This is a genomic window from Kitasatospora sp. NPDC127035 (genome assembly GCF_042726075.1).
Taxonomy (GTDB): Bacteria; Actinomycetota; Actinomycetes; order Streptomycetales; family Streptomycetaceae; genus Kitasatospora.
Genome location: NZ_JBHXDN010000003.1, coordinates 64718 through 122388 on the forward strand (window position 1 = coordinate 64718; position 57671 = coordinate 122388).

Below are 57671 nucleotides of genomic sequence, written 5' to 3' on the forward strand. Positions count from 1 at the left end.
TCCGGGAGGACCCGTTCGACGGTGCGCGGCAGCTCGTGGACGTCCTCGCTGCCGGGCCAGAGCTGGCCGGTGGCGCCGTCGAGCCGCTCGTGCCAGTACGCCAGGGACTCCCGGTCACCGGCCGCCGCGCGTTCGACGGCGACGAAGTCGCGGAAGGCGGTGCGGGGCGGCGGGGTGGGCGCGGAGACCGGGTCGGCGGCCAGCGCGGCGTGCCGTTCGAGGAGTTCGGCGAGCAGGGAGGTGAAGCTCCAGCCGTCGAGGATCGCGTGGTGTTCGGAGATCGTGAGCTGGAAGGCGTCGTCCGCCAGCCGCTGCACCGTGATCCGGAAGAGCGGCGGGGTCGCGAGGTCGAACGGCCGCTCGCGGTGCTCGTCGAAGACGGACCGGACCGCCGCGTCCTGCTCCTCCCCGGTCGCACCGCGCAGGTCCGTGAAGGAGACGGGGGCGGGCAGGATCCCGTGCACGAGCTGGAGCGGTTCGCCGTAGCCGGAGATGTCGAGCCCGGTCCTGAGCACGGCGTGCCGGGCCATCGCCTCGTCGACGGAGCGGCGGAAGGCGGTCTCGTCGAGGTCGCCGCCGATCCGGTAGGAGTTGACGTTGTGGTAGCTGTCGGTGCCGCCGGCGACCTCCATGTGGAAGACCATCGAGAGCTGCATGGAGACCATCGGGTAGGCGTCGACCACGTCGGACGGCAGCTCGGCCCGGTCCTCCTCGGTGACGAGCGCGAACGGCCGGTGCGCGCCGGGGTCGGCCGCCGCCGGGCGGGCCAGCGGCAGCAGGGCGGCGACGGTGGGGGCGTTGAAGACGTCGCGCAGGCCGACCTGCCAGCCCCGGTCGTGCAGGGCGCCGGCCAGCTGGACGGCCCGGATCGAGTCGCCGCCGAGGTGGAAGAAGTCGTCGTGCACGCCGATCCCGGGGACACCGAGCACCTCCGTCCAGACGCCGGCGAACAGCTCCTCCTCCGGGGTGCGCGGTTCGACGTGCCGCCCGGCCGCGACGGGCGAGGGGCGGCCCGGGGCGGGCAGCGCGGCCCGGTCGACCTTGCCGTTGACGGTGAGCGGCAGCGCGTCCAGCAGGGTGACGCTCGCCGGGATCATGTACGCGGGCAGCGACCGGCCGAGGAACCCGCGCAGGTCGCCCGGTTCGCGCCCGGTGACGTACGCGGCGAGGCGGTCGTCGTGCACGGTGACCACGCAGGCGTCGACGTCGGGGTGGGCGGCGACGGCGTTCTCGATCTCGCCGAGCTCGATCCGGAAGCCGCGCAGCTTGACCTGGAAGTCCGCCCGGCCGACGTACTCCAGTCCGCCGTCCGCCAGGCGCCTCGCCACGTCGCCGGTCCGGTAGAGCCGGGCGCCGGGCGGGCCGTACGGGTCGGCGACGAAGCGGCCCGCGGTGAGGCCGGGCCGGCCCCAGTAGCCGTGGGCGAGGCTGCCGCCGCCGATGTACAGCTCGCCGGGGACGCCGGCCGGGCACGGGCGCAGCCAGTCGTCCAGCACGAGCGCGGTGAGGTGCGGCATGGGCTCGCCGATCAGGCTCCGCCCGAAGCCCGCGCCGCCGTCGGCGACGTCGTGGGTGGTGACGTGGACGGTGGTCTCGGTGATGCCGTAGAGGTTGCAGAGCCGGGCGGGCGGCAGCGGGTCGAGGTCGTGCCAGCGCTGGACGACGCCGGGGTCGAGGGCCTCGCCGCCGAGCATGATCCAGCGCAGCGCGGGCAGGGCGCGGGGGTGGCGGCGCAGGGCCGGTTCGAGCTGGCGGAGCGCCGACGGGGTGAGGCAGAGGTGGGTGACCCGCTCCTCGTCGAGGAGTCCGACGAACTCGTCGGGCGAGCGGCTGGTCAGGTAGGGGACGACGACCAGGCGGGCGCCGTGCAGGAGCGCGCCCCACAGCTCCCAGACCGTCCAGTCGAAGGCGTAGCTGTGGAAGAGGGTCCAGACGGAGTCCGGGCCGAAGCCGAAGTGCGGCCGGCCGGAGGCCAGGAGGCGGCTGACGTGCTCGTGGGCGACGGCCACGCCCTTGGGGCGGCCGGTGGAGCCGGAGGTGAAGATGAGGTAGGCGAGGTCGCCGGGGCGGCCGACCGCCGGGGGGCGGCTCGCCGGGTGGGCGGCGATCTCACCGGCGCCTGCGGTGAGGTCGAGGGTCTGCCAGGGGCCGGTGGGGGCGCGGTCGGGCCGGTCCGTGACGACCGCGGTGACGGCGGTGTCGCCGAAGACCAGGGCGGCCCGGTCGGCGGGGGCGGCGAGGTCGACCGGCACGTAGGCGGCGCCGGTCTTGAGGACGGCGAGGATCGCGACGGGGACGGCGGCGGTGCGCTCCAGCAGCAGGCCGACCCGGTCGCCGGGGCGCACCCCGCGGGCGATCAGGGTGTGGGCCAACCGGTTGGCGCGGCGGTCGAGTTCGGCGTACCCGAGGGTGCCGTCCGGGCCGCTGACGGCGGGCCGGTCGCCGTACGCGTCGGCGGCCTGTTCGAAGAGGTGGTGCAGGCAGTGGCCCCGGTCGAGTACGGCCGGGCGGTGCGACGGCCCGGCGGAGGTGAGCCGGCGCACGGTGGCGTCCGGGTCGGTGAGCGCGGCGTCCAGCAGCTCGGCGTAGTCGGCGGCGAGGCGGCGCACGGTCGCCGGGTCGAAGAGGTCGCTGCTGTACTCGGCCTCGCCGCGCAGCTCGCCGCCGGCGCCCGGGCCGCCCGGCGCGGCCGGGTCCTGCGCGGCCGGGTCCTGCTCCGCGCCGCCCCGGGATCCGGAGGTGTCCTCGAAGACGGACCAGGTGAGGTCGAACTTGCTGGTGCCGTTGGAGCGGACGGTGCGTTCGGCGGTGGCGGCGCCGAGGACGAGCGGTGTGCGGTCCTCGCCGTGGGCGCCGAACACCACCTGGACCAGCGGCGGGTGCTGCGGGCTGCGGTCGGTGCCGAGCAGGTCGACCAGCCGGTCGAACGGCACGTCGAGGTAGCCGTAGGCGTCGAAGGCGCCGTCCTGGACGTCGGCCAGCAGGCCGCGGAACGTCGCACCGGGGGCGAGCCGGATCCGCAACGGCAGCAGGTTGACGAAGTATCCCAGCAGGTCGGCGAGTTCGGGCCGGTTGCGGGTGGTGACGGGGGTGCCGACGAGCAGGTCGTCGGCGCCGGTCCAGCGGCCGATCAGCAGGGCGAAGGCGGCCAGCTGGACGGTGAACGGCGTCACGCCCTCCTGCTCGGCGAGCTCCCGGACCCGGGCCGCGCTCCCCGCCGGCAGCTCGAACGGCTCGGTGCGCCCGCGCCGGCTCCGCTCGGCCGGCCGGGGCCGGTCGGCGGGGAGCTCCAGCAGGGTGGGGGCACCGTCGAGGCGGTCCTTCCAGTAGGCGAGGTGCTCCTCGTAGGGGGTGTCCTGCTCCTCCAGCGCGTAGTCGGCGTACTGGGTGGCGAGCTCGGGCAGCGCGGCTGCCCGCCGCTCACCCGACGCGCCGTACAGCTCGACGAGTTCACGCTCGAAGACGTCGGCGGACCAGCCGTCCCAGACGATGTGGTGGACGACGAACAGGAGCGTGGTGCGGTCGTCGGCGAGCCGGATCGCCTCGGCGCGCAGCAGCGGGCCGGCGGCCAGGTCGAAGGGCTCGGCGGCCCGGTCGGTGACCAACCGGGCGGCGCGGTCGGCCCGTTCACCCTCGGGGAGCCCGCGAAGGTCGGTGACGGCGAGCGGGACGGCCAGGGTGCGGTGGACGTGCTGGCGGGGGCCGTCGGGGTGCAGCGCGAAGGTGGTGCGCAGCGCCTCGTGCCGGGCCGACACCCCGTCCAGCGCCCGCCGCAGCAGCGCGAGGTCGAGCGGGCCGGTGACGTCGTACGTCCAGGGGGTGGTGTAGGTGGCGGCCTGCGGGTTCCAGCGGTCGAGGAACCAGAGGCCGCGCTGCAGACCGGACGCGGGCGCGGTGCGGACCACGCCGTCGGGCAGGGTCTCCGGGGCGGCACCGGGAGGGGCGGCCGGCGCGGCGGCCGGCGGGGCGTCGGACGGGCTCACGGCCTCGTTCCCTTCGGTGGGGAGGGCGGTCGGGCGGTCGGTGGGGCGGGTCGTCGGGCGGGTCGTCGTCACGAGGCCAGCCGTTCGGCGATGGCACCCACGGTCCGGCCGCGGAACACCACGTGCGGCGGCACCCTGGTCCCGGTGTCCTGCGACAGCCTCATGGCGACCCGGACCGCGGCCAGCGAGTTGCCGCCGATCCGGAAGAAGTTGGCGTCCGGCCCGAGGTCGTCGGCGAGCTCCAGGACGGCCCGGACGGCGTCCGCGACGAGCCGCTGGTCCGGGGTGAGCGGATCGGCCGGGGCGTCCGCGAGGCGCGCGGCGGGGGCCGGCAGGGCGCGCCGGTCGACCTTGCCGTTGGGGTTGAGCGGCAGGGCGTCGAGGACGTCCAGGGTGGCGGGCACCATGTGCTCGGGGAGCAGCGCCGCCAGGTGGTCGAGCAGCGCGTCCGGGTCGGGCGCGGTGCTGCCCGCGGTGACGTAGGCGGCGAGCCGCCGGTCGCCCGGCGCGGGTTCGTGGACGGTGACGGCGGCCTCGTGGACGGCCGGATGGCGGGTGAGGGCGTCCTCGATCTCGCCGGGTTCGACGCGGAAGCCGCGGATCTTCACCTGGTCGTCGATCCGGCCGGTGATCTCCAGCAGGCCGTCCGCGTTCACCAGGCCGAGGTCCCCGGTGCGGTAGAGCCGCTCGCCGGGCGCCCCGAACGGGGAGGCGACGAAGCGTTCGGCGGTCAGCCCGGGCCGGCCGACGTACCCGTGGGCCAGGCCGCCGCCCGCCGCGTACAGCTCGCCGGTGGTGCCGGGCGGGACGGGGTTCAGCCGGTCGTCGAGGACGTGGACGGCCTTGCCGTGCAGCGGGCGGCCGATCGGGACGGAGGTGCCGGCGGCGTCGGCGGCGGTGGCGCGGTGGCAGGTGGTCAGGCCGAGGCTCTCGACCGGGCCGTAGCCGTTGGCCACGACGAGGTGCGGGTACCGCTCCAGTGCCTTGCCGACGTGCGTGACGGAGGCCCGCTCGCCGGCCGTGAAGGCCACCTTGAGGTCGTCGTAGGTCTCCGGCATCTCCTCCAGCAGGAAGTTGAACAGGCTGGCGGAGAGCTGGAGCTGGGTGACGCCGTGCCGGCGGGTCAGCTCCGCGATCGCCTGCGGGTCGGGCCGCCGGCCCGGCTGGAGGACGCAGGCGCCGCCGAACGCCAGCGCGCCGTACAGCTCCAGGGCGAAGGCGTCCCAGGAGACCGGGGAGCACTGGAGCCAGACCTCGCCGGGGCCGAACCGGGCGTAGTCCTGGCCCAGGTAGGTGGTGGTGAGGGCGCGGTGCGGGACGGCGACACCCTTGGGGCGGCCGGTGGAGCCGGAGGTGAACATCACGCAGGCGAGGTCGGCGCCGGTGACCGGCAGGCCCGGGTCGTGGCCGGGGCGGGCCGCGACGGCGGCGGCCTCGGCGTCGAGGTCGAGGTGACGGGCGACGGGGAACGGCGGCTGGGCGTGCCGGTGGGTGACCAGCAGGGCGGCGGCGCTGTCGGCGACCGCGCCGGCCAGCCGCTCGGCCGGGAAGTCCGGGTCGAGCAGGGTGTAGGCGGCGCCGGCCTTGAGCGCGGCGAGCAGGGCGGTCACCAGGTCCGGTCCGCGTTCGACCAGGACGGCGACGGTGTCGCCGCGGCCGATCCCCTGCGCGGTCAGGTGGTGGGCCAGGCGGTTCGCCCGGGTGTTCAACTCGCCGTACCCGAGGAGCTGTTCGCCGGAGATCAGGGCCGTGGAGCGCGGGTCCCGGGCGGCCCGGGCCTCGAACAGGGCGTGCACGGGCGCCTCGACGGCGGCGGCCAGGGTGCCGAGCCAGGCGTCGCAGAGCTCCGCCATGGTCGCTTCGTCGAACAGGTCGGAGTCGTACTCGAAGCGGCCGGTGAAGTCGGTGCCCCGGTCGTCGACGGAGATCGACAGGTCGAAGCGGGAGACCGGGTTGGAGTGGAGTTCGCGGGTGACCTCGGTGCCGCCGATCACCAGCGGCCGGGAGTCCAGCGGGTGCAGCTCCAGCAGCACCTGGCAGAGCGGGTTGCGGTCCTCGGTGCGGTCGTCCGGCCGGTCCTCCAGGACGGCGCCGGCGATGTCGTCGAACGGCGTCTCCTGGTGGCGGTAGCCGGCGATCGCCACCTCGCGGACGTGCCGGACCAGTTCGCGGAAGTCCCCTGCCTCGTCGAGCCGCACGCGCAGCGGCAGCAGGTTGACGAAGTAGCCGATCAGGGCGTCGAGTTCGGCCCGGCCGCGGAGACTCACCGGGGATCCGAGCACCAGGTCGCGCTGCCCGGTGCGCCGGTGCAGGGTGAGCGCCAGACCGGCGAGCAGCACCATGAACGGCGTGGCGTCCTCGCTGCGGGCCAGGGCCCGGACGGCCTCGGCGACCGGCCGCGGCATGGCGAACCGGTGGAAGGCGCCGCGGAACGCCTGCACCTCCGGCCGGGGGCGGTCGGCGGGCAGCACGGGCTCGGTCGGCGAGTCCCGCAGGTGCTCGCGCCAGTAGTCGAGGCGGCTGCCGGCGGTGGCGTCCTCGTACTGCCAGGCGCTGTAGTCGGCGTACTGCACCGGCAGTTCGGGCAGGACGGCGGGGCGGCCGGCCGCCAGGGCCTCGTAGAGTTCGGCGAGTTCGGACTCCAGGACGGGCAGCGAGCCCTCGTCCCAGACGATGTGGTGGCAGAGCAGCAGCAGGGTGGACGCGGCGCCGGACCGGTAGAGGTGGGCGCGGACCAGCGGCCCGGTCTCCAGGTCGAACGGGACCAGCGCGGCCCCGGCGAGCAGCTCGCCCACCTGCTCGGGACCGGCGTCCACGACGGTGAACGGCAGTTCCACCGACGGGTGGACCACCTGCCGGGGGCCGTCCTCGCCGAACGTGAAGGTGGTCCGCAGGGCCTCGTGGCGGTCCACCACGCCGGCCAGCGCCCGCCGGAGCAGCTCCGGGTCGACCGGGCCGGCGAAGCGGAACACCCACGGCACGACGTAGGTCGGCGCGCCCGGGTTCCACTGGTCGAGGAACCAGAGGCCGCGCTGGAACTTGGAGAGCGGCGCCTCGCAGGCCCCCGCCCCGGACAGGACCGGGCGCCCGCCGCCCGCCGAGGCGGTGACGGCGGCGGCGAACTCCGCGAGGGTCGGCGCGTCGAAGATGGTGTACGGCGAGATCATGCCGAAGACGTCGAAGACCCGGCCGACCACCCGCACGGCGGTGAGCGAATCCCCGCCCAGGTGGAAGAAGTTGTCGTCGGCGCCGACCTCGGGCACCCCGAGCACGTCCGCCCAGACGGCGGCGATCAGCTGCTCGGCCGGGGTGCGCGGCGGGCGCCGGCCGGCGGCCGGGGCGGCGGGCGCGGTCTGCGGCTCGGGCAGCGCCGCCCGGTCCACCTTGCCGCCGGCGGTCAGCGGGAACGCCTCCAGCGGGGTGACGGTGGCCGGGACCATGTGCTCGGGCAACCGCTCGGCCAGGAAGGCCCGCACCTCGGCGTAGTCGGGGGCGGTCCCGGTGGTGTAGGCGGCCAGCCGGCCCTCGTACGCCACCACGACGGCTCCCGCGACGCCCGGGTGGGTGGCCAGCACCTGCTCGATCTCGCCCGGTTCGACGCGGAAGCCGCGGATCTTCACCTGGTGGTCGGCGCGGCCGACGAACTCCAGCGGCGCCTCCGCCCCGGTGCCGTCCGTCGCCCCGGTGCCGTCCGCCGGGCCGGGCTCCGCCGCCCGCCGGACGACGTCGCCGGTCCGGTACATCCGGGCGCCCGGCTCCGGCGCGAACGGGTCGGCGACGAACCGGCCCGCCGTCAGGCCGGGGCGGCCGTGGTAGCCGGAGGCCAGCAGCGGCCCGCCCAGGTACAGTTCGCCGGCCGCACCGGGCAGCACCGGCCGCAACCGGTCGTCCAGCACGTACGCCCGCCGGTCGCCGAGCGGGCCGCCGATCGGCACCACGTCGCCGACTCCGGCGGCCGGACCCGCCGACGCGTGGACGGTGGCCGTGATCACCGTCTCGGTCGGCCCGTAGGCGTTCAGCAGCGGCACGCCGGTGGCGGCCCACCAGCCGGCGGCGGTGTCCGGGTAGAGCCGGTCGCTGCCGGAGATCATCAGGCGCAGGGTGCGCGGCGCCCGGCCGCGCTCACGGAGGGCGGCCACCACGTCCTGGAAGTAGCCGGCGGCCAGGTTGGCCACGGTCACGCCCTCGTCGTCCAGCAGGTCGAGCAGCGCGGCGGGTGCCACCAGCTGCTGTTCGGGGACGACGACGCAGGCGCCGGCCGTGAGGGCGGCGAGCACCTGCTCCACCGCCACGTCCACGGTCGGGCGGGCGAAGTGCAGCACCACGTCGTCCGCCGTGAGGCCGAACCGTCCGACCGCGGCGGCCAGGTGGCCGGTCAGCGCGGCGAGCGGGACGTGCACGCCCTTGGGGCGGCCGGTGGTGCCGGAGGTGTAGACGAGGTACCCGGCGGTGGCCGACGCGTCCGCTCCCGGGACGCCCGTGCTGCCGGGCGAGCCGCCGGACGCCGCCGGGCCGAGGTCGACGAGCTCCCCGTCGGTGTAGGCCAGGGTGGCGCCGGCGTCCTCGCGGATCCAGCGGTTGCGTTCCTCGGGGGCGTCCCGGTCCAGCGGCAGGTAGGTGGCACCGGCCCGGAGCGCGGCGAGCAGGCCGACCACGTGGTCGAGCCGGTCCCGGCCGGTGACGGCCACCGTCCGGCCGGGGGCGATCCGGGCGGCGAGGGAGCCGCTCAGCTCGTCCAGTTCCCGGTAGCCGACCGTCCGGCCGCCGAGCCGTACGGCCGGCCGGTCCGGGGACCGGCGTGCGACGGACGTGAAGGGGAAACCGCGAGATTCCATCATCCAACCCCGATGAATTAGCGAGTGAATTTGCGACGCTGCCGGTAGTGGTACCGACCTTAGGACGGCTTTTCCGGGCCGATCGGCAGAATGCGCGGAAGTGCATCGGCAGTTTCAACTGCCGCTTGCAGCATGCCTGTTGAGAAACGAAGGCAGCCCGTCGACACGCACGGGGGCGCGTCGGCGGGCTGCCGGGAACTACCGCTCTCCTAACCTGCCGCGGACATTCCGGGGAATTCCGCGGACCACACGTCGTCGCCGTCCAGCGCGGCCGGCGTGTACTTCCCGAGTGCGCTGATCAGCAGCCGGAGTTCGAGGGCGAGGCAGTCCGCGAACCGGACCAGCCCGGCCTCCGGGTCCTCGGCGGTGGCGAGCAGCGCCGCCCGGCCCAGCCCCACCGCGCGGGCACCGAGCGCCAGGCTCCTGACCGCCCGGCCGCCCTCCCAGATCCGCCCGGACACCAGCAGGCAGGGCGGCGGCCCGGCCACCGCCAGCCGGCGCAGGCACTCCGCCAGCGGCAGGCCGACCTGCGCGGGGAACACCCCGGGCGCCCAACCCGTCCCACCCTCGGCGCCGTCCACCGTGACGGCGTCGGCCCCCGCCCCGGCCGCCACCCGGGCCGCCTCGGCGACGTCCCGGCCGGGGTGCAGCTTCACCCAGACCCGGGCCCGGGGGAAGTTGTTGCGCATCAGCCGGACCTGCTGGCGCAGGATCTCCGCGGTGAAGGTGCCGGGCGTGCTGGACCTCAGCACCCGCCCGTCACCGAACACCCGGTCCAGCCCGTACCGGTCACCGAGCCGTTCGGCCGCCCCGGCGTCCAGCACGGTCATCCCGCCCAGGCCCGGCTTGGCTCCCTGTCCGACCTTCAACTCGAAGGCCAGGCGCCCGGATTCGAGCAGCGGAAGGGCCGCCGGGTCGCTGTAGACGAGGTTCCACACCTCGGCGTCGGCGTCCTCGGTGGACTGCTGGACGGCGACGCCGCCGAGCCCGTCCGGAAGCTCCCCGGCGTAGGCGCGCAACCGGCCGAGCAACGCCCGGTCGGCCGCCTCGCCGAGCCGGCCGTAGCCGTTCACCGGGACGACGTTCTCCCCGATCACCATCGGCAGGCCCAGCGCCCCGGCCTGCCGGCTGAGCGCGAGACCGAGGTCCCCGCCGGCCGCCCGGGTGGACCCGAGGGCGGACACGTAGACCGGCAGGGCGGAGGTGAACCCGCCGACGGGAGTGGCGAGTTCGACGTCCCGGTAGTCGGGCTCACGCCCCAGGTCGATCAGCTTGGCCAACCGCTGCGGCATGAAGACGGGCGGGACGAGGCGCAGCGCGTCCAGCGGGTCCCGCGGATCCCGCCGCCCGTCGTCGCGCTCGGCGCCGAACAGGACCCGGCCGTACTCGCCGGGCGGGGGGAACGCCGCCGCCGCGCCCGAGCGGGCGCGCTGCCGGACCTCCTCCTCCGGGAAGCCGGGCGCGGAGAGGTCGCTCACGGGGACACCACCCCGGCGATCTTCGGGAAGGCGCTGGCCTGCCAGACCTCGTCCAGCCCGGCGACGTAGCGGGTCAGCCGCTCGACGCCGATGCCGAACCCGGCGCTGCCGGGCACGCCTTCGCGGACCAGGTCCAGGTACCAGCGGTACTTCTGCGGGTTCTCGCCGGTCTCCCGCATCCGGGTGACGATCTCCGCGTAGTCGTTGGTGCGCTGGCTGCCGCTGCACAGCTCGCCGTAGCCCTCGGCCGCGATCAGGTCGAAGTTCCGCAGCAGACCGGGGTCGTCCGGGCTCTCGCGGTCGTAGAAGCCGCGGGAGCCCTTCGGGTAGTCGGTGACGAAGAACGGCCGGTCGCGCCGGGAGGAGAGCAACGCCTCGCCGGCCCAGTCGAGTTCGGCGTCCGGGCTCTGCGGGTGGCCGAGCTCCTGGAGTTCGGCCACCGCCCCGGCGTGCCGCATCCGGCCGAACGAGCCCTTCAGCAGTTCCGTGAACGCGTCGGTGTCCCGGCCGAGTTCGGCGAAGTCCTTCGGCAGCTCGCGGACCGCGCTGCCCACCATGTGCACCACCAGCTCCTCGACGAGCCGGACGGCGTCGTCCCGGCTCGCGCCGGCCACCTCCACGTCCAGCTGGTGGAACTCGGCCAGGTGGCGGCCGGTCCCGGCGGTCTCCAACGGCTCCAACCGGACGTTCGGCGCGATGCAGAAGATCTTGTCGAAGGCCAGCAGCGAGGCCTGCTTGTAGAGGATGGCGCTGGTCATCAGCTTGTAGCGGTGGCCGTAGAAGTCGATGTCGACCTGCTTCGAGCCGCGCGAGCCCGGGTCGGTGACCGGGCCGATGATCGGCGGGAGCAGCTCGGTGAAGCCCTGAGCCCTCAGGAACTCGCGCGCGGCGGTCAGGAGTTGGTACTGGATCCGGAGCGCGCTGCGGGTGGCCGGGGAGGTCAGGTGCCGCCCGGGGGCGACCGGCCCGGAGGCCGCGGAGGGGGCGGGGGAGGAGGAGGTGGCGGAGGTGGATGGCCCGTGGTCGGTCATGGCGAGGTGAGTCCCAACTCTCGTCGTGCGGCGGGTGTGCGGGGCGTTTCGGGGGTCGTGCCGCCGGAGCGCGCGACGGCACCGGCGGCGGCGCGGGCGTCGTACGTCCGCTGGACGTGGGAGAGCGCGGTGAGCAGCTCGGCCGAGCCGAGGATCGGCGGACGCGGTCCGCCCGACAGGCCGGCGATCGGCATCGATCCCACACCCGACCAGGACAGCCGGCCGTCCGGACCGAGCGAACTGCGGGCCCGGCCGGCGTTGTCGGGGTGCAGGCAGTACGGAACGTCCAGGTAGCCGGCGGCGAAGGCCCGGACCAGCGCGCGCCCGACATCGGTGTCCAGCTCCAGCACGGCGCCGATCAGCGCCCGCGCCTCCGCCTCGATCCCGGTGTCCCGGCCGGCGACCCGCACGGCGATGCTCGACGGTGGGGCGGCCGGGCGCAGGCGGGCGCGCTCGTCGGCGGCGGCTGCGGCGGCCGTCTCCAGCGCGGTGACGTTCTCCCCGACCGTCGGGATCCGGTGCGCCTCGGCGGTGGTCTTGACGATCAGACGGGCCGCCCCGGTCCGCACCGCCAGCCGGGCCGCCTCCTCCAGCAGCAGCCGGGCACCGCCCGGCGAGCGCGGGAAGACGCCCATGTAGGCGTAGAGGACGATGTGCCGGTCGACGTCCGGCAGCAGTTCGTCGGCGAGCCGGCCGAGCACCGTGAGCGCCTCCTCGTCCTGCCGCAGGTCGGCCTGCTGGGCGTAGCTGAGCGAGATGCTGCGCAGCCCGTGCTGCCGGAAGAACAGCCCCTCCAGCACGCTCACCGCGATCAGCAGGCTCGGCGGGCAGAGCTGCCCCATCAGACAGCCGCCGAACGTCTCCAGATGCGGCTCGGCGCCGAACTCGCGGATCGAGGCGAGCAGTTCGCAGCTGCGCTGCCAACAGGCCACCGCCTCGTGCAGCGGCGTCCGGCTGTAGGGCAGGCAGTACGAGACGGGGCCGCCCTCGGTGGCGTCCAGACCGACCGCCAGCAGGGCCCGCACGATGTGCTCCGGCATCGCCGAACCGTGCCGGACCTGCACCGGGAAGCCCGCGTCCACGACCCCGCGGAGCACCGCGCGGGTGACGTCCGCCGAGTGGGTGGCGATCGGGTAGCCGTTCAGGCCGACCCCCTCGGCGAGGGCGCGCCGGGCGGCGGCGAGGTCGCCGGTCCGCGTGTAGCTGTCCAGGGTGAGGGTGCCGACCGTGACGGCCGCCGCGTCCCGGGTGGCGAGCAGGCCGTCGCGCATCCGCAGCGGGTCGGCCATGCCCATCCGCGGCTGGACCACCAGGGCGCCGGCCGCCCGGGCCTGGGCCACGAAGGCGCCGAAGCCGGTCACAGCAGCACCCCGATCGACAGCGACCGGAGGTAGGACCGGAACTCCGCCACCGAGCCGCCCTCCTCGAAGACCCCGTCGAACCCGGCGGCCAGCAGAGCCTGTTGCCGGGTCGGGTCCCCCGAGCCGGCGATGCCGAGCTTGCCGCCGATCACGGTCGGCGTGCGGCCCAGCTCCGGGCAGGCCCGCAGGGCGCCGATCACCCGCATGCCGTCGTTGAACCCGTGCCCGTTGACGCTGCTCAGGACGATGAGGTCCGGTTCGGCGCGGCGGCACTCGGCGACCAGCAGCTCGTCCGGCACGCAGGCGCCCAGGTTGGTGACCCGGTGCCCGAGCTCCTCCAGCAGCAACTGGAGGAAGACCAGGTTCCAGGTGTGCGAGTCCGAGGCCATGGTCGTCACGACGACGTCCAGGCCGGCGGCCCGGGCCGTTCCGTGCTGCTTCAGCTGCTCCACGGTGCAAACCTTTGGTGTCGGTAGGTGGTGGGGGTCCCGGCCGGCGGTCGCGGGTGTCCGGGGCGGTGCGCCTCCGGGGAGGGGCTCGGCCGGCTCGCCCCGGCGACGCCGGGCCGGACGGCCGACCGGGCCGTCCGGGCCGACCGGCCGTGAACAGAACGCTAGGGAGCATCGGCCCTCCGGACCGGCAGCTCGCCCGGCAAGAGACGGGCAGTATCGCCCCGCGCCGCACGTCGCGTCCGGCGCCCGACGGCGTCCCACGGGCGGCGGCCGGTGGGCGCCGGCCGGTGGGCGGCGGCCTGCCGGAAGGCGGCGCGGCCCGACCGGTCAACCCGCCGTCGCCAGCACCGGGTACGCGGCGCCGAAGAGTCTGCGGCAGAGGTTCAGCACGGTGAACCGGACGCCCTCACGGGCCTGGACGCTCCGGATCAGCCCGCTCGCCAGCAGCTCGTGCACCGCCGCGAAGCACTCCTGCGGCGGCCGGCCGGTGAGCTGGACGGCGTCCTCCCCCGACCAGTCCCCCGGCTCCGCCGCCAGCCGCTCCAGGAGGTCCCGCTGGCCGAGCGTCAGCCGTTCCAGTGCCGCGCCCAGCGCCGCCCCGACGTCACCGCGCCCGCCGTACCCGGCGGGCGGCGGCGCCAGGTGGAACGGCCCGTCCGCCAGCCGTGCCACCAGCTGGCGCGGCGAGAGCACCGTCGACCAGCCGGCCGCCAGTTCCAGGGCGCCGGGCAGGCCGTCGAGCTGGCGGCAGAGCGCGGCCACCGCGGGCGCCTCGTCGCGCTCCAGCCGGTAGCCGGGGCGCAGCCGCCGCAGGTGCGAGAGGAGCAGCCGGACGGCGCCGACCTCGGCCAGCGCGACCGGGTCGTGGTCGAGTTCGGGCCCGGGGGTGGGCAGCGGGGCGAGCGGGATCACCTGGCCGCCCGGCAGCGGCTGCGGCACCCTGGCGGTGATCAGCACCCGCAGGCCGGGGCAGTGCTGGAACAGCTCGTCCAGCAGGACGGCGTCCACCCCGGCGTCGGCACCGTCCAGCACCAGCAGCGTGGGACGGTCGCCGATGGCCCCGGCGAGGTCGGCGCGGCGTTCGGTCCCGGCGGCCGGGAGCCGGGCGCAGTCGAGCCACCGCACCGACCAGTGGGCCGTGAGGTGCAGCCGGCGGGCGACCTCCAGGACCAGCCGGGTCTTGCCGACCCCGCCGAGACCGGCCACGGTGACCAGCCGGTCACCGTGCACGGCGAGGGCGTCGGCCAGCACCTCCACCTCCAGCTCGCGGCCGACGATCGCGCCGCGGGCGACCGGCGGTGCGGTCGGTTCCTCCCGGGGCTCCTCGGCGAGCGCCTGGCGGCGCGCGGCCGCCTCAAAGGCCGTCCGGTGGCGGCCCTCCAGCCGCAGCGCGTCGGCCAGCAGCCGGACCGTCTCCTGCCGGGGGCGCTGTACCCGGCCGCTCTCCATGTCCCGGATCGCCCGGACGCTCAGGGTCGCGTGGTCGGCGAGCACCTGCTGGGTCAGGCCGACCCGCTCGCGCCGGATCCTGAGGACCTCTCCGAAGCCCGCCGTCGACTGCAGCGACTGACCGCCGTCCATGCCTCGTCCGCCTTCCGTGGGGTGACCGACTACCGGGGACCGGCGGTCCGCACGGCCGCCGGGCACGCCGGGGGCGGCGCCGACCGGACCGGCCGTCGAACCGTGTTCCCCCCTGGCGCCGATGCTCCACGGCGCGGTTCTACGGCCGATCAACGGCCGATCACCGCATGTTCACAAGACGTCCGCATCGCCCACGAACCCTCCGGGGCCGGGTCCCCGGACCGTGGCGCGCCGCGCGGACCGACGCGACCGGCCCGGCCGGACCGCGGCGGGAGGCTGCGGCGGGCGCGGCCCGCCCGAACGCGCCCGTCCGAGACGGCGTCAGGTACCGCGGGGCGCGTGCCGCCGACGGCCGGACGGCGCCCGCCCGGTCACCGGGAGAGCGAGGCCAGGCTGAGCAGGAGGTGCGCGGACTCGGGGTGCTGGAAGTCCGAGTGCGCACCGGCCGGCGCCAGCCGGCGGCCCGCCCGGCTGCCCCGGTACACCTCACCGGCGTCGATGTTGACGATCGGGTGGTCGAGCGCCTGCCGCGGATAGGGCGTACTCGTCGCCCGCAGCCGCTCGGAGTACTGCGCGACCGGCGCCGACCCCGTCCCGGAGTGCCCGATCCCCGGCCGGCCCTCGGCCCGCAGGTGCCAGAAGCCGGTCGCCCGGTCCCAGCGCGAGTGGGTGAGCACCACCGGCCCGCGCAGGGGCGCCCCCGACCGGCCCGCTGCGGCGAAGAGGCGCGGGAACAGCCGGTCGAAGGCGTCCCGCGGCGCCGCCATCTGGAAGATCAGCGCGCTGTCCGCCGTGAACGGCCGCGCCGGATCGGCCTTCCCGCTCCAGCCCAGCACCTGCGGCCCGGCGGCGGGCCGCTCCGCCGCCCACTGGACGGCCTCGCAGAGGAACCGGCCGCCGAAGGAGTGCCCGACCAGGTGCAGGTACTGCCCCGACCGGTTGGCCAGGACCGCCGGATCGGCCGGGTTCCCGCGCCCCGCGTCCAGGTACCCGAGCAGGTGACCGATCACGTAGCCCGCCTGTCCCCGGCCGGGCCCGCTCATGGCGTGCGCGCGGTCGCGGATCCGCCGGTAGCCGCCGAGCGACGGCACGCTCGACGACGGCCAGCGCACCACCACGCACCACGGCCGGTACCCGCGCGCCAGTCCCGGGTACGCCTCCGGCGCCCGGCCGCGCAACCCGGCCGCCCGTTCGACCAGTCCGGCCGCGGTTCGGGTCGCCGCCGACCGGCCGGTGTTCCAGCCGTGCACGTACACGTAGATGTCGGTCGCCCGTGCGGGCACCCGCAGATACCGGGCCAGGTGCTCGGCGACCCGTGACTCGGGCACCGGCGTCCGCGTCCCGGGGACGAGCAGCCGGCCCCGCTCGTCGAGGTCCACCACGGCGGGGGCAGTCATGTCGTGAGCTCCAGGATGCTGTCGATGCCGCAGTGCAGGGAGTAGGTGAGCGCGAGCGGATTGCCGTAGTCGTCGACGAACCGCCGGGCCAGTTCCCGGGTGATCTCCCCCGCGGTGAACTCGCCGGTGAGGTACAGGTCGAGGAAGGCGAAGGCGTACTCGGCGGCGAACACCTGCGGGATCTCGATCTGCGGTCCGAGCACCCCCCTCGCCCCCAGTTCCACCAGGGCCCGGCCCAGGTGCTCCAGCTCGGCCGCCGCCGACTGCCCGGCGTGGCAGGCGTTCAGCAGCACGAACGGCCGGAACAGCGCCTCCGGTTCGTCGAGGTGCGCGCGCCGCTGACGGCGCACCAGGTCGGCGTCGATGTCCCGGGTGTCGGAGAGCCGGACGGCGAGCTGGGCGAACGGGGTGCCGTTGTCGACGAACTGGCCGTGGCACCAGAAGTACATCAGGTCCTCGTCCAGGACCGCACCGGCGAGCGCCTCCAGGAAGCGGGCCGACTCGGTGCGCACGGTCAGCTCGGTCCGCTCCTCCAGCAGCTTCCGGACCTCCGGCGCCCGGCCGACCGACTCCAGCGTGGCATCGGTGTTGAGGCTGGTCACCGCCCGGGCGCGGGTCGGGTGGGCGACCTGGATGCGCTGGTAGGACGAACCGGTCTGCTCGACCTGGTGGCGGTGGCCGAGGAAGTCCTTCCAGGGCTCGCCCGGGCCGCTGTCCACCGCCATCATGGGCCAGGGCAGGTGGAGGTCCGAGTCGAAGCTGACCCGCAGCGGCCCCTCCTCGGTGAGCGCGCCGACGAGGAACGCCCTGAACTCGGCGAGGTTCCGGTCCGGTCCCTCCAGCATCGTCTCCAGGAGGTAGCGGCCCTCCTCCGCGAGCTCCGTCATGCGGTTCTCGGCCAGCTTCACCTGGTCGGACAGGTCGACGGCCGACGCGAACGGGTACGCCAGGGGCATCCCGTCCTCGTCCGTCGTCTGGTAGTTGACCAACTGGTCCCGCCAGGCCGCCCGCAACCGGGCCGCCCTCTGCAGCAACCGGGTGGCCGGGACGTCCAGGAAGGCGTGATGGCCCCGGGTCAGCGGCGAGCGCTCGCCCGGCCGGTTGGCGGACATGTGCAGGAGGTCGGCGGTGCCGTGCCGCCGCAGCGACACCTCCAGGTCCAGCGGCTCCGAGCCGCGCTGACCCGGCCGGTACCCCGGATCGCCCCGGTCCGGCAGCAGCGGCTCCGGGCCGCGCGGACCCGGCCGGTACCCCGGGCCGCCCTGGCTCGGCAGCAACGTGAAGTCGGCAGAGGGGTTCTGCCGGATCTGGACGACGAGATCCCGGGGCACGGGCTACTCCTGCTCCTCTTCCTGGACGGTGACGGCGGGGGTGACGTCGACGGCGGTCTCCAGGTCCTGGAGGGCGACGCCGTAGCACCGGTCGTAGACGGTGATCCGGATCCGGTGCCGGCCGGACGCGGCCGGCGTCAGGGCGAACTCGGCGGGCGGACCGGCCGGGTCGTAGACGGTGACCGGCGGGTCGATCACCGCGTCCGAGGCGACGGCCGCGACCAGGTGCAGCTCCGGCAGCCCCGGCGCCCCGCCGGGGTCGGCGGGGTCGGTGGGCTCCGCGCGGTCGGCGGGGTCTGCGGGCGCGGCCCCGGACGGATCCACGTCCGGCTCGAACCGCAGCTCCAGCCGGGCCGGGACGCCCACCGCGGGCTCGTCGAGCAGGGTGATCCGGGGCCGCCAGGCGACCCGGGCGGCCGGTACGCCGACCGGACCCGCCGGGTCGCGCGGGGCGACGGCCGCCCCGAAGGGTTCGGCGGGGGCCGCTTCGGCAGGGGCTTCCTCCTCGGGCGCCGCCTCGACGGGGGCTTCCCCGCCGGGCGAGGCGAGGCCGGGGGCGGGCCCGCCGGGCGCGACCGGCTCGGACACGGCAGGGCCGGGCGCGGCCGGGTCGGGCACCGCGGGGCCGGGCTCGGCCGGGCCCCGCCCAGCCGGGGCGGTGGGCTCGGCCGGACCGGGTTCGGTCGTGTCCGAGCCGCCCGCCGGCAGAGCGGCCGGGGCCCGCCGGGACGGCAGCGGCGCGGCCGGCTCCGGGGCGGCCCCCGCCCCGGCCGCCGCCCGGCTCTCCACGGCGATCGGGTGCCCGGCCCCCATCACGGCGTCCCGCCCGGCGCGGACGGCGGCGAGCAGGTCCGCCGCGGTCTCGTGCCGCCCGGCCGCCGCCAGCGCCCGGGCCAGGCCGACCGCCAGCGTGGGGAACAGCTCGGAGTCCCCCGTCCGGCGGCCGGCCACGGCCACGATCGGCTCGTCGGTGTCACGGTGCCCGGCCGCGAGCAGAGCGGGGACCCCGGAGGACAGGCCCTCGCGCCGGAGCCCGCGGTCCTCGACCACGGCCTCGTACACCCGCACCGCCCCGGTGTGGTCCCCGGCCCGGTGTCGGGCGAAGGCCAGATCCTGGCGGATGCCCAGGGTGCGCGGGTGGTACGGCCCCCGGTTCCCGGCGCTCTCCTCGGCGAGCTCCCCCAGCAGGACCACCGCGCGGAACGGCCGCGCGCCGAGCGCCAGCAACAGGGCGTGCGCCACCCGGCACTCCACCGTCTCGGTGTGCGCGGCTCCCAGCGCCTTCGCCGCCCGGTCGACCAGGGAGGCGACCAGGGTGACGGCCGTGCCGGTGTCACCGGCCAGATGGGAGGCGTAGGCGAGGCGGCGTCCGGTCAGGAAGACCCCGGGGTGGTTCGGTCCGAGCGCCCGCACCCAGTCGGGCACCAGCGCGGAGAGCTCGTCCACCGCCGCCCGGTAGTCCCCCGCCCTCCGCAGCGTGACGCCGAGGCTCGAACGGGCGTCCAGCACCGTCCGGTGGTCCGGGCCGAGCGCGTCGGCGGCCACCGCCCGCAGGTCGCGGTACCGGGCCGCGGCCTCCGGGTACCGGCCCGCCTCGCGGAGGGTGTACGCGATGCTGTCCAGGGCGCCCAGGGTGACGGGGTGGCCGGCCCCTCGCAGCCGCGTCAGGTCGTCCCTGAGGGACTCGAAGAGCTCGACGGCGGCCGTGTGGTCCCCGCTCCACCGCAGGGCGTGCGCCAGGTCGGAGCGCGCGATGAGGCTGTCCAGGTGGTCGGGGCCGTGGATCCGGGCGACGTCGGCGACCAGGAGCTCCCGCTCCGACACCGCCTGGCGGTAGCGGCCCGCCTCCCGGTGCGTGAGGGCACGGTGGCGGCGTTCGTCGAGCGTGGCGGGATGGTCGGGCCCCTGGACCCGGGCCCGGTCCGCGATCAGCGCCTCGTAGAGGTCGGCGGCCACGCGGTACGCCCCGGTGTTCCGGTGGAGGGCGGCCACCCACGACCGTGCGTCCAGGGTGTCGGGGTGTTCCGCGCCCTGGAGGCGGAGGCGGTCCTCGACGAGGCTCGTCCGCTCGGCCAGGGCCTCGCGGACGCGTCCGTTGTCCTCCAGGGCGTACGCCACGGCGGCCCGTGCGCCGAGGGTCTCCGGGTGCTCCGGGCCCTTGAGGCGGATCCGGTCCCGGAGCAGCGTCTCGCGGACCGCCAGTGCCCCCGGCCCGTCCCCCGCACGGCTCAGCGCCCAGGCCAGTATCGAACGGGCCGCCAGGGTCTCGGCATGGTCGGGGCCGTTGATCCGGAGCCGGTCCGCCAGCAGTGCCTCCTGCCCGGCGAGCGCTTCGCGGAACCGGCCGGCGAGAACGAGCGCGTGCAGCAGGCCGACCCGCCCGGCCAGTGTCTCCGGGTGGTCGGGCCCCTGGAGTCTGAGCCGATCCCGGTGGAGGGCCTCGTGGAGCGCGACGGCGCGGAGCGGGTCACCGGCTTCCAGGTGGGTCCAGGCCAGACCGTACCGGGCGACGAGCGTCTCGGCGTGGTCCGCGCCCGACACCCGCGTCCGGTCCGCCAGCACGGCCCCGTAGAGCTCCAGCGCGCGGGCGTGGTCCCCGGCCTGCCGACACGCCAGGGCCAGCCACCACCGCGCGCCGAGCGTCCCCGGGTGGTCCGGCCCCTGGACACGGGACCGGTCCGCGGCCAGGTCCTCCAGGAGGAGGACCGCACGGCCGTGGTGGCCGGCGTCCGTGCAGGCCCTGGACAGGGCCCACCGCGCGTCGAGCGTGTCGGGGTGGAACGCCCCCTGCACCCGGGTGCGGTCGGCGACGACCTCCTCGTGCAGGTCGACGGCGCGCCGGTGGTCTCCGCTCCCCTGGACGGCGGAGGCCCTGCCGGAGCGGGTGCTCAGCGTCGTGGGGTGGTCGCCGCCCTTCAGCCGCAGGCGGTCGGCCAGCAGCAGGTCGTACAGCTCGACCGCGCGGCCGTGGTCGCCGGTCTCCCGGCAGGTCCACGCGAGCCACCCCCGGGCGACGAGCGTCTCGGGGTGGTCCGCCCCCTGAAGACGGGTCCGGTCGGCGACCAGGGATTCGAACAGGCCGATCGTCCGACGATCACCCGCCGCCTGGTGCGCGGTCGCCAGACCGGACCGGGCGTTCAGCGTGTCCGGGTGGTCGGAGCCGAACAGGCGCGTCCGCGTCGCCACCAGCGCCTCGTACTGCTCGATCGCGCCGCGGTGCCGGCCGGCCTCCCGGAGCGCGAGGGCGAGGTCCGCCCGCAGACCGAGGACGTCGGGGTGCGTCGGACCCTGGAGGCGGGTCCGGTCGGCCACCAGGGCCTCGTAGGACTCGACGGCCCGCCCGTGCCGCCCCGCGTTGCGGAGCGCCAGGGCGAGGCTGGCCCGGGCGACCAGGGTCCCGGGGTGGTCGGGGCCGTGAAGGCGTTCCCGGTCGGCCAGCAGGGCCTCGTACAGGTCGAGGGCCCGCAGGTGCTCGCCGGCGTCGCTGCACGCCCAGGCCGTGCCGCCCCGGGCGGACAGCGTCTCGGGGTGGTCGGCCCCCGACACCCGCAGCCGGTCGGCGACCAGTTCCTCGTAGAGGCCGATCGCCCGGCGGTGCTCGCCGGCGCTCCGGCACGCCCAGGCCCACCACCACCGGGTGTCGAGGGTCTCGGGGTGGTCGGCCCCCTGGAGCCGGGTCCGGTCGGCCACCAGCGCCTCGAACCGGTCCACCGCCCGGCCGTGCAGGCCGGAGACCGAGCAGAGCCAGGCCAGCGTCCACCGCGTACCGAGCGTGCCGGGGTGGTCCGCGCCCTGCACGCGCGTCCGGTCCTCGACCAGCGCCTCGGCGAGGTCGACCGCCCGCCCGTCGTCCCCGGCCCGCTGCCACGCGCGGGCCAGGTGGGACCGCTCCGCGAGGGTGTCCGGATGGTGCGGGCCCTGGACGCGCAGCCGGTCGGCGACCAGCGCCTCGCGGTCGGCGAGCTCCTGCCCGGCTGCGCCGGCGAGGCGGCGGGCCTCGGCCAGCTCCGAGCGCTCCTCCAGGGTGTCCAGGTGGTCAGGCCCCTGGATCCGGCGGCGGTCCTGGACCACGGCCTCGTGGACGGCCACCGCGCGGCGGTGCTCACCGGCCTTCTGGTACGCCCACGCCAACCGGGAGCGGGCGTCGAGAGCGTCCGGGTGGTCGACGCCCAGCACCCGGATGCAGTCCGCCTGAAGGCTCGCCGATTCGGCCACCACGCCCGTCGGATCGCCGGCCTCGACGCGTGCCCTCACCAGCCGGCCCCGGGCGTCCAGGGTCTGCCCGTGGTCCGCGCCGAGGGTGCGCGTGAGGTCGCGGACCACGGCCTCGTGCTCGTCGACGGCGGCGCGGTGGTCGCCGGCGGCCGCGTGGGCGGCGGCGAGCCAGCCCCGGCTGGTGAGCGTGTCGGGGTGGTCGGCGCCGAGCACCCTGGTCCGGTCGGTGACGGCCTGCGCGTAGAGCGTCAGCGCGAGCCGGTGCTCCCCGGCGGTGAGCTGGGCGTAGGCGAGGCTGTTCCGGCCGGCCAGGGTGTCCGCGTGGTCGGGACCGAGGACCCGTACGAGGTCCTCCTGGAGGAGCTCGAACTCCGCGACCGCCTCCAGGCGGTGGCCCGACACCTGGAGCGCGTAGGCGAGCCCGGCGCGGCCGGCGAGGGTGTCCGGGTGGTCGGCGCCCAGGACCCGGGCGCGCTCCGTCACCACCGTCCGGAACTCCTCGACCGCCCGCCCGTGGTCGCCCGCCTTCCGGTAGGCGTGGGCGAGGGAGTGCCGGTCGGCCAGGACGGCGGGGTGGTCGGGGCCCTGGGCCCGGCTGCGGTCGGCCACCACGGCCCGGCAGAGCTCGACCGCCCGGGCCGGATCGCCGACCCGGGCGTGGAGTTCGGCGAGCCTGCCCCGGGCGGCGAGCGTCTCGGGGTGGTCGGCGCCCAGCAGCCGGCGCCGGCCGTCGGCGACCGCCGCGACCAGGGGGATCACGAAGACCCGCTGTTCCGGCTCGGGGAGTTCCTCGGCGGCCAGCCGGTAGAGCTCGATCGTCTCCGGCGTGGGGCGTGACGAGGAGTCGACGGAGGACGCCAGCTCCCTGATGTGCGGCAGCAGTGCCCGGCGGGCCTCCTGGTCGGCCTCCGGCCAGAGGCGGGCCACTGCGGCGGCGAGGTTCCGCTCGGCCCGCGAACGGACCCTCCGGTCCTGGTCGCCCGCCCGCAGGACGCTCCGGAGCAGCCGGTGGACCGCCACCGTCTGCGGCCCGAGGGTGATGAGGTGATATCCCGCCAGCACCTTCAGGGCGGTGTCCACCTCCTTCGGACTCCGGGAGCCGAACGGCCGCAGCGCCTCGCTCGGCAGGGCCTCCGGGGCGTACCAGGCCAGCGTGCGCAGCAGCTCGACGGCGAACGGGGCGGTCCGCCCGACGGTGTGCAGCGTGGTGCGCCAGAGCCGCGAGACCGTGTCGAGGGCCGAGGGCATGGCGGGCGACTCGGAGGGGGCGACGGCGCGCAGCAGTTCCCGGAAGGCGCCGAAGGTCGTCCGGGCCTGCTGGACGTGGGCGCCCGCCTGGGAGAGGGCGAGCGGCAGGTGCCCGAGCTCGTCGGCCAGCGCCCGGGCCTCGGCCTGCTCGACCTCGTCGGCCCCGGCGGGCTCCTCACCCGGCCGCGCGGTGCCCCAGAGCAACTGGACGGCGAGCGGTGCGTCGAGGACGTCGATCCGGATCGGGCGGATGCCCTGGTGCCAGCCGTCGGCGCGTCTGCTGGTGACCAGTTGGTGGCCGCGGCCGAGCAACCGGCTCAGGTAGGGCGCCAGGTGGACCGGGTCCTCGACGTTGTCGAAGACCAGCAGCCAGTTCTCGTGCGCGCGCAGCCAGGCCACCGCCCACTCGGCCTGGCGGCTCAGGGGCTCGGTCAGCGCCCAGTCGCGGTGCAGGTGGACGGCGAGGTCCGCGAGGGCCTCGGCGATCTGTTCCTCCGACTCGGCGGTGATCCACCAGATCAGCCCGTAGGTGTTCACGTGCTTGTAGGCGTAGTGCAGTGCCAGCGCCGTCTTGCCGACGCCGCCCAGGCCGTGCAGGGTGGCCGCCTGGGTGACCAGACCGCCGCCCTCGGCCAGGGCCTCGCCGATCGCGTCCACCTCCGCTTCCCGGCCGACCAGTTCACCGGTCGGCCGGGGTGGCAGGTGGTGGGACTTCGGTGCGGCCTCGACCGTCAGGGCCGCGGCTTCGGCCTCCGGCGTCAGCACCACCGCCCGCTGCTCGGCGTGCGGGTTCCCGTCGGTGACCGCCGACGAGACCGCTCGGGGACGCTGCTCGAACGGCTCGTGGCCGGGCACGCCGTCCTCGGGACGGACGTACGTCGTCATGGAGATGTTCACGTCGGCGCCCGCCCCCCGGTTTCGGCTGCCGCCCACCGTAGCGGCCGCGGGGCGCGCCGTCTGCGCGTTCGGCCGGCTCGCGGCGACCGAGGCCCAGTTGTGACGTTCCGTCAGGCCCGGTCCTCGGTGGCCGCGTCCGCACGCGGGTCCGCGAGCACGTTCACCGGCGCGTCCGGCGTCCACGACCGCCCGTGTCGGGCGGGACCGGTCCGCACACGAATGCGGGTGCGCACGTACGCACCCGTCCGACCCGGTCATGGTATTTTCCGTCGACCCGTGCGCACTATTCCACGGCCCCGACCGGCACATTTCCCCAAGTGGCGGGCATCATTCCGGTTTGTCGAACCGACTTAATGCGGCTGCAACAGCACAAGCTTTCTTCGGCGCCGACCGGGTGCTAGCCTCGCTTCAATCTCGCGCCGCTTGAATCGCCCTTTACCAGGGGATTCCCGCCGGATATTCCCGACCGCCCTGCGGCGTTCCGGCCCGTCACCCCCAAAGCACGCCGTCCCGTTTCGGTAATCCTGAAAGGGTTCAGCATGTCCGTCTCCCCCGCAGCCACCGCCGCCACCGGCCTGCTCGCGCCCCGGCCGATCGTCGGGCTGCTCACCGACTTCGGGCTCGTCGACGACGCCGTCGGCATCTGCAAGGGCATGGTGCTCAGCATCGCCCCGCACGCCAACATCATCGACGTCACCCACGACGTGACGCCGTTCGACATCTACGAGGCCAGCCTCTACATCCGCGACTCGTTCCGGTACTTCCCCGGCGACGCCGTGTTCGCGTGCGTCACCTTCCCGCACACCGGCGTCCAGGACAACGCGATCGGCCTCCGCACGCCCCAGGGGCACACCTACTTCGCACCCGACAACGGACTGCTCACCCGCATCGTCAAGGAGGCGGGCGTGGCCGAGGTGCGCCGCATCACCTCCGAGAAGGTCCGCCGCCCGGTCATCGACCCGACGTTCTACGGTCGCGACATCGTCATTTCCGCCGCCGCGCACATCGCCAACGGAATATCGTTCAGCGAAATCGGCGACGAGATCGAAGCTTCCGACATCACGCTGCTGGACGTCGCCGAACCCACCGTGGAGGACGGCTGGATAGTCGGCGAGGTCGCGATTCTCGACAAGAACTACGGAAACGTCTGGACCAGCATCACCCGGGAATTCCTGGACAGCCAGGGCGTCGATTTCGAGGCCGCCCTGGAGATCGAGATCGGGGGCGCCCGGCTCTCCACCCCGCTGCGCCGCACCTTCGGCGAGACCGGCGAGGGCGAGCCGCTCGCCTACATCGCCAGCCGCGACCAGCTCGGCCTCGCGCTCAACCAGGGCAACTTCGCGGCCCGGTACGGGGTCGAGCGCGGCCACACCGTCCGGGTGAAGGTCCGCTGACCCCCGCCCCCGCAGATCCCGCCCCCACCCGCCCCATCGACCGGAAGGGCCCACCACCGTGCGCGCGCAGGGCTACCTATACGCGCTGCTGACCGCCGCCTTCTTCGGCGCCGGCGCCGTCCTGGCCAACCGGGTGACCCGCGAGATCGATCCGTTGCTGACCACCGAGCTCAACCTGTCGATCGGCGCCGCGCTGCTGGCCGGATACCTGGTGGCGCGCCGCCGACCGCTGGTCCCGCGCGGGCTCTCCGCCCGGGACTGGGCACGGGTCGGCTTCGTCGCGGTGGTCGGCACCGGCCTCTCGCTGGCCCTGGTGATCACCGGGCTGAGCCGGACCACCCCGGTCAACGGCGGCTTCCTGATCCAGCTCCAGGGCCCGACGGCGGTCCTCGCCTCGGTGTTCCTGCTCGGTGACCGGCTCCGCTGGTGGCAGTCCACCGGTCTCGCCGTCACCCTGGCCGGCGGCGTGCTGGTGGTGCTGCGCGAACCCGGCGCGGGCTTCACCGCCGTCGGCAGCGGCGACCTGCTCGTCCTGGCCGGCGCCGTCCTGGCCGGTCTCGCCTTCCTTCCCGCCAAGTCCCTGATGGCCCGGGTGCCGGCGCTCCAGCTGAGCCTCTGGCGGCTGGTCCTGGCGACGGTGGTGCTGCTGCCGGTCCTGCTGCTCGCGCCCGGTCCGCTGCGCTGGCACCCCGGCACGGGCACCCTCCTCCTCCAACTCCTGCTCGCCGTCACCAACTTCTGCCTGGCGTACGTGACGCTGCACCTGGCCCTGGACCGGCTGCGACCCTGGGAGACCGCGAGCGTGCTGCAGCTGGAGCCGGCCTTCACGGTCGTCGTCAGCCTGCTGGCCCTGTCGCTGGCGCCCACGCCGCTGCAACTGGCCGGCGGCGTCCTGATGATCGCCGGCGGCCTGGTGTCCAACCGCCCCGCACGCCCTCCGGCCACCGCGCCGGCCACCGAACCGGCCCCCGCGCCGGCCCCCGACCCCCTGCCGATCCCGGACGGCGGCAGCCTGCCGTCGCCCGTACCCGCCAACCCCGCCTACCAGAACAGCCGAGGTACCACCCCATGAAGGCGATCCGCGTCCACGCCCACGGCGGCCCCGAGCAGCTGCGCGTCGACGACGACGTGCCGGTGACGGAGCCCGCCGACGGCGAGATCCGCATCCGCACCGAGGTCATCGGCGTCAACTACGTCGACGTCTACCACCGGCAGGGCGTCTTCCCCGTTCCGCTGCCCTTCGTCCCGGGCATGGACGCCGTCGGCACGGTGGACGCCGTCGGCCCCGGCGTCACCGAGGTGGCCGTCGGCGACCGCGTCGCGTACGGCGAAGTACCCGGCGCCTACGCCGAGTTCGTCACCGTGCCGGTCCGCCTGGCGGCGGCCGTGCCGGACGGCCTGGACTCCGGCCGGGCCGCCGCCGCGATGCTCCAGGGCCTGACCGCCCACTACCTGGCCCACGACTCGCACCCGATCGCCAAGGGCCAGGTGGTCGTGGTGCACGCGGCGGCCGGCGGGGTCGGGCAGTTCCTGGTCCAGTTCGCCAAGCGCGCCGGTGCCCACGTGATCGGCACCGTCTCCACCGACGAGAAGGCCGAGCTGATCGCCGGGCTCGGCGCCGACACCGTGGTCCGCTACGACCGGGAGAACTTCCGGGAGGTCGTCCACCGGGTCACCGACGGCGTGGGCGCCGACGCGGTGTACGACTCGGTCGGCAAGGTGACCTTCCTCGACAGCCTCGACTCGCTGCGCCCGCGCGGCACCCTGGTCGTCTACGGCCGGGCCAGCGGCACCCCCGACCCGATCGACCCGTTCCTCCTCGTCCAGAAGGGCTCGCTGCGGCTCACCTGGCCCAGCCTCACCCACCACGTCCGGACCCGCGAGGAGTTCACCACCCGGACCGGCGACCTCTTCTCCGGCCTGATCGACGGCTCACTGCGGGCCCGGATCGACCGCGAGTACGACTTCGCCGACGCCCCCGCCGCGCACGCGCAGCTGGAGCGCCGCGAGAGCCTCGGCAAGATCCTGCTGCGCCACCCCTGACGCACGGGTTCCGGCGCGCGAGGTTCCGGCGCGCGGGATTCGAGGCGCGAGGTCCGGCGCACGGGTTCCGCACCGCCCCCGGGAACGGCCGCGTCACGCCGCCCCGGGCCCGTCACGACCGCGTCACCACCGTCGCACCACACCTGCCCGACGCCCCGCCGGACTCCGCCTTCGCCGGCGGGGCGTCGACCCAGAACGGGAGGACATCGACCATGGCTCCCCACTCCCCCGGCCCGTCGGCCCGGCACCGGCAGATCGCCGTGGTCGGCGCCGGCCCCCGCGGCCTCTCCGTCCTCGAACGGCTGCTGGCCAACGAACGGTCCCGCCCGTCGGCCGCCGCGCTGACCGTCCACCTCGTCGACCCCTACCCGCCCGGCGCCGGGCGGGTCTGGCGGACCACCCAGTCCCGCCTGCTGCTGATGAACACCGTGGCCTCCCAGGTCACCGTCTTCACCGACCCGAGCGTCACCATCGACGGCCCGGTCGAGGAGGGCCCGAGCCTCTACCAGTGGGCCAAGTCGACCGTCCCGCACGGCGGTCCGGGCGAGTACGACGTCCCGGTCCGGGCCGAGGCCCGCGACCTGTCGCCGGACGCCTACCCGACCCGCGCCTTCTACGGCCGGTACCTGGTCGACGTCTACCGGCGCGTCCGCTCCACCGCCCCGGCACACTGCCGGGTCGTCGAACACCGCACCCGTGCGGTCGAGTTGGACGACACAGACCCGCTCCCCGGAGCGTCCCAGGTGCTCACCCTCGCGGACGGCCGGCGGCTCGTCGGCCTGGACGCGGTCGTCCTCGCCCTCGGCCACGTCCCGGCCGGCGCGACGTCCGGCGAACGCGCCCTGGCCCGCGCCGCCGCCGCACACGGCCTCACCTACCTCCCGCCCGCCAACCCCGCCGACGTCGACCTGTCCACCCTGCCGCCCGGCCGCCCCGTCCTGGTCCGCGGTCTCGGACTCAACTTCTTCGACCACCTGGCCCTGCTCACCCGCGGCCGCGGGGGCCGGTTCGCCGAACACGGCGGCCGGCTGGTCTACCACCCCTCCGGACGCGAGCCGCTGATCGTGGCCGGCTCCCGCCGCGGCGTGCCGTACCACGCGCGCGGCGAGAACGAGAAGGGCGCCCACGGCCGCCACACCCCCCGGCTGCTCACCGAGGAGTACGTCGCCCGGCTGCGCAAGCGGGCCGAGGCGGGCGAGCCGGTGCGCTTCGCCGACGACCTGTGGCCGCTGGTCGCCCGTGAGGTGGAGGCCGTGTACTACGCCACGCTGCTCGCGGCGACCGGCCACCCGGAGACCGGCGCCCGGCTGGCCGAGGAGTACCTCGGCACCGACCCCGACCGGCGGGCCGCCCTGCTCGACCGGCACCGGATACCCGAGACGGAGCGCTGGGACTGGCACGCCCTCGCCCACCCGCACGCGGACCGGCGCTTCGGCGACCGGGCGGAACACCGAGCCTGGCTCCTCGGCCAACTGGCCCGGGACGCCCGCGAGGCCCGGTCCGGCAACCTCAGCGGACCGCTCAAGGCGGCCCTCGACGTGCTGCGCGACCTGCGCAACGAGATCCGGCTCGCCGTCGACCACGGCGGCATCGAGGGCTCCTCCTACCGTGACGACCTGGAGTCCTGGTACACCCCGCTGAACGCGTTCCTCTCCATCGGCCCGCCGGCCTCCCGGATCGACGAACTGCGCGCCCTGATCGAGGCCGGCGTCGTCGAGGTCCTCGGCCCGGACGTCCGGATCGGCCTCGACACCACCGGGCCGCAGCCCTCCTTCACCGCCCACTCCCCCGCCGTCGACGCGCCGCCGGTGCGCGCGCGGGCCCTGATCGAGGCGCGGCTGCCCGAACCGGACCTCCGCCGCACCGGCGACCGGCTGCTGCGGCGGCTGCTCGACGCCGGACAGGCCCGCACCTACCGGATCCGGGACACCTCCGGCGCGGCGTACGAGACCGGCGGCCTGGCCGTCACCGAACGCCCCTACCGGCTGCTCGCCGCGGACGGCCGCGCCCACCCCCGGAGGTTCGCCTACGGAGTCCCGACCGAGGCCGTGCACTGGGTCACCGCCGCCGGCATCCGGCCGGGCGTCAACTCGGTGACCCTCGGCGACTCGGACGCCATCGCCCGCGCCGTCCTCGCCCTGCACCCGCTCCTGCCGGCCGCGGCGCCGGCGCCCGCGCCCGCACCGGTCTCCCAGGCCACCGCGCCCGCCCCGCACACCGGCGTGGCGGTCTGACCGCCACCCCGTACCACCGCCCCGCACCGGCCCCGCACCGGCCGCTGCACCCGCCGCTGCATCTGCGCCCTCCGCCGCCCCCTGCACCCGCTGTTCGCACCCGCTGTTGCCCCCGCTGTTGCCCCCGCCCCGCTCCGCCCGCCCGCGGTCCGCCCGGACCGCCGACCTTCCAGGGATTCGCCATGTCCAGGCGGCTGTTCACCTCGGAATCCGTGACCGAGGGCCACCCCGACAAGATCGCCGACCAGATCAGCGACACCATCCTCGACGCGCTGCTCCGCGAGGACCCGGCCTCCCGGGTCGCCGTGGAGACGCTGATCACCACCGGCCAGGTGCACATCGCCGGGGAGGTGACCACCACCGCCCACGCCGACGTCGCCGCCCTCGCCCGCGCGAAGATCCGGGAGATCGGCTACGACTCCTCGGAGAAGGGCTTCGACGGCACCTCCTGCGGCGTCTCGGTCTCGATCGGCGCGCAGTCCCCCGACATCGCGCAGGGCGTCGACAGCGCCTACGAGGCGCGCGTCGGAGGGTCCTCGCCGGGCCGGTCCGCAGCCGACGGCGACGCCGACGACCTGGACCGGCAGGGCGCCGGCGACCAGGGCCTCATGTTCGGCTACGCCACCGACGAGACACCGACCCTGATGCCCGTCCCGATCGACCTGGCCCACCGGCTCTCCCGCCGCCTCGCCGAGGTCCGCAGGAACGGGGCGATCCCCTACCTGCGCCCCGACGGCAAGACCCAGGTCACCATCGAGTACGACGGCGGCCGGCCGGTCCGCCTCGACACCGTGGTGGTCTCCGCCCAGCACGCCGCCGAGATCAGCCTCGACGGCCACCTCACCCCCGACATCCGCGAGTACGTGGTCGAGCCCGTGCTCGAACTCCTCGCCGAGGACGGCATCAAGCTGGCCACCGACGGCTACCGTCTGCTCGTCAACCCGACCGGCCGGTTCGAGATCGGCGGCCCGATGGGCGACGCCGGCCTGACCGGCCGCAAGATCATCATCGACACCTACGGCGGCATGGCCCGCCACGGCGGCGGCGCCTTCTCCGGCAAGGACCCGTCCAAGGTCGACCGCTCCGCCGCGTACGCGATGCGCTGGGCCGCCAAGAACGTGGTCGCCGCCGGGCTGGCCACCCGCTGCGAACTCCAGGTCGCCTACGCGATCGGGAAGGCCCAGCCGGTCGGCCTCTTCGTCGAGACCTTCGGCACCGAGACCGTCGCCCCGGAGCGGATCGGCGCGGCCGTCGCCGCGGTCTTCGACCTGCGACCGGCCGCCCTCATCCGTGACCTCGACCTGCTGCGGCCGATCTACGCCGCCACCGCCGCGTACGGGCACTTCGGGCGGGAGCTGCCGGACTTCACCTGGGAGCGCACCGACCGCGCCCAGGCCCTGCGCGCCGCGGCCGGCCGCTGACCCGCGGGCGGTCAGCGGCCGGCAGAGAGCGGGCGGCAACCCGCCCTCCACGAACCACGCCTCCGACCCACGAACCACGCACCTGAACCACGAACCGTGAACCGTGAACCGCGCCTCCGACCCGGGGCGGGTGCACCCCGCACCCGCCCCCCTCCCCACCCTGGCGGACGACCCATGCGCTTCCTGGAACCGGGCACCGGCCGCCCGTCGGCCACCCCTCCGACCGGTCACGACCTCACCTACGACGACGTCTTCATGGTCCCCGGCCGCTCCGCCGTGGGCTCCCGGCAGGAGGTCGACCTCTCCTCGAACGACGGCACCGGCACCACCGTCCCGCTGGTCGTCGCCAACATGACCGCCGTCGCCGGCCGGCGGATGGCCGAGACGGTCGCCCGCCGGGGCGCGCTCGCCGTACTGCCGCAGGACGTCCCGCCGGCCCTGGTCGCCGACACCGTCGCCTTCGTGAAGAGCCGTCACCTCGTCCTGGACACCCCGATCGTCCTCGGCCCCGCGCAGACGGTCGGCGAAGCGCTCGCCCTGCTCCCCAAGCGGGCCCATGACGCGGGCGTGGTGGTCGACGACGCCCACCGGCCCGTCGGCGTCGTCACCGACCGCGACCTCACCGGCGTCGACCGCTTCACCCCGCTGGACCGCGTCATGTCCCGCGACCTGCTGCTCCTCGACGCCGACACCGCCGCCGCCGACCCGCGCGGCGCCTTCGCCGAGCTGGACGCGGCCAACCACCGCTACGCCCCGGCGGTCGACCGCGCCGGCCGGCTGGTCGGCATCCTGACCCGTACCGGAGCGCTGCGCGCCACCCTCTACGCACCCGCCGTCGACGCCGCCGGCCGGTTGCGGGTGGCGGCCGCGGTCGGCATCAACGGCGACGTGCCCGGCCGGGCCGCCCGCCTGCTGGAGGCCGGTGTCGACGCCCTGGTCGTCGACACCGCGCACGGGCACCAGGAGGCCATGCTCAAGGCGCTCGGCCTGGTCCGTGCGCTCGACCCGGGCGTGCCCCTGATCGCCGGGAACGTGGTCACCGCCGAGGGCGTGCGGGACCTCGTCGAGGCGGGCGCCGACATCCTGAAGGTCGGGGTCGGGCCGGGCGCGATGTGCACCACCCGGATGATGACCGGCGTGGGCCGTCCGCAGTTCTCCGCCGTCCTGGAGTGCGCCGCCGAGGCGCGCCGGCTCGGCAAGCACGTCTGGGCCGACGGCGGCGTCCGCCACCCGCGCGACGTCGCGATGGCGCTGGCCGCCGGCGCCTCCAACGTGATGATCGGCTCCTGGTTCGCCGGCACCCACGAGTCGCCGGGCGACCTCCAGGTCACCGCCGACGGCCGCCGGTACAAGGAGTCGTTCGGCATGGCCTCCGCCCGCGCCGTCCGGGACCGCACGTCGCTGGACTCCTCCTACGACCGGGCGCGCAAGGCCCTGTTCGAGGAGGGCATCTCGCACTCCCGGATGTTCCTGGACCCGGCCCGCCCGGGCGTCGAGGACCTCATCGACTCGATCGTGGCCGGCGTGCGCAGCTCCTGCACCTACGCGGGCGCGGCCTCCCTGGAGGAGTTCCACGAGAAGGCCGTCGTCGGCATCCAGAGCGCCGCCGGCTACGCCGAGGGCAAGCCGCTCCACTCCAGCTGGAATTGACGGACAGTCACCTCGTCGCGGTTCGGCGGCGGACGGGGGCCCGGGACGCTCCGTCCGCCGCCGGGACCCTTCGCCGGCTCCTGCGGGCGGCGTCGTTCGGCGGCGTTCGGCGGCGCACCCACTCCCCGGACCGCCCCGGACCACCCGCCTGGTCGTGGCGGTGGGCCGACCCCTGCCCGGCAACCGCAACGACTGCAGGGCAGGGGAGGAATCCGGGGCCGGAGCCGCCGTCGGCCGAACAACCACGACCGCCGACGGCGGCTGCCCCGGAACCGGCCTCGTCATCCCGCACCGCCGTCCCGGAGGAGGCGAACCGACGGACTCGCAGGCCGAACACGACCACGACCACCAACGGGTTCGCACCCGCGTCGAGCACGCCTTCGCCCGGATGAAGACCTGGAAGATCCTGCGCGACCGCCGCCCGAGAGGCGACGGTGTGCGCGACGCGAGCACGGCGTTGCCCTCCCGCACAACCTCGCTCTCACGGGATGACTCCCGCCGCATGCGGGGCCTGAGTTCCCGGGAGAGGGCTCCCCACCTCGCAGTCTCGGAGGAGAAATCAGGCGAGGCAGAACTCGTTGCCCTCGATGTCCTGCATCGTGATGCACGACTCGTTGACGCCATCGGCGCGCTGCGTCAGCACGTGCTTCGCGCCGAGCACCATCAGCCGTGCGCACTCGGCCTCGAGCGCGGCCAGGCGCTCGTCACCCACGAGCCCGACGCCGGCCCGCACATCGAGATGCACCCGGTTCTTGACGACCTTGCCTTCGGGAACTCGCTGGAAGAGCAGGCGCGGAGCCACACCCGCGGGATCAGTGCACGCGAAGTAGATCGCGTCCTCGGGCGGCAGCGAGCGGTAGCACTCCTCCCACGTGGCGAAGCCCTCCGGGACCGCCGGCAGGACGTACCCCAGCACCTCGCACCAGAAGGCGGCGAGGCGCACAGGCTCCGCGCAGTCGAAGGCCACTTGGAACTGTTTGATCGTTGACATTGGCGCACAGTAACAGGGGTTCTGCTCATCTCCGCAGGTCAGGGGGTCCGCAGGTGGTCAGGAGAAGGGCTGCTGCCCGCTGTCGCGCTCGTGCGGTCGCAGGGGTGAACCGAGGTCACCGTCCCTCCAGAGGGAACCCGGCCGGCCACTCTCGTGCTGTCGAAGACCAGTGACGGGACAACCTTCAGCCGTCAGCAGGCCCGGCTCCGCCGCACCGGTCGGATCCGGCTGCCCGCCCGCGCCCCCGGCGACGGCGCCCACCTCGGCGCCTTACGGCCAACGCCACCTGCCTGGAAGGGCGTTGAGCGATCCTGCACGGCGGCCCGGCACCGCTCCCGGTCGGGCCCGACCCTCCACCTCGCTGACCCGCCCACGCTGTGGCGCCGGTCGCCCTCGGGACCCTTGTCCCGACATCAGGGACCAACGGCCCGCAGACCCGCCCGGCACCCCCGGTGCAAGCTGTCGGCAGACGCCCGGGCCGGAGCTCCACAGCACCGCCCGGCCCACCGGCCGTGACCCGGCCGCAGCGTGCGCCACCCTGCACCGACGCACCGCAGCGCCACCGCACCGCGCCCCTTGGCACCCGCCGCCCGCCCCGCACCCGGCGGCGGCACGCACGGACCACCGCCCCACCACGTCACCCCACCAGGGCACTTCGGCGCAGCCGCTCGGCGCGCCACCCCACCGAGGAGAGCCGTCATGGCCACCCAGCACACCCCTGCCCCCACACCCCTGACGCCCCGCCGCACCGGCCGCCCGGAGGACGGTGCCACCACCCGGGCCCCGTTCGCGACCGCCGCCACCCTCGCCACCGCCCGCATCGCCCTCGGCGCCGTCTTCCTCTGGGCCTTCCTCGACAAGACCTTCGGCCTCGGCTACGCCACCGCCGCGGGGCGTGCCTGGCTCGACGGCGCCTCCCCGACCGAGGGTTTCCTCGGCCACGTCGCCGCCGGCCCGCTGCGCGGGACCTTCCACGCCATGGCCGGTCAGACCTGGGTCGACTGGCTGTTCATGGCGAGCCTGCTCGGCCTCGGCCTCGCCCTCCTCGGCGGGATCGGGCTCCGGATCGCCGCCGTGGGCGGCACCGCCCTCCTCGCCCTGATGTGGGCCGCCGAGTGGCCGCCCGCCCGCCACCTCGCCGACGGCACCGCCAGCGGCTCCAGCAACCCGCTGATCGACTACCACCTCGTCTACGCCCTGCTCCTCGCCGTCCTCGCCGTCACCGGCACCGGCACCACCTGGGGCCTCGGCCACCGCTGGACCGCCCTCCCCGCCGTCCGCACCCGCCCCTGGCTCCACTGACCCACCCCGGACGGCCCCCGCCCCCGCCCCCGCTCGATGACGGGGGCGGGGGCGGTGCGGTGGCCGGGTGGACACGAGCCGGAACGGCCGATCGACGAGGGGCAGCTCGCCCCCCGTTCAGGTCGCGGGAGTTCCGTGGCTACCGGATCCCTCCCGCTGATGGCCGTTGTCGAACAGGAGGGCGGGTTCGGCGAGGATGTCGCGGCCGGCCTCGCTCTTGTAGATCTCGTCGACGCTGCCGAACCGGGCCTCGGCATAATCGAGTTCGAGCAGCGACGCAGCCTGGCGGACGGATGCCTCGTCGGGGCCCTCGATCTCCACGAAGGTGGCGAGGTCGGGCCAGGTGTCGAAGTCGAAGGCGACCTCACCCAGACGCCACTCCTCTCGATAGTTCTCCTGGTAACGGACCTCCCGCAGACCGAGGCTGCGGAGGATCTCGGCCATGGACTGCAGATCGGCCACCTCGGTCTCGATCTCGGTGGTGCCGTCGATCGTGGTGGCGTCGGTGACCTGCTTGAGCGTCAACGTGGATCGGGTACCCTCGTCGCGCAGACGGACCCATGCACCGCCGTCGAGGGCATCGCTCTCGAAGATCTTCCTGGTGAGCAGGGTGCGGGGGAAAGCCTGGACGGCTCCCAGTACTGTCAGTCGCGCCTGGAGGTCGGCCACGTCGACAGCGAGGAACTTGGCCTCGTACTCGTGCTTCATGCGTTCTTCTTCCCGTGCGGGTGAGGGTGGTCCGACGTGCGGGCTGCGAGGAGCAGTCCCATCCGGTGGGTATGGTCCTGGAGCCGGCCGAGGTGGGCCCGCTCGGTGAACTCCGCAGTCCGCAGCGTCAGCAGAACGTTCCAGGCGCCGGTGAAGTGGCGGCTGAGCTTCTCGGGCGATGTGTAGTGGTCGACCAGATGGTGGCGCGCCTCCACCGGCATCATGAACTCCGCGCCGAACAGACCATCGGCGCGCACCAGGAGCTGCATGCGGGCGACGAACTCGGCGAGCGGGCGGCGGTGGTTGACGCTGTAGTGCCAGGAGCAGCTGGTCCAAACCGCGTCGCAGAGCCTGTCGAGCGGCTCGGAGCCGAGGAAGTCCTGCTCCACGACCTGGACCCGGTCATACAGGTCTTCGAGCCTGAGACGGTCGATCAGCCCCGTCGCGTGGGCGTGTGCGGTGCCGGGCAGGTGCACTTCTCCGCCGTGAAGGGCGAGCGGGTCGCGTTCGACCGCGATGACGCGGTAGCCGGCGGCTGCCAGTGGAAGGACGAACTTGCCGTCGCTCGCGCCGATGACCGCGACGGTGGCGTCACGGGGTGCGTGCTCCTTCAGCGCGGCGAGGAACTGGGGGAAGAAGGTGAGGGTGTGCTCCCAAAGGCTCCGTGTCTGCACGGCAGTGGGATCCTTCCGCGTCGATGGCGAGGATGGACTGGACTACCTGCTCCGGTTCGAGGCCCGTGGTGTCCACCCGGCGCATCGGGAACTGCGCGTAGGCGGTGGTGATCCGCTCGACCACGTCCTCACCGAGGGCGTCCCACCGGGAGATCGGCTTGTGCCGCCCGGCGAGGCGGCGTTGGCGCTCGTCCTCCGTGCAGAACAGCTGGTAGGTGACAGGTTGGGGGAGATCCGGTGGCAGTATGACGCCGAGATTCGCGCCCAGGGCTCGATGGTTGGCCAGGCACCGGGCGAAGTAGCTCTCCACGACGACCGGGACGTCGGCGGCGAGGTGGTGCCGTATCTCGTCGACGGCGGTGAAGAGTGCGGAGAGGTAGAAGCTCATCCGGGCTTCGATGTTGTCCCGCATGTCGATCTCGCGCCGCAGTGGCTGGTAGAAGACCGGCACGGTGGGGACGAGAACGGCTTCGCGGGCTGCGGCGAGCATCGGTGCGACGGTCGATTTGCCGGTGCCGCGCAGCCCTTCGAGGCTCTCGAACAGCGGACGGTCAGACACGGGCGTACACCACGTCCGGAACGGCGAGGGTGAGTTCGTCGGTCGCGGAGGGCCGGTGGACGATGTGACCGGCGAGCTTGTCGTACCAGAAAGCATGCGAGTCCTTGCCGACGGCCTTGCAGGACATGGTGAGCGCACCGCGCGGGTCGGCCTCGATCCGCTCGATCTCTCGCGGTCCGTCGATGTGAGCGCAGATGTCCGGGGCACCGTCCTCGGACAGGTCCTCGTCAACGATCACCTCGATCGAGAGCTTCGCGCCCTTCAGCCGTTCGCGCAGGCGGGCGTACGCGGCGGGCTCGGTCACGAGCAGCTCGGGGTGGTCGGCCGCGTTGCCGACCGGGCGCATGCAGTGGAGCTTCAGTTGTCGGGCCCCGAAGTCCTGGAGGGTACGAGCCAGCGGGACCACCTCGTCGATGTTGCGGGCGGTCACCGTCATGGTGGCCCCGGTGGCGACACCGAGCTCCCGCGCCAGGTCGAGCGCGCTCAGCGCGCCCTGGTAGCTGCCGAACCTGCGGACGTGGTCGTTGGTCGCGCCGATGCCCTCCAACGACACCCTCAGCAGGTCGAGGTAGGGGGCGATCTCCGCGAGCCGGCGCTCGATGCGGTAGCCGTTGGTGCAAATCTGGACCTGCAGACCGAGTTCCTGTTTGGCATGGCGGACGACCTGCGGCAGGGCCTTGTAGATGAACGGCTCGCCACCGAGCAGGGTGACGGCCTCGGTGCCGTACCGGTCACGCATGAGGGTGAGGAGCTCGATGGCCTCCTCTGACGAGAACGCGTCCGCGTGTTTGAGCCGCTCGCCGTGGAAGCAGTGCAGGCACTCGAAGTTGCAGCGGTACAACAACTGCAGGTAGAGCATTCGGATCCGCTGGATCCCGGTCACTTCGCCGATCATACGAGTCTCCCTCGGCCGGTCGCTCGGCTGGTGACCTGATGGTGGCGAAGGGTTCCGGGATGGCGGCACCGCGTACCGGGACGGCTCGGGGACGTCTTGGGACGTTCTCAGTCGGACGCGAATGACCGCAGGAGTTTCAGAAGAGCCGGGGTGTCGGAGAGGTCCGGCAGCACGGTGCTCGCGCCCGCCGCAATCAGGTCGGCTTGGCTGTCGACACCCGTGGCCACGGCGATGACCCCGGCCTCGGAGGTGAGCGCCGCCTCGACATCACGAGGAGTGTCCCCCATCAGGACCACTGGTACGTCAACAGGCAGGCCGCGGTGTCGGCGAGCACGTTCTCGCGCGACGGCCACCAGCTCACGGCGCTGAACGGCATCGGCCCCGTAGGCTCCGACGGCCAGATCCAGCAGGTCGTCGAGGCCGAAGGCCGCGAGCTTCACCCGCGCGTTGGCCGCAATGTTGCCGGTCAGTACCGAAGAGACCCAGCCGGGCCGGTCGGCTGCCGCTTCGAGTGCTGCCCGGACGCCCGGGAGAGCCGTGCCGCGTCGGCGGAGGTCGTCGAACCGCTCGATCCCCGCCACTTCGAGGGCCGTCTGGACTGTCGGCCAGTCGGGCTCCGGCCGATCGTTGCGGCGGAACATCTCACGCATGATCAGGCGGTCGGTTCGGCCTTCGGTCCGGGCCGCATGGTTCGGTGGATACCCCGCCAGGGCGGCGAAGGCGGCCGCGTAGATCTCCTTGCTGACCCCCGCGTTCTCGATGAGCGTGTGGTCGATGTCCCAGAGGATGATCAGCGGCATGGCGCCAGCGTAGGCACCCTGCCGATCCGTGAGCCCATGAGGTGTCCCCCTACCTCCTTGCAAGCCGACGCCTGCCTCGGCTTGTATGGTTTCCGTGAACGAGCGACTTCGCTCCGTACTCGCTCAGCGCGGCGTCTCTCCCGAGTTGCTCGCCGCCGCGTGCGAGGTGGACCCCAAGACCGTGGGCCGCTGGATCGGCGGACGAGTGCCGCACCCGCGACACCGCTTCGCGGCCGCCCAGCACCTACGAGTGGAGGAGACCTTCCTCTGGCCCGCACCGGCGCCACTGGCGGGCAGGCCGCTCGCGGCCGGCACCGAGCTGGTCGGCACCTACGTCAACCGAGCGAGCGTGCCACGGGAGATGTGGTTGTCGTTGCTGCGGGAGGCCGAGACCCAGATCGACGTGCTCGTGTTCTCCGGGACGTTCTTCGCACAGACCAACCCGCACGTCGCCAGGATGCTTGCGGAACGGGCCTCGGCCGGTGTTCGCGTCCGTCTGTGCTTCGGAGATCCGGCTGGCAGGGCGGCCGTTGTCCGGGGGCGTGAGGAGGGTATCGGTGACGCGCTCGCCGCGAAGATCCGTGCCTCGCTCACCTACTACCGGATCCTGCCGGACAGGGCCGGCTGCGAGGTGCGCCTCCACGACACCACGCTCTACAACTCGCTGTTCCGCTACGACGGTGACCTCCTGGTCAATCCGCACGTGTGGGGCCAGCCCGCGAGTGCCAACCCTCTGCTCCACCTCAGGAGGGTCGACTCCACAGGATGGTTCGACAACTACGCTCAGAGCTTCGAAGCCGTCTGGGACGGCGCGAAACCCTGGACACCCGTATCGGAGGGGAACACCGCACATGGGCAGGACTGAGTATCTCGACGACCCCGACGCCCCCAAGGCCAACACCCTCGTTCCTGCGAGCAACCTGCTCGTGGCCGACCACAACGGCGCCATCCTGATGCAGCGCCGACGTGACACCGGCCAGTGGGCCCTGCCCGGCGGGGCGCAGGACATCGGCGAGACCGCTGCCCAGTGCGCCGTGCGCGAATGCCTGGAGGAGACCGGCGTGATCGCCGAGGTGACCGGATTCCTGGGCGTCTACAGCAACCCGCACCACATCGTCGCGTACACCGACGGCGAGATCCGCCAGCAGTACGAGAACGCGTACATCGGCCGGCCCGTCGGCGGCGAGCCCACGATCAACGACGAGGCCGACGACGTCCGATGGATTCGGCCCGCCGACCTCGACCGGTACGACATCCACCCCAGCATGCGCCGACAGATCGGCGACTACCTCGCCGGCACCTACCCCTACCTCGGCTGAGCGGCCAGCGCGGCCTCCACCCGCGCCACCGCCGCGAAGATCGGCGGTGCTGCCCGACGGATGAACCGCCCCACCACGCTGTCCGCCCCGTAGCGCCCCACGATCTCCGCCACTCGTTCTCCGGCGGTCGTCAGGGCCCCGTCGGGCGTCGTCGTCATGTCGCAGTAGACCAGCGCATCCACCGGCCGCCGGTCGTCCAGCAGCGGGAACTCCGTCTCCAGAACGTCGCGGAGTCCCCGCTCCTCGGCTTCGATCAGCGCGAACGAGTGGTTCGCCACCAATCGGGTCAGCCGATCATCCACCCCGTGGACGTCTCGGAGGAACCGGGCACCGTCGAGCGGGTGGAAATGGGTCATCGCCAGTCTCGGTGCATAGCCGATGTCATGCAGTAGCGCCGATGCGTGGACCACATCGGCGCTGTCGCCCAGCACACTGGCGAGACCGGCGGCCCGTGCGGCGACGCCTTTCGAATGCGCCCAGCGACGGGGCAGCACCACGGACAGTTCCGCTTCGGTGAGCCGCCACGCCCACTCGGTCAGGACCTCACTCATGCCCAGGTGCCTTCCCTCGCGGTCGAGAGGACAGTCCTCCGGCAGCAGCGCGGTCGCGTGTCGAGTGGTCGTCGCAACCCTCCGCGCCGACGATGCGACAGCCACCTGCTGCGGAGAGCTGCACACCCGGCTGTCCCCGGTCGTTCGACGGGTGTCCGAGGGATCGACGAGACGGCGACTCGTCGATCCCTCGGTGCGTTGCCGGGTGGGGTCCGGGGGTGGTCAGCGGCGGGGGCCGGTGGTGGCGTAGGCGGTGGTGCCGACGGCGGCCAGGGTGAGGGCCGTCCAGGTACCGGCGGCCGTGCCGGGCGGGAGCAGCATCCAGGTCATGACCTGCGTCGCCGGGTCCGTCGCGGGCGGGAGGACGAACGCGAACGACAGCCACACGAACGGCAGGACCCACGCGAACTGCGCCCCCCAGCAGGCCGCCCCGACCGCCACGAGCCCCATCAGCCCCGCGATGTCGCGCACGACGAGGGCCGGGGCGGCCGGCTGCCCGCTCACCACCTGCACCGCCAGCACCACCGCGCCGACGACGACCCCGCAGAGCAGGACGTGCGCCGCCCGGCGCGGCCACCAGCGGATCGCGGCCGTCCGGTCCAACGCGTGGTCCTGTCCGGCGAGGCCGGCCGAGAACGCCGTCGCCCCGGCGGCGAGGACGAGAGTGGACGGCAGGGGGTCCCCGGGCAGCCCGCCGCCCAGCCGGGCGAGCGTCCACACCGCCACCGCGCCGACCGCCACCACGGCGAGGGCGGCCGGTACCCGCCGCGAACGCGCGTACAGCGTCAGCCACCTCACTGGACCCTGCCGGCGGTCAGTGCGGCGAACGGGAAGTCCGTGCAGGAGACCGCGGCGGCGTGCAGGGCGCCGATCCGCTGCCGCTGCTCCGGCCCGGGCAGCGCGGTGAGCTCCTCCCACACCGGGCGGGCCATGGCGTTCCAGTCCTTCAGGGTGTACATGGTCCCGTCGAGGGGCCGGAGCTCCCCTCCGAGGACCCAGGCCGCCGCGACGCTCTGGGCGACGGCCTCCTCCAGCGTGCCGCTCTCGGCGGAGCTCCGGGCGTGGCACAGCGGCACCAGGCCCTGGCCCGTCAGGGCCCGGGTGAGCCGCTCGCCCGACGCGCCCCCGAACACCTCGTCGCCGAAGTCGACGAGCAGGGCGTCGCGCGACCGTTCCGCCTCGCCGAGGAGCTCCCTCGGGACGGTGGTCTCACGGACGGTCACGGGGGCCGCGTCGCCCAGGGCCCCGCGCAGCAGGCGCAGCGCCTCCCGGCCGGGACCGGCCATACCCGCGAGCCGTGCCTGCCGGGCCGCCGTCACGCACACCGGGCCGTCGCAGACCTGCGTCACCGCGGCCCGGTCGACGACGTACGTGGCGCGGGGGTCGGCCGGCAGCAGGAGCAGGGCGACGGCGCCGCCCGCCAGCAGCGGGGTGAGGGCGAGCAGCCGGGCGCGCGGGCCGGCGGCGGCCAGCAGCGCGAAGCCCGTCGCGGCCAGGCCGAGCAGCCAGAGCGTCTGTCCGAGGTGCACGGACGCGGACAGCGTGAAGACCGTCTGGCGCACCTCGGACACCGCCGGCGACAGCAGCGCGAGGCGGTTCGGCGCGGCGGACGACGGCACCGCGGCGTCCGTGGTCTGCCGCAGGAGGCTGACGGCCACGAAGGCGCCCACGGCCAGTGCGGGCGGCGTGAGGACGGAGGGCAGCGCCCGTCCGACCCCCATGCCCAGGACCGCCCCCGCGACCAGCGCGAGCGCCCCCACCAGCGAGACCGGCAGCCAGCCGAGGTGGGTGTACGCGGCGTCTCCGGCGAGCACCCGCACCGCACCCACGAGGAGGACGAGCCCGAAGGCCGAGACCAGCGCGAACGCCGTCGTGCCCGCCAGGGCGGCCGCGCGGTGCCGTGCGGGTCTCGGGGTGCTGGCCAGCAGTTCGGCCGTCTTCGAGCGGTGGTCGCGCAGCCCCTGGAGCGCCCCGAGACCCACCGCGAGCGGCCACAGGAACAGCAGCAGGAACCGGGTCCACAGGGCCATCGAGGTCCACTGGGCCGTCCACAGCGTGGTGCCCCTCGACCACGCTCCGGGCACGAGGTGCAGGAACGCGAGGGCGAACGCCACCACGACGGCGCCGGCCCACGGGGCGACGGAACGCCGCAGCTCGATGCGGAGGATACGGAGGTTCACCAGGCGCCCCTCGTGCGTGCGGGGTCGACGAGCAGGGCCGAGTAGCCGCGCTCCAGCGGGCTGTCTCCCACGTGTTCCGGGCCGCCGGCCGCGGCCAGCTCGTCCGGGGTGCCCTGGAAGACCAGCCGCCCCTCGGCGAAGAGCACCACGTCGGTGCAGGCCGCGGCCACGTCCTCCACCAGGTGGGTCGAGACGACCACGCAGGTGTCCGTCCCCAGCTCCTGGAGCAGCCCGCGGAAGCGGAGCCGCTGCGCCGGGTCCAGACCGACCGTCGGCTCGTCGAGCAGCAGGATCGAGGGGTCGTTGACGATCGCCTGGGCGATGCCGGCCCGCCGCACCATCCCGCCCGACAGGGCCTTCATCCGCTCGTCCGCGCGGTCGGCCAGGCCGACCCGTTCCACGGCCCGCTGCACCGCCGCGGGGATGTCCGCCGTCGGCACCTCCTTCAACCAGGCCATGTACTCGACGAACTCGCGCACGGTGAAGCGCTTGTAGTAGCCGAACTCCTGCGGAAGGTAGCCGATCCGGCGGCGCAGCGCGCGGTGTTCGCCCGGTCCGCCCGCGGGCTCCCCGAGCAGCTCCAGTGCGCCCCCGGTGGGGCGCAGCACGGTGGCCAGGGCCCGGATGAGCGTGGTCTTGCCGGCCCCGTTGGGACCGAGGAGTCCGTGGACGCCGGTGCCCAGCGACAGGTCGAGCCCGTCGACGGCCATCCGCTTCCTGCCGACCCTGACCTTCAGTCCGGTCGCCCGGATCTCCCACGCGTAGGCCGTGGGGGCGATGTCGGCCCTGCTCACTGCGGGCATCGTGCGTTTCCTCGTCTCTCGGGGGTGCGGGGTGGCTCGGGGGTGGGGGGTGGCTCGGGGGCGGGGCGTCTCGCGAACGTTCACCGGTGGGCGCCCAGCACGGTGTAGGCGCCCCTGCGGGCGAGGACGACGCCGACGCCCAGCAGGAGGATCAGCCCCCACACGGGCAGGCCGTCCGTCCGCAGGGCGAAGGCCGTCCGGCTGGTGGCCAGGGTCGGTGCCACCACGACCGCGGCCCAGGCGGCCACCAGGACGACGGCGGCGCGGGTCACCCCGATCATCCCGCCGAGCGCCAGGGTCATCGAGGTGAAGGCCAGGCAGGGCAGGAGCCACTGGGCGGCCGTCACCCCCGTCACCCATCCGCCCGCCAGCAGCGCGGGGATCACCACGACGAGCACGGAGGCGGTGCGCCGCAGCACCAGTTGCAGCCCCGCCCTCGGGGTGGAGGCCGTCAGCTCGTACGCCGGGTCGAGACCGCGCGACCACGAGGCCGCGACGCCGCACACGGGCAGGACGGGGGCGAGCAGCAGCATCAGGGACACCTGCCCTGAGCCGGGGCCCGCCAGGTCCAGCAGCAGGGCGAGCAGCGTCACGGCCACGACCATGGCCAGCCACGGCGTCATGGCGGGCGTCGTCCAGGCCGACAGCCGCGCCCGGCGCCGGCGCGGGGCCGACGGGGCGGTCGTCGCCAGCTGGTGTTCGAGATCGGACCAGACGGTGTCGGTCAGCGCCGCCAGGGCGGGCGCGGAGGCCGGGACGGCGGCCGACAGCCGGTCGCGGCAGGGGCGGCACCCCTCCAGGTGGGCCTCCAGGGCCCACACCTCGTCCGCGACGAGGTCCGTGTCGCCGCGCGCGTATCCGTCGATCAGTCGTGCCGACGCGTGTTCCACGTTCATCCCAGTGCCTCCCGCATCGCGATCCGGGCCCGGCGGGCGCGGGTCTTGACCGTTCCCTCGGGCAGTCCGAGGACGACGGCGGTCTCCCGGACGGACAGCCCGTCGAGCACCATGGCCTGCAGTACCTCCCGGAGTTCCGGTGCGAGGCGCCGCAGCGCGTCCCCGACGTCGCCGCCGACGGTGGCCACCAGGGCCTCCTCCTCGGCCGCGGGCGCCACGGGGTGCGGGGCCGCGGCGGGCGGGGGCTCCGCGTGGTGGGCCCTGCGCCGGAACGCGTCGACGAGGCGGCGGGCCGCGATCGTCCACAGCCAGCCGACGGCCGTCCCTCCGGTCCGGCTCCCGGCGAAGGAGCCCGCCGCGCGCCACACCGCCAGGTACGTCTCCTGCATGACCTCGGCGACGATCTGCTGATCCGTGCAGCGGCGGTTCAACCGCACGGCCAGCCACGGCGACGTGCGCCGATACAGCTCCTCGAAGGCGGCCCGGTCGCCCCGGGCCACCCGTCGTAGGAGGTGTTCCTCGTCCAGTTCCTGCGGCGCTGCCGCCCCAACCCGTTTCACACCTACTAGACGCCCCGTCGGGCCTGCGGGTTTTCTCCCGGACGTGATCCGGGTCACGTCCGGGCCGACGGTGCGGACGGGCGTCCGCCGACGGCGCGCGGGACCGCCGGCCGCCGCGGCCCGGGAACGCCCCGGCGGTGCCCGCCGGGATCACGGGTGGGGCGCGTGGGCTGCGCGGGGCGCGCCGAGGGCGTGGAGGAGATGGCGGAGGGCCGGCGCGGGGGGACCGGCCGGGCGGGCGAGGGAGGTGGTGACGATCGGCCCGGCCAGCCGGCGGACGGCCACCCGGGGGAGGTCGGGGAGGCCGTTGACCTCGTAGAAGACGGTCCAGGAGGGGGTGGTGGCGGAGCCGATCTCGGCGAGGGTCTCGCGGAGGGTGGTGAAGGGTTCGCCGGGCGGCGGGTCGATGCCGGCTCCGCGGCAGGCGTCGGTGACGAGGGCGTGGAAGGCGGGGTTGCGGTCGCGGGCGGCGAGCCGCAGGGGCAGGTGGGCGAGCCGGTCGAGGCGGAGCTCGTCCTCGGCCGCCAGGGGGTGGTCCGCCGGGAGCGCGACGTGGAGGGGGTCGTGCCAGACGGGGACCAGGTCGAGGTCCGGGTGCGCGGTGACCGCGCGGAACAGGGCGGCGTCCAGCCCGCCCGTCCGCAGGGCCTCCAGCCGCTCGGCGGGCGGGCCCTGCCGCAGTCGCACCCGGAGGCCGGGTGCGCGGTCGGCGAGCCGCGCCAGGGCGTCGTCCAGGCGGGTCCCCGGGGTCTGGACGGCGCCGAGGCGGAGGACGCCGTCGGTTCCCGCGCGGATGCCGGCCGCCGTGCGCCGGACCTGCTCGGCGGCGGCGAGTGCGGCGCGGGCCTGCGGGAGGAGGCGCTCACCGGCGGCGGACAGGCGGGTCCCCCGGGTGGACCGGTCGAGGAGCACCACGCCGAGTTCGCGCTCCAGGCGGCGGACCTGCTGGCTCACGGCGGACTGCACGATGGTCAGCCGTTCGGCGGCCCGGCCGAACCCGCCCTCCTCGGCCACGGCGACGAAGTACTGCAGTTGCCTGAGCTCCATGCGCGGACCCCCACTCATCTCGATCGGTGATCACCGCCCGCTCCGACTGCTTCTGGTCCGGTGATCGCTCCCCGGGTCGAATGGTGCCGTACACGTGATCCCGAGGGGAGAGGGGAGAGCCATGACCGCGGATCAACCACGCGCCCTGGTCGTCCGGTCGCAGGAGGCGGAGCGCCTCGCGCTGCCGGCGGGCGGCGCGTTCGGCCTGCTGGTCGACGCGGACGCGACCGGCGGTTCGTACGGCGCCAACCGGCTGACGCTAGGCGCCGGGGCCGACGGCGCCCGGCCGCACCACCACGCGGTGTCCTGGGAGCTGTTCTACGTCCTCGACGGCGTGGCGGAGTTCCTGCTCGGCGACTCCCTGGTGACCGTGGCCGCGGGCGGGGTGGTGTCGGTACCGCCGCTGCTGCCGCACGCCTTCGGGGCGGCGGCCGGCAGCCCGACCGACCTCCTGGTCGTCGCGTCGCCGGGGGTCGAGCGCTTCGGGTACTTCCGGGAACTCGCGGAAGCGGCCTGGGGGCGGCAGCCGTTCGACCGGCTGACGCCCTTGCAGGACCGGTACGACGTCCACTTCGGGTCGAGCGAGGTCTGGGACACCGCTCGCCGCCGACAGCCGCCCGCCCGACGGTCCGTCGGCGTTCTTCCGTGAAATCCAGTACCCGTGCCGGATTTTCCCCGGACCTTCGGCCGCGGCGTGGCCGGAGGTCCGTCCCCCCGGCCACGACCGGCCGGAACGCCCGACATGTTCCTGTACGGACCATGTTTTTGACGATCCATCAGGAATCCGGGCCGGGCAACCCTCGCGAAACGGAGGGCGGTTCAGATCGTGTACGCACTGGAGGGTTCCATCGCCGAAACGACGAACACTCCCCGCATCCGGGCGACTACCACTCGAAGCCACTCGGGCCCCAGCAACCCGCCCAGGTGGACCGCGTCACGTTCACATGTCAACCACACATCCTTGAAGCGACATCCTCAACAAGCATTGTGGCCACGCATGTTCGAAGGTAGAGTCCCGCTCCGCCGAGCACCGACAAGTGCTCGCACGGCATTCTTTGGGGCGGGCATGACAAATAACCGCAACATCAACGGGGCCACTTCCGACCTGATTGACGCGTTCACGGAAACCGTCGGGCGATTTCCCGAACGGCCGGCGATCGTCCACCACGGACGCGTCCTTAGTTATCGCCAACTCGACGAGTTGGCAAGCAGTTTGGCCGTCCGGCTGGGGGCCGGGCCCGGTGTGGTCGCCGTCCCGGCGGTCCATGCGCCGGAGACGGTCGTCGGACTGCTCGGTGTGCTCGCGGCCGGCGGCGTGTACTGCCCGGTCGATCCGGCCTTTCCGCCGCAGCGCCAACAGGCGATGCTGTCGGCGGTGGGGTGTCGCACCGGGCTCGCGGCGCCGGTCACCGGCCCCGACGCCCGATCCGGGCCGTCGGGGTCGTCCGGGCCCTCGGGGTCGTCGGGGTCGTCGGGGTCGTCCGGGCCGGAGATCGTCGACCTGCCGCGATTAGCCGCACCCGACGCAGCCGCGCCGGGTCAGGCCGATCAGGCGGCTCAGGCGGCTCAGGCGGATCCGCGCGGTCCGTCGGAGCCCGCGGAGCCGGCGGGTCCCCCGCGTCCGCCGGCTCCGTCGCAGCCCGAACGGCGGCGACCGGCCGAACCCGAGCAGCCGGCCTACCTCCTCTTCACGTCGGGTTCGACCGGGCAGCCGAAACCCGTCGTGACGCCCCGCCGGGCGATCTCCGCCACCGTGCACGCGCTGCGCGGACTGTTCGGCCTCACGGCCGACGACCGGGTGCTGCAGTTCGCGTCGCTGAACTGGGACACCTGTTTCGAGGAGATCCTCCCGGCGCTCACCACCGGCGCCGCCCTCGTCCTCGACGACGAGGCGCACTCGGGATCGTTCCCCCGGTTCCTGCGGATGGTCGGGCGCGAGCGGATCACCGTCCTCGACCTGCCGACCGCGTTCTGGCACGAACTGGTCCTCCACCTCACCGAGGAGCAGGCCGGCCTGCCCGACTCGGTCCGGCTGCTGGTCATCGGCGGCGAGGCGGCCAACCCGGCCAGGCTCGCCGACTGGAGCCGCCTCGACACCGGGCGGATCCGCCTGCTCAACACCTACGGCTGCACCGAGACCACGCTGATCACCCACGCCGTCGACCTGCACGGACCAGGAGCACCCTCGTCCGGACCGGACTGGACGGCCGGCGAGCCCGCGCCGATCGGGCGGGCACTGCCGCACGTCGTCGAACAGATCAGCGCGGAGGGTGAGTTGGTCATCGGCGGCCCGGCCGTCGCGGCCGGCTACCACGGGCTGCCGGAGGCCACCGCGGCCCGGTTCACCGTCGTCGACGGCGAGCGCTGGTTCCGCACCGGCGACCGGGTGAGCCGCGCGCCGGACGGCGTGCTCACCCACCGGGGCCGGCTGGACGGCGAGATCAAGGTGCGCGGCATCCGGGTCGACCCGGCCGAGGTCGAGGCGCACATCGCCGGCCACCCGGGGGTGAGCGCGGTGGCGGTGGCCGGGGCGACGGTGGCCGGCCGGTCCGCCCTGGTCGCGTACCTGGTGCCGCGCGCCGGAGCGGCGGCGGGGACGCTGGACGCCGACGTCCGGGCCTACCTGAGCAGTCGGGTGCCAGGCCACCTCGTGCCCAGCCGGATCACCGTCGTGCCGGAGCTGGTGCTCACCGCCAGCGGCAAGGTCGACCGGGCGGGCTCCCACCGCCGCCACTCGGCCGCCCCGGCGCATCCACCGCATCCGGTGTACCCGGCGCAGCCGCTCCGGGCGGCACGCGCGACGCCTTCCCCGCACTAGGCGCGCCGACGCGCCGACGCGCTGACGTGCCTGCGGGCAGGCCCGCAGAACCGCGGGCACCAGGCGCACCCCCGCACAGGGACACACCCCGCACGCGGGGCGGGCCCCGGGCAGATCCCCGGGCAGGACCCGTCCCGAGGCCCCTCGCCGGGCCCCTCACCGACACCCCACCAGGTGCGCCGACAGGCGGCACCTGCCGGTCCATGAAAAGGAGAGCCTCGATGAGCGTTGACACCACCTCCGCCGACGCCGAGGACGTGGTGGCGATCTTCCGCCGCGTCCTGGAGACCACCGACGTCGCCGCGGACTCGGACTTCTTCCTCCTCGGCGGTGACTCGCTCATCGCCACCCGCGTACTGAGCGCGGTCGCCCGGACGTACGGCGTCGAGCTGTCCTTCGAGGACTTCGTGCTCGCACCCACCCCCGAGGGCCTCGCCGAGCTGATCGCGGCAGCCGGATGAGCGGCCGGGACACGGCCGCCGGGCAGGACGAAGCCCCCCAGGACTCCGGGAGACAGCACGACGCCCCGCAGGGCTCCGGCCCGGCGGGCGTCCGCTCCGCCGTCGTCGTCGGCGCCGGCCTCGCCGGCCTGACCGCCGCGAACGGGCTCGCGTCCCGCGGGGTCGAGGTCACCGTGCTCGAAGCACGCGAGCGGGTCGGCGGCCGGATCCACGGCCACGAGGTGGCCCCGGGTTCCTGGGTCGACGCCGGCGCCGCCTACCTGGGCGACCGGCACACCGAACTCCTCGCCCTGCTCAAGGAGTCGGGCCTCGACACCACGCCGACCACGATGCTCGGCGCCAGCCGCTTCGCGCTCGGCGGACCCGAACACGCCACCCGCGACGGGCGGTTCCCACCCCTCAACGCCGTGGCACTCGGCGACCTCTTCGACCGGCTGGCCGAACTCACCGCAGCGGTGCGGCCCGACGCGCCGTGGCTCACCCCCGACGCCGAGCGCCTGGACACCCTCACCGCGGCCGAGTGGGCCGACCGGCACCTGACCCACCCGGACGCCCGGCTCTTCTTCCCGCTCTTCCTCGGCGAGATGATGGCCGCCGACCCGGCCGAACTCTCCGTCCTGCACATGGCCTTCTACCTCCGGTCGGGCGGCGGTCTGCGCTATCTCAACGCCTTCGAGGGCGGCGCCCAGCAGGACCGCGTCGCGGGCGGCGCCCACCTGCTGTGCGAGCGGCTCGCCGAACGGCTGTCCGAGCGACCGGGCGCGCGACTGCGGCTCGGCGAACCCGCCGTGGCGATCCACCAGGACGCCGACGGGGTCACCGTCCGCACCGGGCGGGGCGTCCACCGGGCGGACGCGGCGGTGGTCGCGCTCCCCCCGCTGCTGGCCGACGGCCTCGACCACCGGCCCGCCCCGCCCGGACCCCGGGCCGGCGCGCGTACCGGGCGCGGCTGCGCGGTGAAGGTCAACCTGGTCTATCCGTCGCCCGGTTGGCGCGACCACGGACTCTCCGGGTGGTCGGTCAACGCGGAGGGCCCGCTGCTCTCGACCGTCGACGACTCGCCGACGGCCGACGGGGTCGGGGTCCTGACCGGTTTCGTGACCGGCGCCGAGGCGCACCGGTTCGCCGCGCGCAGCCCGGAGCAGCAGCGGGCCACCGCGGTCGCGCAGGCCGCCCGGCTCTTCCCGATGCTCCCGGAGCCGATCGGGTTCCATGTCACCGACTGGGTCAACGAGCCCTACAGCAGGGGCTGTTACGCCGCACTGTTCGGTCCCGGCGACTGGCTCGGGCAGGGCCCGGCACTGACCGCACCGCACGGCCGGGTGCACTGGGCCGGCACCGAGACCAGTACGGAGTTCTTCGGGCTGATGGAGGGGGCGATCCGCTCCGGCCACCGCGTGGTCGCGGAGATCCTCGGCGACCACCGCTGAGCCGCGGCCCGCCGCACCCGGACCACCCCGCACCGCCCCGTACCCACCCCACCACCCCGGACCGCCCCGCACCGCCGCGCTTCCCCGTACCACCGCGATCCCCGTTCCGCCCCGCACCACCGCCGCGCCCCGCACCACCGCCGCGCCACCCCACCGGCGGAGGGGACCACCTGCCGCGGAGAGCACGACCGGACGAACGCACCACCGTCGCACAGGACCCGCACCACCGCACGAACCCGTCCGCCGAGCACCAGTTCTCCCACCCCCCGTCGGCCCGCCCCGTGTGTTCCACAAGAACCGCGGCGGGCCACCCCCTCAGGAGACGCCATGAGCGACCAGAGTTCCATCCAGCCCGCCGGCCCGAGCCCCGTCGCGCCCCTCGCCGCCCGGGAGCGGCTGATGACCGAGCCGGAGCTCGGGGCCGGCAACTTCCTCGAACACGCCATCGCGGTGAACCCCAACCGCGCGGTCCCGTTCGCGTTCAGCCACCACACCGACCACCGCGGCGCCGTGGTGCTGCGCGGCCACAGTCTGCTGGACCTCGCCGCCCTGCGCGACCGGTACGCCGCCTGGTACCACGCCAACGGCGTGCGCCCGGGCGAGCCGGTCGCCGTGGTGGTCGGCGAGGGTCTGGAGCCGCTGCTGCACTTCCTCGCGCTCACCGCGCTGGGCGCCGTCCCGGCCCTGGTCAACGACGCCATGCGGCACGACGTGATGGTCCGCTACCTCCACCACGTCGGCGTGGTCGGCGTGGTCGCCGACGACACCACCCGGCTGGCCGCCGCTTACCGCGAGGACCCGCGGAGCCGGCCCCGCTTCCTCGCGCTCGCCGCCGAGATCCAGGCCTTCGACGCCGCCGCGTCCGGCGGACTCCCCGAGGCGTACCCGTACCGGCACGCGGCGGACGACGTGGTCGGGCTGATCCACTCCTCCGGCACCACCGGCACGCCCAAGTCGACCATGCTGGCGCACCGCCAGTTCTGGGACGGCAAGCAGCCGCGGATGGTCCGGTTCCCCGCCGAGCCGTACGACCGGCTGATGTCGCTGATGCCGCACACCCACGCCGGCGGGCTGAGCTACTTCCTCACCGCCACCCTGCTCGGTCTGCCGACGGTCGTCATGTCCGACTGGCGGCGCGCGGTGGTGGAGCCGGTGATGGAGGCGTTCCTGCCGACCATGGTGGCCTCCTTCCCGCGCACGTTCGTCGAACTCGCCACCGGGGAGCTGCCGGTGGCGGGCGCAGCCCGGGTCCACTCCTGGTTCAACACCGGCGACAGCGCGCACTACGGGCACATCCGCCGGCTGGTCGGGCTGGGCGAACGGCCCGCCGGGCTGATCCGGCCCTGGCTGCTGCCGAGCGAGAAGGCCGAGCAACCCGCCCTGCCCGGTTCGCAGTTCGTCGACGGCCTGGGATCGTCCGAGATGGGCATGGCGCTGTTCGGCCAGGTGACGACGCCGGAGAGCACGCGCAACGACCGGTGCGTCGGCAAGCCGCTCGAAGTGGTGCTCAAGGCGGCCGTGCTGGACCAGGACGGCGCCGAGGTCCCGGACGGCACGGTCGGGCTGCTCGGCGTGGTCACGCCGTCCCGGACGCCCGGCTACTGGAACAACGCCAGGCTGACCGGCAGCTTCGAGCTGAACGGCTACTGGCTCACCGGGGACGTCGCCCGGCGGGACGCGGACGGCTCCTTCTACCACCTCGACCGCACGGTGGACGTCGTCGACACCGTGGCGGGGCCGGTCTACAGCCTGCCGATCGAGGAGGTACTGCTGGCCGACTGCGCCGAGCTGGTGCGGGACTGTTCGGTGATCGGCGTGCCCGGCGGCGCCGGGAAGGGGCAACTCCCCGTCGCAGTGGTTCAGTTGCAGCACGAAGCCGATCAGGTGGGCGCCGAGGAGGTCCAGGAGGCCGCCAACAAGGCGCTGGCCGGGGCCGGACTGTCCGCCCTCGCCGCCGTCCGGATCGCGCGCACCGCCGAGGAGTTCCCGCTCGGGCCGACCGGCAAGGTGCTCAAGCGCGAGCTGCGGACCCGCCTCGCCACGCTCTTCACCGGCCGGTAGTGCCGGATGGACCGCCCCGTACCCCCCGCACACCCCGTGACGGGGCAGCCGTACCAGTACGTCCGGACCCCGCTGGTCGAACCGGACTGGCGGAGACTGCCGGGCTGGCGCGACGTCACCGAGGCCCAGTGGCGGGACGCCCAGTGGCAGCGGGCGCACTGCGTGAAGAACATCCGGCAGCTGCGGGCCGTCGTCGGCGACCTGCTGACCGACCGGTTCTGCGAGGAACTCCTCGCCGACCAGGCCGAGTTCGCGACGATGCCGATCCTGCTCCCGCCGCAGATGCTCAACACCGTGGCCCCGCGCGCCCCGACCGTGCCGGAGGCGTTCACCGAGGCGTTCCTCGCCGACCCGGTCCGCCGGTACATGCTGCCCGTCCGCTCCGACCGGCACCCCCGGTGGCCCAGCCATCCCCGGGCCGAGCGCGACTCGCTGCACGAGGCCGAGATGTGGGTGGTCGAGGGCCTGACCCACCGCTACCCCACCAAGGTGCTGGCCGAGCTGGTCTCCACCTGCCCGCAGTACTGCGGGCACTGCACCCGGATGGACCTGGTCGGCACCTCCACGGCCCAGGTCGCCAAGAAGCGGCTGGTGCTCCGGCCCGCCCACCGGCAGGAGCAGATGCTCGACTACCTCAAGCGCACCCCGGCCGTGCGCGACGTGGTGGTCTCCGGCGGCGACCTCGCCAACGTGCCCTGGCCGCAGCTGGAGTCGTTCCTGCTGCGGCTGCTGGAACTGGAGTCGGTCCGCGACATCCGGCTCGCCAGCAAGGCGGTGGTGGGACTGCCCCAGCACTGGCTCCAGCCGCAGATCCGGGAGGGCGTGGCCCGGGTGGCCGCCGTCGCCGCGCGCCGCGCGGTGAACCTGGCCGTCCACACCCACGCCAACCACGTCCGGTCGGTGACCCCGCTGGTGGCCGAGGCGGCCCGGGGGCTGCTGGACGCGGGCGTCCGCGACGTCCGCAACCAGGGCGTGCTGATGCGCGGCGTCAACGCCACCCCCGGCGACCTGCTGGACCTCTGCTTCGCCCTCCAGGGCGAGGCGAACATCCTGCCGTACTACTTCTACCTCTGCGACATGATCCCGAACGCCGAGCACTGGCGGACCTCGGTGCACGAGGCGCAGCGGCTCCAGGAGGCGATCATGGGCTACCTCCCCGGCTACGCCACCCCCCGCCTGGTCTGCGACGTGCCGGACCTCGGCAAGCGCTGGGTGCACCAGGCGGTGGGGTACGACCGCGAGCGCGGCATCTCGTACTGGACCAAGAACTACCGCACCGAGCTGGAGGTCCGCGAGGGCGGCGGCCCGGACGGCGACGACCCGCTCGACCGGCGCCACCCGTACTACGACCCGGTGGACACCCTCCCGGAGCCCGGCCGCCGCTGGTGGGCCGGGCACGCCGGGCACCCGACGACCCCGGAAGGAGCACGGTGAACCCCACCGGCCCCGCACACCCCACTGACCCCGCACACCCCACAGACACCGAGAACCCGGCGGGCCCCGCGCACGCCCCCGGTTCCGCGGACGGCTCCGGCCCGCTGCGCCGGATGTGCTGGATCTTCCCCGACCGCGAGTCGAGCCGGATGTCCGCGACCTGGCACCACTTCTTCTGGGACCTCTACGCGGAGATCGCCGAGGAGCTCGGCCTCACCTGGTGCCGGCACTCGCCCGACGCGGTGACCGTGGACGCCTCCGACCCCGCCCGTCCGCTGGTCTACGTGGACGAGGAGCCGGTGACCCCGCAGGACACCCTGTTCATCACCGCGCTCTACTCACTGCCCTACCAGTCGATGGACGTCTTCAACCAGTACGCGCTGTACGCGGTGCTCGAACAGGCCGGCTTCTACCTGCCGTTCCCGCCGCACGTCTCGCTGATCGGCAACGACAAGGTCGCCACCGTCCTGCACTTCGCCGACTCCCCCGTGCCGGCGATCCCGTCGGTCCGGATCGGCACCGGCCGGGACATCAGCAAGCACCTGTACGAGGTGGCGCTGGGCGGCCTCACCTACCCGGCCATCGTGAAGCCGGCCGGCTGGTGCGGCGGCGGGGGGATCAACCTGGCCCGCGGTCCGGAGGACATCCGGGGCCTGGCCAGCCTCGCCCAGGGCGGCGACACCACCCTCGTCGCCCAGCCGTACCTCGGCGACGGCACCGTCGACTACCGGGTCTACGTGGTCGGCGGCGAGCCGTACGCGGTGATGAAGCGGATCCCGGAGCCCGGCTCGCCGGTGGCCAACGCCAGCCGGGGCGGGGCGATGGAGTTCCCACCGGTGCCGGACGAACTGGCAGCCGCCACGGCGTACTTCGCCGAGAAGCTGCAGATCCCGTTCTTCTGCGTCGACTTCCTGTACGACGGCGAGCGGTACTGGTTCTCCGAGCTGGAGCCGGACGGGGTGATCGCCCCGGACTGGTCCGACCCGGGCCGCACCCTGCAACGGGACGTCACGCGCGCCCGGTTCACCGCCTACCGCGACGCCCACGCCAAGTGGCTCGCCAACGCCACGGCCCTGATCACGACGCCTACGCCGACGCCGACGCCGACCACGACCACGACCCCCCGAACGGACCCCCGATGACCGACGCGTTCTCCCTGCCGCCCGAGGCGGCCGAGCCGCACCTGACCGTCGCCGGCCGGACCCTCGACCGGCTGCGGACCGTCCCCGCGCTGGCACCGCGCTACGCGGACCGCCCGGGCAGCGTCCGCACCCTGGACGAGCTGGCCGCGCTGCCCCCGCTGGTCAAGGACGACCTGAACACCGCCCTGGCCCACCTGGACCCGCGCTCCGAGTCCGGCGCCACCTGGCTGTTCCAGAGCGGCGGCTCGACCGGCGCCCCCAAGGTCGGCTACGCGCCCACCGGCTTCTACATGGCCGGCGTCCACGCGCACTGGCAGCCGCTCGACCGCGAGGACGTGTTCGTCAACGCCTGGGGCGCCGGGCGGATGTGGGGCGCGCACTTCCTCGCCGCCGGACTCGCCGACCTGTCCGGCTGCCGGATCATCGCGCTCGGCTCGGTCACCCGGGAGGAGTACCCGGACTGGCTGGCCTTCCTCGCGGACCGCCGGGTGACCGCGATCGGCGGCACGCCGAGCGTGCTGCGGCTCTGGTTCGCCCACGCCCGCGCGGCCGGGATCAAGCTGCCCACCCTGCGCAAGGTGCTCTGGCTCGGCGAGGCCTGGCAGCCGCAGCTGGAGGAGGACATGGCGGCCGTCGCACCGGACGCCCGCCGCTGGGGCATGTTCGGCTCCACCGAGACCTGGGTGGTCGGCACCAACACCCCGGACTGCCCGGCCGACACCTTCCACCCGCTGCCCGCGCAGCTGGTGCACGCCGGCCCGGACGGGATGCTCGACTTCACCACGCTCGACCCGGAGATGCTCAACCCCGTACTGCGCTACCGCACCGGCGACGCGGGCGAGTTGACCGCGTGCCCGTGCGGCCGGCCGGGCCGGGCGATGCGGGTCCTGGGGCGGCGGGACAGCGTGGTCCAGGTACGCGGCCTCGGCCTGCACGTGGACGAGCTGGTCGCCCGGGTGGAGCGGGAACCGGGCGTCTCCCGGGCCCAGGTCGTGATCACCGAGAACGGCGGGCGCGCCACCGGCGTGGACGTCCTGCTGCTGACCGACCCGGGTGCGGCGGTGGACGCCGAGGGGCTGCGCGCCGAGCTCCTCTCCGCGACGTTCACGCTCAGCACCGCCTTCCAGCACGACCCGGAGAACTTCCGGGTCCGACCGGTCGACGAGCTGGTCAGCAACGACCGCACCGGCAAGACGGCCACCTTCGCCGTCCGGGAGGGCTCGTGAGCCCGCAGCGGCCGGGCGGCCTGGGCCGCGGCTTCAACCTCTTCTGGGCGGGCCAGACGGTCAGCGTGGTCGGTGACCGGATCACCGTCTTCGTCGTCCCCACCCTGATGATCTTCGTGCTGCACGCCTCCGCGCTCCAGGTCGGCGTGGTGGCGATGGCGCAGTACCTGGGCATCCCGCTGCTCGGGCCGGTGGCCGGTGTGCTGGTCGACCGGTGGGACAAACGCCGGACGATGCTCGTCTGCGACCTGGTCCGGCTGGTGGCGGTCCTGGTGATCCCGCTGGCGTACTGGCTGGACTTCCTGTCCACGGCGCTGCTGTTCGGCTGCGTGGCGGCGATCAGCGGCGCGACCATCTTCTTCAACGTCGGCTACCTGATCGCCGTCCCCGCCGTGGTGGAGAAGGACCAGATGGTCCGCGCCTACTCCCGGCTGGAGGGCAGCAGTTCGGTCTCCGAGGTGGCCGGTCCCTCGATCGCGGCCGGTCTGTACAGCGCGCTCGGCGTGGCCGCCCTGCTGGTGGACGCGGCCAGCTACCTGGTCTCCGCGGCCTGCTTCCGCTCCATGAAGCCCTGGGGCGGCCGGACGGTCGTCGAGGGCACGGTCTGGGAGCGGCTGACGGCCGGCTTCCGGCTGAACTGGGCGGATCCGGTGCTGCGCCGGGTGGTGCTGGCTGCCGTCACGCTCAACGCGGGCGGGCCGATCTTCGTCACCGTGCTGCCGGTCCTCGCCTACCGGGGGCTGGGCATCTCGGTCGGTGTCTTCGGTGCGGCCATGTCGGTCGGCGCCGTCGGCGCGCTGGCCGGCGCCGTGGTCGCGCCGCGGATCAGCGAGCGGCTCGGCCTGGGCCGGACCCTGGCGTGGTCGCTGCTGCTGCACTGCCTGGTCGGGCTCGGCGTGCTGGCCGCGCCGGCCCTGCCGCCGGGGCCGGTGATCGCCGTGACGATGGGCTGCTACGGCTTCTTCATGTCCTGCATCAACGTGTGCAGCGCCCCGACCCGGCAGGCCCGGATGTCCGCCGAGCACCAGGGCGTGATGCACGCGGCGTTCCGGACCGTCACCTGGGGGGTGATCCCGCTGGCCGCGCTGGTCGGCGGCCTGGCCGTCTCCGCGCTCACCGACCCGCTGGGGATCCGGGACGCGGCACGCTGGGTGATGGCCGGCGGCACCCTGCTGGCCGCCTGCTCCTTCCTTCCCGCGCTCGGCATCCAGCCGTTGCTCGACGCGGCCGCCCGGGAGAAGAAGCGGACCGGGGACGCGGGGG

41 protein-coding genes and 1 pseudogene (2 of these 42 running past the window's edge) are annotated in these 57671 nt (G+C 74.5%); 19 read left to right on the top strand and 23 right to left on the bottom strand.

Translation table 11 applies throughout. The annotated features are described in order from the left end of the window. The 10 genes from ACFWIC_RS02265 to ACFWIC_RS02310 all read right to left on the bottom strand — a co-directional run. Positions 1–3983, bottom strand: the 5' portion of a protein-coding gene (locus ACFWIC_RS02265; protein ID WP_380515103.1) for an amino acid adenylation domain-containing protein. The gene continues 586 nt to the left of window position 1, outside the view; only the first 3983 of its 4569 coding nucleotides appear in the window; its start codon is at positions 3981–3983; the stop codon falls past the left edge of the window. A 68-nt stretch (positions 3984–4051) separates the two neighbouring features. Beyond that, positions 4052–8821, bottom strand: a complete 4770-nt coding sequence (locus tag ACFWIC_RS02270; RefSeq protein ID WP_380515106.1) for an amino acid adenylation domain-containing protein — start codon at positions 8819–8821, stop codon at positions 4052–4054. Between the two features lie 206 nt (positions 8822–9027). After that, positions 9028–10296 carry a glutamate synthase-related protein gene (locus ACFWIC_RS02275; RefSeq protein WP_380360605.1) on the bottom strand — a complete coding sequence of 423 codons (1269 nt, stop codon included), beginning with the start codon at positions 10294–10296 and terminating at the stop codon, positions 9028–9030. Beyond that, entirely contained in the window at positions 10293–11327 is a 1035-nt protein-coding gene (locus tag ACFWIC_RS02280) for an asparagine synthetase A (RefSeq protein ID WP_380515109.1), read from the bottom strand. The genes ACFWIC_RS02275 and ACFWIC_RS02280 overlap by 4 nt, the downstream gene beginning before the upstream one ends. Beyond that, positions 11324–12688 carry a methylaspartate mutase gene (locus ACFWIC_RS02285; protein ID WP_380515112.1) on the bottom strand — a complete coding sequence of 455 codons (1365 nt, stop codon included), beginning with the start codon at positions 12686–12688 and terminating at the stop codon, positions 11324–11326. Before ACFWIC_RS02285 ends, ACFWIC_RS02280 begins: the two co-directional genes overlap by 4 nt. Continuing rightward, positions 12685–13140, bottom strand: a complete 456-nt coding sequence (locus ACFWIC_RS02290; RefSeq protein WP_329880713.1) for a cobalamin B12-binding domain-containing protein — start codon at positions 13138–13140, stop codon at positions 12685–12687. The genes ACFWIC_RS02285 and ACFWIC_RS02290 overlap by 4 nt, the downstream gene beginning before the upstream one ends. A 327-nt stretch (positions 13141–13467) precedes the next feature. Further along, a complete protein-coding gene (locus ACFWIC_RS02295; RefSeq protein WP_329880715.1) occupies positions 13468–14721 on the bottom strand; it encodes a helix-turn-helix domain-containing protein in 1254 nt (417 codons plus the stop codon). Positions 14722–15092: 371 nt separating this feature from the next. Beyond that, entirely contained in the window at positions 15093–16118 is a 1026-nt protein-coding gene (locus tag ACFWIC_RS02300; protein ID WP_329880716.1) for a hypothetical protein, read from the bottom strand. Then, complete coding sequence (locus ACFWIC_RS02305) at positions 16115–17449, bottom strand: CHAT domain-containing protein (protein WP_380515117.1); 1335 nt, start codon at positions 17447–17449, stop codon at positions 16115–16117. Before ACFWIC_RS02305 ends, ACFWIC_RS02300 begins: the two co-directional genes overlap by 4 nt. Positions 17450–17452: 3 nt before the next feature. Next, positions 17453–23797, bottom strand: a complete 6345-nt coding sequence (locus tag ACFWIC_RS02310; RefSeq protein WP_380515120.1) for a tetratricopeptide repeat protein — start codon at positions 23795–23797, stop codon at positions 17453–17455. Positions 23798–24348: 551 nt separating this feature from the next. On the opposite strand from ACFWIC_RS02310, the gene ACFWIC_RS02315 reads away from it, so the two are divergent. The 7 genes and pseudogenes from ACFWIC_RS02315 to ACFWIC_RS02345 form a co-directional block, all read left to right on the top strand. Next, complete coding sequence (locus ACFWIC_RS02315; protein ID WP_380515123.1) at positions 24349–25203, top strand: S-adenosyl-l-methionine hydroxide adenosyltransferase family protein; 855 nt, start codon at positions 24349–24351, stop codon at positions 25201–25203. 58 nt (positions 25204–25261) lie between these two features. After that, entirely contained in the window at positions 25262–26275 is a 1014-nt protein-coding gene (locus ACFWIC_RS02320; protein WP_380363106.1) for a DMT family transporter, read from the top strand. Beyond that, entirely contained in the window at positions 26272–27246 is a 975-nt protein-coding gene (locus ACFWIC_RS02325; RefSeq protein ID WP_329948182.1) for a quinone oxidoreductase, read from the top strand. The genes ACFWIC_RS02320 and ACFWIC_RS02325 overlap by 4 nt, the downstream gene beginning before the upstream one ends. Before the next feature lie 212 nt (positions 27247–27458). Further along, positions 27459–29480 (top strand): FAD/NAD(P)-binding protein, encoded by a 2022-nt coding sequence (locus tag ACFWIC_RS02330; protein ID WP_380515127.1) that lies wholly within the window; start codon positions 27459–27461, stop codon positions 29478–29480. 182 nt (positions 29481–29662) lie between these two features. Further along, positions 29663–30901: a methionine adenosyltransferase gene (metK, locus tag ACFWIC_RS02335; RefSeq protein ID WP_329948184.1), complete on the top strand. Its 1239-nt coding sequence runs from the start codon at positions 29663–29665 to the stop codon at positions 30899–30901. A 174-nt stretch (positions 30902–31075) separates the two neighbouring features. Next, positions 31076–32551 carry a GuaB1 family IMP dehydrogenase-related protein gene (locus ACFWIC_RS02340; protein ID WP_380361217.1) on the top strand — a complete coding sequence of 492 codons (1476 nt, stop codon included), beginning with the start codon at positions 31076–31078 and terminating at the stop codon, positions 32549–32551. A gap of 142 nt (positions 32552–32693) precedes the next feature. Further along, positions 32694–33043 (top strand): annotated as a pseudogene (locus ACFWIC_RS02345) (transposase family protein); the annotation flags it as partial. Between the two features lie 67 nt (positions 33044–33110). Here the strand turns inward: ACFWIC_RS02345 and ACFWIC_RS02350 are convergent. Next, on the bottom strand, positions 33111–33542 hold the full coding sequence (locus ACFWIC_RS02350; RefSeq protein WP_380515131.1) for a VOC family protein: 432 nt from the start codon (positions 33540–33542) through the stop codon (positions 33111–33113). 699 nt (positions 33543–34241) lie between these two features. Here ACFWIC_RS02350 and ACFWIC_RS02355 point away from each other — a divergent pair. Continuing rightward, positions 34242–34844, top strand: coding sequence for a hypothetical protein (locus ACFWIC_RS02355; RefSeq protein WP_380361218.1), 603 nt, complete (start codon positions 34242–34244; stop codon positions 34842–34844). Positions 34845–34961: 117 nt separating this feature from the next. On the opposite strand, the gene ACFWIC_RS02360 is transcribed toward ACFWIC_RS02355, so the two are convergent. From ACFWIC_RS02360 to ACFWIC_RS02380, 5 genes are all read right to left on the bottom strand, one after another. Then, positions 34962–35552 (bottom strand): class IV adenylate cyclase, encoded by a 591-nt coding sequence (locus ACFWIC_RS02360; protein ID WP_329878204.1) that lies wholly within the window; start codon positions 35550–35552, stop codon positions 34962–34964. Beyond that, on the bottom strand, positions 35549–36226 hold the full coding sequence (locus ACFWIC_RS02365; RefSeq protein ID WP_329951959.1) for an SAM-dependent methyltransferase: 678 nt from the start codon (positions 36224–36226) through the stop codon (positions 35549–35551). Before ACFWIC_RS02365 ends, ACFWIC_RS02360 begins: the two co-directional genes overlap by 4 nt. After that, entirely contained in the window at positions 36144–36785 is a 642-nt protein-coding gene (locus tag ACFWIC_RS02370; protein WP_355402059.1) for a hypothetical protein, read from the bottom strand. Before ACFWIC_RS02370 ends, ACFWIC_RS02365 begins: the two co-directional genes overlap by 83 nt. Then, complete coding sequence (locus ACFWIC_RS02375) at positions 36778–37680, bottom strand: radical SAM protein (protein WP_329878198.1); 903 nt, start codon at positions 37678–37680, stop codon at positions 36778–36780. Before ACFWIC_RS02375 ends, ACFWIC_RS02370 begins: the two co-directional genes overlap by 8 nt. A 107-nt stretch (positions 37681–37787) precedes the next feature. Further along, on the bottom strand, positions 37788–38480 hold the full coding sequence (locus ACFWIC_RS02380) for an HAD family hydrolase (RefSeq protein WP_380515136.1): 693 nt from the start codon (positions 38478–38480) through the stop codon (positions 37788–37790). A gap of 94 nt (positions 38481–38574) precedes the next feature. On the opposite strand from ACFWIC_RS02380, the gene ACFWIC_RS02385 reads away from it, so the two are divergent. Continuing rightward, entirely contained in the window at positions 38575–39345 is a 771-nt protein-coding gene (locus ACFWIC_RS02385; protein ID WP_329878194.1) for an XRE family transcriptional regulator, read from the top strand. After that, a complete protein-coding gene (locus ACFWIC_RS02390; protein WP_329878192.1) occupies positions 39332–39799 on the top strand; it encodes an NUDIX domain-containing protein in 468 nt (155 codons plus the stop codon). The genes ACFWIC_RS02385 and ACFWIC_RS02390 overlap by 14 nt, the downstream gene beginning before the upstream one ends. Here the strand turns inward: ACFWIC_RS02390 and ACFWIC_RS02395 are convergent. From ACFWIC_RS02395 to ACFWIC_RS02425, 7 genes are all read right to left on the bottom strand, one after another. Continuing rightward, the gene (locus ACFWIC_RS02395; protein ID WP_329878190.1) at positions 39787–40350 is read right to left on the bottom strand and encodes an HD domain-containing protein; all 564 of its coding nucleotides are present in this window, start codon (positions 40348–40350) and stop codon (positions 39787–39789) included. The two genes, ACFWIC_RS02390 and ACFWIC_RS02395, sit on opposite strands and share 13 nt — an antisense overlap. A gap of 222 nt (positions 40351–40572) precedes the next feature. Beyond that, a complete protein-coding gene (locus ACFWIC_RS02400) occupies positions 40573–41148 on the bottom strand; it encodes a hypothetical protein (protein WP_380515140.1) in 576 nt (191 codons plus the stop codon). Next, positions 41145–42530, bottom strand: a complete 1386-nt coding sequence (locus tag ACFWIC_RS02405) for a hypothetical protein (protein WP_329951957.1) — start codon at positions 42528–42530, stop codon at positions 41145–41147. The genes ACFWIC_RS02400 and ACFWIC_RS02405 overlap by 4 nt, the downstream gene beginning before the upstream one ends. After that, complete coding sequence (locus ACFWIC_RS02410) at positions 42527–43333, bottom strand: ABC transporter ATP-binding protein (protein ID WP_329878184.1); 807 nt, start codon at positions 43331–43333, stop codon at positions 42527–42529. The genes ACFWIC_RS02405 and ACFWIC_RS02410 overlap by 4 nt, the downstream gene beginning before the upstream one ends. Positions 43334–43413: 80 nt before the next feature. After that, positions 43414–44229, bottom strand: a complete 816-nt coding sequence (locus ACFWIC_RS02415; protein ID WP_380515143.1) for a zf-HC2 domain-containing protein — start codon at positions 44227–44229, stop codon at positions 43414–43416. After that, entirely contained in the window at positions 44226–44789 is a 564-nt protein-coding gene (locus ACFWIC_RS02420) for an RNA polymerase sigma factor (RefSeq protein WP_380361220.1), read from the bottom strand. Before ACFWIC_RS02420 ends, ACFWIC_RS02415 begins: the two co-directional genes overlap by 4 nt. Positions 44790–44939: 150 nt before the next feature. Continuing rightward, entirely contained in the window at positions 44940–45836 is an 897-nt protein-coding gene (locus tag ACFWIC_RS02425) for a LysR family transcriptional regulator (protein ID WP_380515146.1), read from the bottom strand. 121 nt (positions 45837–45957) lie between these two features. Here ACFWIC_RS02425 and ACFWIC_RS02430 point away from each other — a divergent pair, with 121 nt between their 5' ends. The 9 genes from ACFWIC_RS02430 to ACFWIC_RS02470 form a co-directional block, all read left to right on the top strand. Continuing rightward, entirely contained in the window at positions 45958–46485 is a 528-nt protein-coding gene (locus ACFWIC_RS02430; RefSeq protein WP_329951954.1) for a cupin domain-containing protein, read from the top strand. Positions 46486–46902: 417 nt separating this feature from the next. Next, positions 46903–48654 carry an AMP-binding protein gene (locus ACFWIC_RS02435; protein ID WP_380515149.1) on the top strand — a complete coding sequence of 584 codons (1752 nt, stop codon included), beginning with the start codon at positions 46903–46905 and terminating at the stop codon, positions 48652–48654. Between the two features lie 221 nt (positions 48655–48875). Further along, positions 48876–49115, top strand: coding sequence for a phosphopantetheine-binding protein (locus tag ACFWIC_RS02440; protein ID WP_329878174.1), 240 nt, complete (start codon positions 48876–48878; stop codon positions 49113–49115). Then, positions 49112–50545, top strand: coding sequence for a flavin monoamine oxidase family protein (locus ACFWIC_RS02445; RefSeq protein ID WP_380515152.1), 1434 nt, complete (start codon positions 49112–49114; stop codon positions 50543–50545). The genes ACFWIC_RS02440 and ACFWIC_RS02445 overlap by 4 nt, the downstream gene beginning before the upstream one ends. Before the next feature lie 327 nt (positions 50546–50872). Continuing rightward, on the top strand, positions 50873–52606 hold the full coding sequence (locus tag ACFWIC_RS02450; RefSeq protein WP_380515155.1) for a class I adenylate-forming enzyme family protein: 1734 nt from the start codon (positions 50873–50875) through the stop codon (positions 52604–52606). Positions 52607–52612: 6 nt separating this feature from the next. Further along, positions 52613–54040: a KamA family radical SAM protein gene (locus tag ACFWIC_RS02455; RefSeq protein WP_380515157.1), complete on the top strand. Its 1428-nt coding sequence runs from the start codon at positions 52613–52615 to the stop codon at positions 54038–54040. Then, positions 54037–55182 carry a RimK family alpha-L-glutamate ligase gene (locus ACFWIC_RS02460; RefSeq protein WP_380515160.1) on the top strand — a complete coding sequence of 382 codons (1146 nt, stop codon included), beginning with the start codon at positions 54037–54039 and terminating at the stop codon, positions 55180–55182. The genes ACFWIC_RS02455 and ACFWIC_RS02460 overlap by 4 nt, the downstream gene beginning before the upstream one ends. Then, positions 55179–56408 (top strand): phenylacetate--CoA ligase family protein, encoded by a 1230-nt coding sequence (locus tag ACFWIC_RS02465; RefSeq protein WP_380515163.1) that lies wholly within the window; start codon positions 55179–55181, stop codon positions 56406–56408. The genes ACFWIC_RS02460 and ACFWIC_RS02465 overlap by 4 nt, the downstream gene beginning before the upstream one ends. Further along, positions 56405–57671 carry the 5' portion of an MFS transporter gene (locus ACFWIC_RS02470; protein WP_329951948.1) on the top strand. The gene runs 80 nt beyond the window's last position, so only the first 1267 of its 1347 coding nucleotides appear in the window; it begins with the start codon at positions 56405–56407; its stop codon lies off the right edge, out of view. The genes ACFWIC_RS02465 and ACFWIC_RS02470 overlap by 4 nt, the downstream gene beginning before the upstream one ends.

What these genes read in the sequence shown, in the direction of transcription:
- ACFWIC_RS02270 (WP_380515106.1), bottom strand. Translation starts at nt 8,821, where the DNA reads ATGATGGAATCTCGCGGTTTCCCCTTCACGTCCGTCGCACGCCGGTCC.
- ACFWIC_RS02280 (WP_380515109.1), bottom strand. Translation starts at nt 11,327, where the DNA reads ATGACCGACCACGGGCCATCCACCTCCGCCACCTCCTCCTCCCCCGCC.
- ACFWIC_RS02295 (WP_329880715.1), bottom strand. Translation starts at nt 14,721, where the DNA reads ATGGACGGCGGTCAGTCGCTGCAGTCGACGGCGGGCTTCGGAGAGGTC.
- ACFWIC_RS02300 (WP_329880716.1), bottom strand. Translation starts at nt 16,118, where the DNA reads ATGACTGCCCCCGCCGTGGTGGACCTCGACGAGCGGGGCCGGCTGCTC.
- ACFWIC_RS02310 (WP_380515120.1), bottom strand. Translation starts at nt 23,797, where the DNA reads ATGACGACGTACGTCCGTCCCGAGGACGGCGTGCCCGGCCACGAGCCG.
- ACFWIC_RS02315 (WP_380515123.1), top strand. Translation starts at nt 24,349, where the DNA reads ATGTCCGTCTCCCCCGCAGCCACCGCCGCCACCGGCCTGCTCGCGCCC.
- ACFWIC_RS02325 (WP_329948182.1), top strand. Translation starts at nt 26,272, where the DNA reads ATGAAGGCGATCCGCGTCCACGCCCACGGCGGCCCCGAGCAGCTGCGC.
- ACFWIC_RS02330 (WP_380515127.1), top strand. Translation starts at nt 27,459, where the DNA reads ATGGCTCCCCACTCCCCCGGCCCGTCGGCCCGGCACCGGCAGATCGCC.
- metK (WP_329948184.1), top strand. Translation starts at nt 29,663, where the DNA reads ATGTCCAGGCGGCTGTTCACCTCGGAATCCGTGACCGAGGGCCACCCC.
- ACFWIC_RS02340 (WP_380361217.1), top strand. Translation starts at nt 31,076, where the DNA reads ATGCGCTTCCTGGAACCGGGCACCGGCCGCCCGTCGGCCACCCCTCCG.
- ACFWIC_RS02350 (WP_380515131.1), bottom strand. Translation starts at nt 33,542, where the DNA reads ATGTCAACGATCAAACAGTTCCAAGTGGCCTTCGACTGCGCGGAGCCT.
- ACFWIC_RS02355 (WP_380361218.1), top strand. Translation starts at nt 34,242, where the DNA reads ATGGCCACCCAGCACACCCCTGCCCCCACACCCCTGACGCCCCGCCGC.
- ACFWIC_RS02360 (WP_329878204.1), bottom strand. Translation starts at nt 35,552, where the DNA reads ATGAAGCACGAGTACGAGGCCAAGTTCCTCGCTGTCGACGTGGCCGAC.
- ACFWIC_RS02375 (WP_329878198.1), bottom strand. Translation starts at nt 37,680, where the DNA reads ATGATCGGCGAAGTGACCGGGATCCAGCGGATCCGAATGCTCTACCTG.
- ACFWIC_RS02380 (WP_380515136.1), bottom strand. Translation starts at nt 38,480, where the DNA reads ATGCCGCTGATCATCCTCTGGGACATCGACCACACGCTCATCGAGAAC.
- ACFWIC_RS02390 (WP_329878192.1), top strand. Translation starts at nt 39,332, where the DNA reads ATGGGCAGGACTGAGTATCTCGACGACCCCGACGCCCCCAAGGCCAAC.
- ACFWIC_RS02395 (WP_329878190.1), bottom strand. Translation starts at nt 40,350, where the DNA reads ATGAGTGAGGTCCTGACCGAGTGGGCGTGGCGGCTCACCGAAGCGGAA.
- ACFWIC_RS02410 (WP_329878184.1), bottom strand. Translation starts at nt 43,333, where the DNA reads ATGCCCGCAGTGAGCAGGGCCGACATCGCCCCCACGGCCTACGCGTGG.
- ACFWIC_RS02415 (WP_380515143.1), bottom strand. Translation starts at nt 44,229, where the DNA reads ATGAACGTGGAACACGCGTCGGCACGACTGATCGACGGATACGCGCGC.
- ACFWIC_RS02425 (WP_380515146.1), bottom strand. Translation starts at nt 45,836, where the DNA reads ATGGAGCTCAGGCAACTGCAGTACTTCGTCGCCGTGGCCGAGGAGGGC.
- ACFWIC_RS02430 (WP_329951954.1), top strand. Translation starts at nt 45,958, where the DNA reads ATGACCGCGGATCAACCACGCGCCCTGGTCGTCCGGTCGCAGGAGGCG.
- ACFWIC_RS02435 (WP_380515149.1), top strand. Translation starts at nt 46,903, where the DNA reads ATGACAAATAACCGCAACATCAACGGGGCCACTTCCGACCTGATTGAC.
- ACFWIC_RS02440 (WP_329878174.1), top strand. Translation starts at nt 48,876, where the DNA reads ATGAGCGTTGACACCACCTCCGCCGACGCCGAGGACGTGGTGGCGATC.
- ACFWIC_RS02445 (WP_380515152.1), top strand. Translation starts at nt 49,112, where the DNA reads ATGAGCGGCCGGGACACGGCCGCCGGGCAGGACGAAGCCCCCCAGGAC.
- ACFWIC_RS02450 (WP_380515155.1), top strand. Translation starts at nt 50,873, where the DNA reads ATGAGCGACCAGAGTTCCATCCAGCCCGCCGGCCCGAGCCCCGTCGCG.
- ACFWIC_RS02455 (WP_380515157.1), top strand. Translation starts at nt 52,613, where the DNA reads ATGGACCGCCCCGTACCCCCCGCACACCCCGTGACGGGGCAGCCGTAC.
- ACFWIC_RS02465 (WP_380515163.1), top strand. Translation starts at nt 55,179, where the DNA reads ATGACCGACGCGTTCTCCCTGCCGCCCGAGGCGGCCGAGCCGCACCTG.